This window comes from Cryptosporangium japonicum (genome assembly GCF_039524755.1).
Taxonomy (GTDB): domain Bacteria; phylum Actinomycetota; class Actinomycetes; order Mycobacteriales; family Cryptosporangiaceae; genus Cryptosporangium; species Cryptosporangium japonicum.
On the sequence record NZ_BAAAGX010000004.1, the window covers coordinates 1 to 53,052 of the forward strand.

At 69.3% G+C, this 53,052-nt stretch carries 51 protein-coding genes and 1 pseudogene; 30 read left to right on the forward strand and 22 right to left on the reverse strand.

What is annotated here, in order from left to right; genetic code table 11:
- Positions 1-54: 54 nt before the first annotated feature.
- A complete protein-coding gene (locus ABD437_RS03090; RefSeq protein WP_344647188.1) occupies positions 55-1,197 on the reverse strand; it encodes a PucR family transcriptional regulator in 1,143 nt (380 codons plus the stop codon).
- Between the two features lie 83 nt (positions 1,198-1,280).
- Between ABD437_RS03090 and ABD437_RS03095 the strand changes: the two genes are divergently transcribed.
- From ABD437_RS03095 to ABD437_RS03105, 3 genes are read left to right on the forward strand one after another with little or no spacing between them, the layout of a single operon-like run.
- Positions 1,281-2,207, forward strand: a complete 927-nt coding sequence (locus ABD437_RS03095) for a proline dehydrogenase family protein (RefSeq protein WP_344647189.1) — start codon at positions 1,281-1,283, stop codon at positions 2,205-2,207.
- 30 nt (positions 2,208-2,237) lie between these two features.
- Positions 2,238-3,866: an L-glutamate gamma-semialdehyde dehydrogenase gene (pruA, locus tag ABD437_RS03100; RefSeq protein ID WP_344647190.1), complete on the forward strand. Its 1,629-nt coding sequence runs from the start codon at positions 2,238-2,240 to the stop codon at positions 3,864-3,866.
- 35 nt (positions 3,867-3,901) lie between these two features.
- Complete coding sequence (locus tag ABD437_RS03105) at positions 3,902-4,678, forward strand: hypothetical protein (RefSeq protein ID WP_344647191.1); 777 nt, start codon at positions 3,902-3,904, stop codon at positions 4,676-4,678.
- A gap of 9 nt (positions 4,679-4,687) precedes the next feature.
- On the opposite strand, the gene ABD437_RS03110 is transcribed toward ABD437_RS03105, so the two are convergent.
- Entirely contained in the window at positions 4,688-4,897 is a 210-nt protein-coding gene (locus ABD437_RS03110) for a helix-hairpin-helix domain-containing protein (RefSeq protein ID WP_344647192.1), read from the reverse strand.
- A gap of 185 nt (positions 4,898-5,082) precedes the next feature.
- Here ABD437_RS03110 and ABD437_RS03115 point away from each other — a divergent pair, with 185 nt between their 5' ends.
- The 3 genes from ABD437_RS03115 (at position 5,083) to tuf (ending at position 7,408) form a co-directional block, all read left to right on the forward strand.
- On the forward strand, positions 5,083-5,706 hold the full coding sequence (locus ABD437_RS03115) for a peptidoglycan-binding domain-containing protein (protein WP_344647193.1): 624 nt from the start codon (positions 5,083-5,085) through the stop codon (positions 5,704-5,706).
- A gap of 83 nt (positions 5,707-5,789) precedes the next feature.
- Positions 5,790-6,101, forward strand: coding sequence for a hypothetical protein (locus tag ABD437_RS03120; RefSeq protein WP_344647194.1), 312 nt, complete (start codon positions 5,790-5,792; stop codon positions 6,099-6,101).
- 116 nt (positions 6,102-6,217) lie between these two features.
- Positions 6,218-7,408: an elongation factor Tu gene (gene tuf, locus ABD437_RS03125; RefSeq protein WP_344647195.1), complete on the forward strand. Its 1,191-nt coding sequence runs from the start codon at positions 6,218-6,220 to the stop codon at positions 7,406-7,408.
- Between the two features lie 175 nt (positions 7,409-7,583).
- On the opposite strand, the gene ABD437_RS42975 is transcribed toward tuf, so the two are convergent.
- Positions 7,584-7,991, reverse strand: coding sequence for a hypothetical protein (locus ABD437_RS42975; protein WP_425558088.1), 408 nt, complete (start codon positions 7,989-7,991; stop codon positions 7,584-7,586).
- Here ABD437_RS42975 and ABD437_RS03135 point away from each other — a divergent pair.
- From ABD437_RS03135 to fxsT, 3 genes are all read left to right on the forward strand, one after another.
- Positions 7,899-10,124: an FxsB family cyclophane-forming radical SAM/SPASM peptide maturase gene (locus tag ABD437_RS03135; protein ID WP_425558083.1), complete on the forward strand. Its 2,226-nt coding sequence runs from the start codon at positions 7,899-7,901 to the stop codon at positions 10,122-10,124. The genes ABD437_RS42975 and ABD437_RS03135 overlap by 93 nt on opposite strands.
- 111 nt (positions 10,125-10,235) lie before the next feature.
- Positions 10,236-11,591, forward strand: coding sequence for a TIR-like protein FxsC (locus ABD437_RS03140; RefSeq protein WP_344647197.1), 1,356 nt, complete (start codon positions 10,236-10,238; stop codon positions 11,589-11,591).
- Positions 11,588-15,529 (forward strand): FxSxx-COOH system tetratricopeptide repeat protein, encoded by a 3,942-nt coding sequence (fxsT, locus tag ABD437_RS03145; protein WP_344647198.1) that lies wholly within the window; start codon positions 11,588-11,590, stop codon positions 15,527-15,529. The genes ABD437_RS03140 and fxsT overlap by 4 nt, the downstream gene beginning before the upstream one ends.
- Positions 15,530-15,537: 8 nt before the next feature.
- On the opposite strand, the gene ABD437_RS03150 is transcribed toward fxsT, so the two are convergent.
- Together ABD437_RS03150 and ABD437_RS03155 are read right to left on the reverse strand one after the other, a co-directional pair.
- Positions 15,538-16,413: an alpha/beta fold hydrolase gene (locus tag ABD437_RS03150; RefSeq protein ID WP_344647199.1), complete on the reverse strand. Its 876-nt coding sequence runs from the start codon at positions 16,411-16,413 to the stop codon at positions 15,538-15,540.
- A 105-nt stretch (positions 16,414-16,518) separates the two neighbouring features.
- Positions 16,519-17,262 carry a hypothetical protein gene (locus ABD437_RS03155; RefSeq protein ID WP_344647200.1) on the reverse strand — a complete coding sequence of 248 codons (744 nt, stop codon included), beginning with the start codon at positions 17,260-17,262 and terminating at the stop codon, positions 16,519-16,521.
- A gap of 127 nt (positions 17,263-17,389) precedes the next feature.
- Here ABD437_RS03155 and ABD437_RS03160 point away from each other — a divergent pair, with 127 nt between their 5' ends.
- A complete protein-coding gene (locus ABD437_RS03160; RefSeq protein ID WP_344647201.1) occupies positions 17,390-17,773 on the forward strand; it encodes a VOC family protein in 384 nt (127 codons plus the stop codon).
- A gap of 44 nt (positions 17,774-17,817) precedes the next feature.
- On the opposite strand, the gene ABD437_RS03165 is transcribed toward ABD437_RS03160, so the two are convergent.
- Together ABD437_RS03165 and ABD437_RS03170 are read right to left on the reverse strand one after the other, a co-directional pair.
- Complete coding sequence (locus tag ABD437_RS03165) at positions 17,818-18,861, reverse strand: DUF418 domain-containing protein (RefSeq protein WP_344647202.1); 1,044 nt, start codon at positions 18,859-18,861, stop codon at positions 17,818-17,820.
- A gap of 48 nt (positions 18,862-18,909) precedes the next feature.
- Positions 18,910-19,893 (reverse strand): helix-turn-helix transcriptional regulator, encoded by a 984-nt coding sequence (locus tag ABD437_RS03170; protein WP_344647203.1) that lies wholly within the window; start codon positions 19,891-19,893, stop codon positions 18,910-18,912.
- A gap of 63 nt (positions 19,894-19,956) precedes the next feature.
- Between ABD437_RS03170 and ABD437_RS03175 the strand changes: the two genes are divergently transcribed.
- Entirely contained in the window at positions 19,957-20,892 is a 936-nt protein-coding gene (locus tag ABD437_RS03175) for an alpha/beta fold hydrolase (protein ID WP_344647204.1), read from the forward strand.
- A 157-nt stretch (positions 20,893-21,049) separates the two neighbouring features.
- Here ABD437_RS03175 and ABD437_RS03180 read toward each other — a convergent pair.
- Both ABD437_RS03180 and ABD437_RS03185 read right to left on the reverse strand, forming a co-directional pair.
- Positions 21,050-21,553: pseudogene (locus ABD437_RS03180) on the reverse strand (diacylglycerol kinase); the annotation flags it as partial.
- Positions 21,554-22,140: 587 nt separating this feature from the next.
- On the reverse strand, positions 22,141-22,680 hold the full coding sequence (locus ABD437_RS03185; protein ID WP_344647205.1) for a hypothetical protein: 540 nt from the start codon (positions 22,678-22,680) through the stop codon (positions 22,141-22,143).
- Between the two features lie 784 nt (positions 22,681-23,464).
- Here ABD437_RS03185 and ABD437_RS03190 point away from each other — a divergent pair.
- On the forward strand, positions 23,465-24,100 hold the full coding sequence (locus tag ABD437_RS03190; protein WP_344647206.1) for a hypothetical protein: 636 nt from the start codon (positions 23,465-23,467) through the stop codon (positions 24,098-24,100).
- Positions 24,082-24,633: a hypothetical protein gene (locus ABD437_RS03195; RefSeq protein WP_344647207.1), complete on the forward strand. Its 552-nt coding sequence runs from the start codon at positions 24,082-24,084 to the stop codon at positions 24,631-24,633. Before ABD437_RS03190 ends, ABD437_RS03195 begins: the two co-directional genes overlap by 19 nt.
- Positions 24,634-24,758: 125 nt before the next feature.
- Here the strand turns inward: ABD437_RS03195 and ABD437_RS03200 are convergent, their stop codons facing one another.
- Positions 24,759-25,232, reverse strand: coding sequence for a hypothetical protein (locus tag ABD437_RS03200; protein WP_344647208.1), 474 nt, complete (start codon positions 25,230-25,232; stop codon positions 24,759-24,761).
- 582 nt (positions 25,233-25,814) lie between these two features.
- Here ABD437_RS03200 and ABD437_RS03205 point away from each other — a divergent pair.
- A complete protein-coding gene (locus tag ABD437_RS03205) occupies positions 25,815-26,108 on the forward strand; it encodes a putative quinol monooxygenase (RefSeq protein WP_344647209.1) in 294 nt (97 codons plus the stop codon).
- A 236-nt stretch (positions 26,109-26,344) separates the two neighbouring features.
- On the opposite strand, the gene ABD437_RS03210 is transcribed toward ABD437_RS03205, so the two are convergent.
- On the reverse strand, positions 26,345-26,473 hold the full coding sequence (locus ABD437_RS03210) for a hypothetical protein (RefSeq protein ID WP_344647210.1): 129 nt from the start codon (positions 26,471-26,473) through the stop codon (positions 26,345-26,347).
- Between the two features lie 199 nt (positions 26,474-26,672).
- Here ABD437_RS03210 and ABD437_RS03215 point away from each other — a divergent pair, with 199 nt between their 5' ends.
- The 3 genes from ABD437_RS03215 (at position 26,673) to ABD437_RS03225 (ending at position 29,879) form a co-directional block, all read left to right on the forward strand.
- Positions 26,673-27,011, forward strand: a complete 339-nt coding sequence (locus ABD437_RS03215; RefSeq protein WP_344647211.1) for a hypothetical protein — start codon at positions 26,673-26,675, stop codon at positions 27,009-27,011.
- Positions 27,012-28,272: 1,261 nt separating this feature from the next.
- On the forward strand, positions 28,273-28,872 hold the full coding sequence (locus ABD437_RS03220) for an RNA polymerase sigma factor (protein ID WP_344647212.1): 600 nt from the start codon (positions 28,273-28,275) through the stop codon (positions 28,870-28,872).
- Entirely contained in the window at positions 28,869-29,879 is a 1,011-nt protein-coding gene (locus ABD437_RS03225) for a hypothetical protein (RefSeq protein ID WP_344647213.1), read from the forward strand. Before ABD437_RS03220 ends, ABD437_RS03225 begins: the two co-directional genes overlap by 4 nt.
- A gap of 647 nt (positions 29,880-30,526) precedes the next feature.
- On the opposite strand, the gene ABD437_RS03230 is transcribed toward ABD437_RS03225, so the two are convergent.
- Positions 30,527-32,443: a DUF4062 domain-containing protein gene (locus ABD437_RS03230; RefSeq protein ID WP_344647214.1), complete on the reverse strand. Its 1,917-nt coding sequence runs from the start codon at positions 32,441-32,443 to the stop codon at positions 30,527-30,529.
- Between the two features lie 230 nt (positions 32,444-32,673).
- A complete protein-coding gene (locus tag ABD437_RS03235) occupies positions 32,674-33,087 on the reverse strand; it encodes a DUF6578 domain-containing protein (protein WP_344647215.1) in 414 nt (137 codons plus the stop codon).
- A 62-nt stretch (positions 33,088-33,149) separates the two neighbouring features.
- Here ABD437_RS03235 and ABD437_RS03240 point away from each other — a divergent pair, with 62 nt between their 5' ends.
- Both ABD437_RS03240 and ABD437_RS03245 read left to right on the forward strand, forming a co-directional pair.
- The gene (locus ABD437_RS03240; protein ID WP_344647216.1) at positions 33,150-33,818 is read left to right on the forward strand and encodes a tyrosine-type recombinase/integrase; all 669 of its coding nucleotides are present in this window, start codon (positions 33,150-33,152) and stop codon (positions 33,816-33,818) included.
- A gap of 18 nt (positions 33,819-33,836) precedes the next feature.
- The gene (locus tag ABD437_RS03245) at positions 33,837-34,034 is read left to right on the forward strand and encodes a site-specific integrase (RefSeq protein WP_344647217.1); all 198 of its coding nucleotides are present in this window, start codon (positions 33,837-33,839) and stop codon (positions 34,032-34,034) included.
- Positions 34,035-34,145: 111 nt separating this feature from the next.
- Here ABD437_RS03245 and ABD437_RS03250 read toward each other — a convergent pair whose 3' ends face one another.
- The 4 genes from ABD437_RS03250 to ABD437_RS03265 form a co-directional block, all read right to left on the reverse strand.
- Positions 34,146-34,928: a hypothetical protein gene (locus ABD437_RS03250; protein ID WP_344647218.1), complete on the reverse strand. Its 783-nt coding sequence runs from the start codon at positions 34,926-34,928 to the stop codon at positions 34,146-34,148.
- A gap of 946 nt (positions 34,929-35,874) precedes the next feature.
- Entirely contained in the window at positions 35,875-36,003 is a 129-nt protein-coding gene (locus ABD437_RS03255; protein WP_344647219.1) for a hypothetical protein, read from the reverse strand.
- A 293-nt stretch (positions 36,004-36,296) separates the two neighbouring features.
- Positions 36,297-37,373 (reverse strand): NAD(P)H-dependent amine dehydrogenase family protein, encoded by a 1,077-nt coding sequence (locus ABD437_RS03260; protein ID WP_344647220.1) that lies wholly within the window; start codon positions 37,371-37,373, stop codon positions 36,297-36,299.
- 10 nt (positions 37,374-37,383) lie between these two features.
- Positions 37,384-38,169, reverse strand: coding sequence for an SDR family oxidoreductase (locus ABD437_RS03265; RefSeq protein ID WP_344647221.1), 786 nt, complete (start codon positions 38,167-38,169; stop codon positions 37,384-37,386).
- 100 nt (positions 38,170-38,269) lie between these two features.
- On the opposite strand from ABD437_RS03265, the gene ABD437_RS03270 reads away from it, so the two are divergent.
- Genes ABD437_RS03270 through ABD437_RS03285 form a run of 4 tightly spaced genes read left to right on the forward strand, consistent with a single transcriptional unit; the run spans position 38,270 to position 43,049 of the window.
- Positions 38,270-39,145, forward strand: a complete 876-nt coding sequence (locus ABD437_RS03270) for an alpha/beta fold hydrolase (RefSeq protein WP_344647222.1) — start codon at positions 38,270-38,272, stop codon at positions 39,143-39,145.
- A 27-nt stretch (positions 39,146-39,172) separates the two neighbouring features.
- Entirely contained in the window at positions 39,173-40,615 is a 1,443-nt protein-coding gene (locus ABD437_RS03275; protein WP_344647223.1) for an FAD-linked oxidase C-terminal domain-containing protein, read from the forward strand.
- The gene (locus ABD437_RS03280; protein WP_344647224.1) at positions 40,615-41,712 is read left to right on the forward strand and encodes an FAD-binding oxidoreductase; all 1,098 of its coding nucleotides are present in this window, start codon (positions 40,615-40,617) and stop codon (positions 41,710-41,712) included. Before ABD437_RS03275 ends, ABD437_RS03280 begins: the two co-directional genes overlap by 1 nt.
- Positions 41,712-43,049 carry a (Fe-S)-binding protein gene (locus tag ABD437_RS03285; RefSeq protein WP_344647225.1) on the forward strand — a complete coding sequence of 446 codons (1,338 nt, stop codon included), beginning with the start codon at positions 41,712-41,714 and terminating at the stop codon, positions 43,047-43,049. The genes ABD437_RS03280 and ABD437_RS03285 overlap by 1 nt, the downstream gene beginning before the upstream one ends.
- Here the strand turns inward: ABD437_RS03285 and ABD437_RS03290 are convergent.
- On the reverse strand, positions 43,032-43,478 hold the full coding sequence (locus ABD437_RS03290) for an Lrp/AsnC ligand binding domain-containing protein (RefSeq protein ID WP_035862236.1): 447 nt from the start codon (positions 43,476-43,478) through the stop codon (positions 43,032-43,034). The two genes, ABD437_RS03285 and ABD437_RS03290, sit on opposite strands and share 18 nt — an antisense overlap.
- A 78-nt stretch (positions 43,479-43,556) precedes the next feature.
- Here ABD437_RS03290 and ABD437_RS03295 point away from each other — a divergent pair, with 78 nt between their 5' ends.
- A complete protein-coding gene (locus ABD437_RS03295) occupies positions 43,557-44,021 on the forward strand; it encodes a DUF2000 domain-containing protein (RefSeq protein WP_344647226.1) in 465 nt (154 codons plus the stop codon).
- Between the two features lie 10 nt (positions 44,022-44,031).
- On the opposite strand, the gene ABD437_RS03300 is transcribed toward ABD437_RS03295, so the two are convergent.
- On the reverse strand, positions 44,032-44,664 hold the full coding sequence (locus tag ABD437_RS03300; protein WP_344647227.1) for a LysE family translocator: 633 nt from the start codon (positions 44,662-44,664) through the stop codon (positions 44,032-44,034).
- 106 nt (positions 44,665-44,770) lie between these two features.
- On the opposite strand from ABD437_RS03300, the gene ABD437_RS03305 reads away from it, so the two are divergent.
- The 4 genes from ABD437_RS03305 (at position 44,771) to ABD437_RS03320 (ending at position 48,649) form a co-directional block, all read left to right on the forward strand.
- On the forward strand, positions 44,771-45,928 hold the full coding sequence (locus ABD437_RS03305) for an NAD(P)/FAD-dependent oxidoreductase (RefSeq protein ID WP_344647228.1): 1,158 nt from the start codon (positions 44,771-44,773) through the stop codon (positions 45,926-45,928).
- The gene (locus ABD437_RS03310) at positions 45,925-46,788 is read left to right on the forward strand and encodes an RNA polymerase sigma-70 factor (RefSeq protein ID WP_344647229.1); all 864 of its coding nucleotides are present in this window, start codon (positions 45,925-45,927) and stop codon (positions 46,786-46,788) included. Before ABD437_RS03305 ends, ABD437_RS03310 begins: the two co-directional genes overlap by 4 nt.
- A 62-nt stretch (positions 46,789-46,850) precedes the next feature.
- Positions 46,851-47,852: a Dyp-type peroxidase gene (locus ABD437_RS03315; RefSeq protein WP_344647230.1), complete on the forward strand. Its 1,002-nt coding sequence runs from the start codon at positions 46,851-46,853 to the stop codon at positions 47,850-47,852.
- On the forward strand, positions 47,849-48,649 hold the full coding sequence (locus tag ABD437_RS03320) for a family 1 encapsulin nanocompartment shell protein (protein ID WP_344647231.1): 801 nt from the start codon (positions 47,849-47,851) through the stop codon (positions 48,647-48,649). Before ABD437_RS03315 ends, ABD437_RS03320 begins: the two co-directional genes overlap by 4 nt.
- 18 nt (positions 48,650-48,667) lie before the next feature.
- Here ABD437_RS03320 and ABD437_RS03325 read toward each other — a convergent pair whose 3' ends face one another.
- Positions 48,668-50,170: an acyl-CoA synthetase gene (locus tag ABD437_RS03325; RefSeq protein WP_344647232.1), complete on the reverse strand. Its 1,503-nt coding sequence runs from the start codon at positions 50,168-50,170 to the stop codon at positions 48,668-48,670.
- A 77-nt stretch (positions 50,171-50,247) separates the two neighbouring features.
- Positions 50,248-50,811, reverse strand: coding sequence for a class I SAM-dependent methyltransferase (locus tag ABD437_RS03330; protein WP_344647233.1), 564 nt, complete (start codon positions 50,809-50,811; stop codon positions 50,248-50,250).
- Positions 50,812-50,984: 173 nt separating this feature from the next.
- Here ABD437_RS03330 and ABD437_RS03335 point away from each other — a divergent pair, with 173 nt between their 5' ends.
- Both ABD437_RS03335 and ABD437_RS03340 read left to right on the forward strand, forming a co-directional pair.
- Positions 50,985-51,635 (forward strand): helix-turn-helix transcriptional regulator, encoded by a 651-nt coding sequence (locus ABD437_RS03335; RefSeq protein WP_344647234.1) that lies wholly within the window; start codon positions 50,985-50,987, stop codon positions 51,633-51,635.
- Positions 51,604-52,089 (forward strand): GNAT family N-acetyltransferase, encoded by a 486-nt coding sequence (locus ABD437_RS03340; RefSeq protein WP_344647235.1) that lies wholly within the window; start codon positions 51,604-51,606, stop codon positions 52,087-52,089. Before ABD437_RS03335 ends, ABD437_RS03340 begins: the two co-directional genes overlap by 32 nt.
- Here ABD437_RS03340 and ABD437_RS03345 read toward each other — a convergent pair.
- Complete coding sequence (locus tag ABD437_RS03345) at positions 52,068-53,009, reverse strand: TIR domain-containing protein (RefSeq protein WP_344647236.1); 942 nt, start codon at positions 53,007-53,009, stop codon at positions 52,068-52,070. The genes ABD437_RS03340 and ABD437_RS03345 overlap by 22 nt on opposite strands.
- Positions 53,010-53,052: the final 43 nt, after the last annotated feature.

The following is a 53,052-nucleotide window of genomic DNA, read 5'->3' on the forward strand; positions in this document are numbered from 1 at the left end:
TGCACATCGCCGCGATCAACGAATGGCTGCGCTGACCAGCAATTCAAACAGGCCCTAGCCGAGGTAGGGGGCTAGCCGGAGCGCCAGGTGCAGGCGCAGCCGGCCCTCGCCGGTGGAGAGGTCGCAGCCGGTCGAGCGTTCGATCTGGGCCAGCCGGTGGTAGACGGTCTGGCGGTGCACCGAGAGCCGGCCGGTGGCCCGCGCCACGCTGCCGGCCTCGTCCAGGAACACCCGCGCGGTCTCCACCAGCGCCGCGGGTGCCTCGTCGAGGAACCGGCGGACGCGTGGCGTCAGCAGGGTGCGGGCCAGGTCGTCGTCGCGGGCGACGCCGAGCAGCCCGAGCGGCCCGAGCGCGTCCCACTCCACGACCGTTCCGCCCTCCCGGGCCCGGGCCACCCGGAGCGCGACCCGGGCGCCGGTGCGGCTGTGGGCGAGTTCGGCCAGGCCGGACACGACGGGCCCGATGCCGACCCAGGTCGACTCGTCCAACGACGACAGCCGCCGCCCGAGGCCCAGGGCCGACAGCGTCGCCGGCAGGTCCGTCGCGGTCCGGATCAGCTCGGCGTGCACGACCGCGGCGCAGACCGCGCTGTCCTCGCGCACCCAGACCAGGCCGGAGCGCGTCGACCGGCTCGCCAGCTGACCGCCGAGGTCGGGGCGGTGAACGAGCACGCAGGCGACCGGGTCACGCACGTCCAGGCCGGCCGCGCTCGCCAGTTCCAGCGCGGAGTGCTGCGCGGCGCCACCGTGGCCCTCGACCGCTTCGCGGTAGTTCGCGTCCCGCCGCGCCTGCCTGCGCTCGACCAAGCCGAGCAGCGACGCGGCCGACTCGGCGATCCGGGTGGCCTCGGCCCAGTGCTCCACGGAGATCGGGTGCTCGTCCTCGAGGAGCCAGAAGTAGCCGTGGACGCGCCCCCGGTGCCGCGCCGGGATGCACAGCCGCGCGGCGATGCCCCGGTCCGGATCGGCCGGGGTGCGCACCGGCCCGGTCGCGTCCCGGATGCCGTGCGAGAGGAACCACTCGCGCACCTCCGGCGTCGAACCGCGCTCGAGGATCGAGTGGCGCCTGACCTCGTCGACGACACCGGCGCGGCCCTGCCCGGAGAACCCGATGAGCCGGAAGTCGGGATCCTCCAGCGTGCAGGGCGCGTCGAGCAGCCCGGCCATGTCGTCCACCAGGTCGTCGAGCGCCGTCACTAGACAAGTGTCACATGTTTGACCGGTGATCACGTGACACCTGTCGGTGCCGCGCCCCTGAGCTGCCGCTCTAGCGTTCGACCATGCTCAGCTCTGCGCTCAACCGTGCCGCCCGGAGCGGGCGCGTCCGCCGTGTCGTCGAGCGTGTCCCGGTGACCCGGCGGGTCGTCGACCGGTTCGTGGCCGGCGAGGAGATCGCCGACGTGGTGCTGGCCGGTGAGTACCTGCGCCGGCAGGGTCGCTCGGTGACGATCGACGTCCTCGGCGAGGACGTCACCGACGCCGCCGGCGCCGCCGCGACCACCGCCGCCTACCTCGCGCTGCTGACCGCGTTGGCCGAGCAGAACTGCGCCGAGGGCGCGGACGTCTCGCTCAAACTCTCGGCCCTCGGCCAGGCGCTGCCGGGCTCCGGCGACGAACTCGCCGAGTCGAACGCCCGGGTGATCTGCGAGGCCGCCACGGCGGTGGGCGCGACGGTCACCCTCGACATGGAGGACCACACGACCGTCGACTCGACGCTGGCCATCGGCGCGAAGCTGCGCGTCGAGTTCCCGCTCACCGGCAGCGTGCTCCAGGCCAACCTGCGGCGCAGCGAGCGCGACCTGGCCGACCTGGCCGGGCCGGGCACCCGGATCCGGTGGGTGAAGGGCGCCTACCGCGAGCCCCGGGACGTCGCGTACCAGCAGAAGACCGAGGTGGACGACGCCTACCGCCGGGGCATCCGCAGCCTCATGGAGTCCGGCGGCTACCCGATGATCGCGACCCACGACCCGGCCATGCTCGGGCACGCGGTGCGGGCGGCGGCCGAGACCGGCCGGAGCGCGGGGGACTGGGAGGCGCAGATGCTCTACGGCGTCTCCACCGACCGGCAGCGCGAGCTGGTCGAGCAGGGCCGGCGGCTGCGCGTCTACGTGCCGTTCGGCACCGACTGGTACGGGTACTTCATGCGTCGGCTCGCCGAGCGGCCGGCCAACGTCGCCTTCTTCCTCCGTGCCCTCGCGCGCGGCTGACCACCTCCCGATCCCCGACCTGGAGCATCCATGGACGCAGTGACGGCCCCGCCGGCTCCGACGAACGAGCCGAACCTGACCTACGCGCCGGGCAGCGGCGAACGCGACGCCCTGCAGGCGGAGATCGCGCGCCTCGAGAAGGAACGGCACGACCTGCGCGGCTACGTGGGCGGTTCCTGGGTGGCCGGTGGCGGTGCGGAGATCGACGTCGTCCAGCCCCACGACCACCAGCACGTCCTCGGCACGCTGCGCAACTCCACCCGCGACGACGCCCGTGCCGCGGTGCGCGCCGCCGCCGACGCCGCGCCCGGCTGGCGTGACCTGGACTTCGACGACCGCGCCGCGGTGCTGCTCAGGGCGGCCGACCTGCTCGCCGGCCCGTGGCGCCAGCGACTCAACGCGGCCACCGTGCTGGGCCAGTCGAAGACACCGTTCCAGGCCGAGATCGACGCCGCCTGCGAACTGATCGACTTCTGGCGCTACAACGTCCACTACGCGCGTCAGATCCTCGCCGACCAGCCGATCGCGAACAGCTCCGGCGTGTGGAACCGCACCGACCACCGCCCGCTCGAAGGGTTCGTCTACGCGATCACCCCGTTCAACTTCACCGCGATCGCCGGCAACCTGCCGACCGCACCGGCCCTGATGGGCAATACGGTGCTCTGGAAACCCTCACCGACCCAGCAGCTCGCGGCGTCGCTGACGATGGAGCTGCTGACCGAGGCCGGTCTCCCGCCGGGCGTGATCAACATGCTTCCCGGTGACGGCCTCGAGGTCTCCGAGGTCGCGCTGGCCAGCCCCGACCTGGCCGGCATCCACTTCACCGGGTCGACCCCGACGTTCCAGCACCTGTGGCGCGAGGTCGGCGCCAACATCGCGAACTACCGGTCGTACCCGCGCGTCGTCGGCGAGACCGGGGGCAAGGACTTCGTCGTCGCGCACCCGTCGGCCGACCCCGACGTGCTGCGTACCGCGCTGATCCGCGGCGCGTTCGAGTTCCAGGGCCAGAAGTGCTCGGCCGCCTCGCGCGCCTACGTGCCGCGCTCGGTGTGGGCGCGGATGAAGGACTCGTTCCTCGCCGAGATCGAGTCGATTCCGATCGGCGACCCGACCGACTTCACGAACTTCCTGGGCGCGGTCATCGACGCGCGGGCGTTCGCGAAGCACCGGGCCGCGATCGAGCGGGCGAAGGAGTCGTCCCACCTCGACGTGCTCGTCGGGGGCGAGCTCGACGACTCGGTGGGCTACTTCGTGCACCCCACCGTCGTCGAGGGCGGCGACCCGACCGACGAGATGTTCACGACCGAGTACTTCGGCCCGATCCTGGCCCTGCACGTCTACGAGGACGCGAACTTCGAGCAGGTGGTCCGCGGCATGGAGTCGATCGCGCCGTACGCGCTGACCGGCTCGGTCATCGCCCGGGACCGCCGCGCGATCGCCTGGGCGCAGCGGGAGCTGCGTTTCGCGGCCGGCAACTTCTACGTCAACGACAAGCCCACCGGCGCCGTCGTCGGCCAGCAGCCGTTCGGTGGCGGCCGGGCTTCCGGCACCAACGACAAGGCCGGTGCCGCGGCGAACCTGACCCGGTGGGTCAGCCCCCGCTCGCTGAAGGAGACGTTCGTGCCCCCGACGGACTACCGCTACCCGTACCAGCGCTGACCGGTTTGCAACCGTGCCTACTTAGGGTGACGGTTGTGAAGCGTCTGGTCGCACCGCTGTACGTGTTCGTCGTGTTCCTGTGTGCGGTGAGCGAGGCGGCGGGCAGCTATCTCGTCGACCGGATCTACGTGGGCGTTCTGCTGTTCCCCGTCGCGCTGGTGCTGTCGGACGTTCTCGGTCTCGCCACGCTTCTGTTCTCGGCGGGGGGTCGGGCGGGGATCGGGGTCGCGATCGTCGTGGTGTACACCGGTGCGGCGGTGCTGAACGTGTGGCTGTGGCGCGCGGTGGTTCGTGCGTATGTGCGGTCGAAGGAGGTGCCCGTCGGGGTGCCGTCTTCGTATCCGCCTCCGTATCCGCAGGCTTCGTATCCGCAGGCTCCCTATCCGACGGCGGCGTCGGCTGACTCGCCGTTGGCGGCGTCGGCCGAGCCGCCGGTTGCGGGGCCGCCGGCCGTTCGGCTGCCGGTCGGGCCGCCGGTGGTTCCGCCGGTCGGGCCGGCGTACGGGCCGCCGCCGGTGCCGCCGTTCGTTCCGCCGAGCGCCCGGCGGCTGTGGGTGCTCGGGGCGCTGGGAACCGTTCCGCACCTCGCGTCGATCGTGCTGTACGGGATCGGGCTGCACCGGATGCCGGACAACGGGATCAAGGCGGAGGTCCAGGTGACGCTGCTGCTCTCCTGGACGTTCTTCTTCTACTCGATGATCGGCTGCGGGCTGGTGGCGCTGTCGAAGCGAACGAGGCTCCAGGCCGGCGCCGTGGCCGGCGGCTCGGTCCTCGGCTTCCTGGCCGCCCTGGTGGCCGGCTCCATCGCGTGAAGAGGCGCGTCAGCGCTCGTCCGCGAAGGCGAGCCCGTGCGCGGCCAGCGCTTCGGCGAGGATGCCGACCGCCTTCGGCCCGACGCCGTGCAGGGCGAGCAACTCCCGACGGCGGTAGGACGCCACCTGCTCCAGCGTCCGGACCCCGGCCTCGCCCAGCGCACGGGTCGCCGGCCGCCCGATCGCCGGCAACCCCGCACCCTGCGACGGCGTAGTCATCCACGCACCCTAACCCCGGAGCGCACCACCCGCCCGGGTGCTCCGGGTTCACCGGAATGAATCGGCGCACCGCGGCCGCGCCGACACCGGCCGGGCCGGTCTCCGACCGCCAGTCGGTCGATGCCGGTGAACGGCGCATCTGACCGATCCTGGCGTCGTCCACCCGCTTCGAAGCTAGGAATCGAATGCCTCGCACCACCCCGGCGCCCCGGCGACTCCGCGCCCTCCTCGTCGTGCTCGGCGTGACGGTCGCCGCCGTCCTTCTACCCGCTGCCGCCGCCACCGCCAATCCGGGCGTCCGTTACATCGGACCGTCGGCCCGGTACGCGAACCCGCCGGGCGGCGTCGCCTGTGTCCAGCGGGCCCTGGGCATCGCGGCCGACGGGAAGTTCGGCAGCGAGACCTACGCGGCGGTTCGCCGATTCCAGGTCGAGCGTCGTCTCCTCGCGGACGGCATCGTCGGGCCCGCCACCGGCGACCAACTCGTCGCGGCACTGCCCGAGCCGGACCAGTTCGCGTGTGCGGCCGTTCTCCCGACGACGTTCGTGTTGATGGACGACCGCGGCGGTACCCCGGAAGGCGGGACGGTCTCCAACCGGACGCCGTCCGGGGACATCGGAGCCGCCGTAGCCATGGGCAAGCCGGTCGGGCAGTGCGTGGTCCAGGGCGTGAAGAGCCACCTCACCGGCCCCGGCCGCTTGGCGAAAGTGCTGTGGAAGCGCAAGTTGCCGAAGGCCTCCGAGCTGAAGAAGGCGCCGAACCCGGCGCTCTTCACCGCGGGTGTCGTCTGGTGCACGCTGGTCGGCTGACGAGCACGGCCCCGCCGGCCGGGTGATCGCCCGGCCGCCGGGGCCCGGCCGCCGGGGTGTGGTGGTGCGGTCCACTGCGCACAGTGGACTGGCGGAACGTGATCGAACACCCCGACGTCCGGTCGTTGATCGACTTCGACCAGCCGGTCGGGGTCATGCCCACCCCGACCCACTTGCGGCGCGCGGACCAGATCGCCGCGATCCTCGCCGGGTTCGAGCTGGCGGTGGCGTCGGCCGCCGCCCCGGACCGACGGCGGACGGCCCCGGAAATTCAGTCGGGGTCCGCGGTGTTGAGGGCTACCGTGATGCCCATGTTCGCGCCCGGTCTGCAGCTGCCCTCGTCGGTGGCTCCCGCGCGCGTTTTTTCGTTCGACGGCGTCGATACCCGACTCTGACCCTTCCCCATCGGCAGCAGAACCCCGGGGAAGGGTGGCTGCCACCTGCCCGGGTTCTGACGCGGCCGAGGCCGCGGTCGATCAACCAGGAGTGCCTTGCAACCAGTGAGGAAATCATGGCCAAGAGCCAGTTCATCCGTACCAAGCCGCACGTCAACATCGGGACGATGGGGCACGTCGACCACGGCAAGACGACCCTGACCGCCGCCATCACGAAGGTGCTCGCCGACCGCGACCCGGCCGCCAACCGGTACGTCGCGTTCGAGGGCATCGACAAGGCGCCGGAGGAGGCCGCCCGCGGTATCACGATCACGATCGCGCACGTCGAGTACGAGACGCCGACGCGTCACTACGCGCACGTGGACATGCCCGGACACGCCGACTACGTGAAGAACATGATCACGGGGGCGGCGCAGGTGGACGGGGCCATTCTCGTGGTGTCGGCGCAGGACGGGTCGATGCCGCAGACCCGCGAGCACGTGCTGCTCGCCCGTCGCGTCGGGGTGCCGTACCTGGTGGTGGCGCTCAACAAGAGCGACGCCGTCGACGACCCCGAGCTGCTCGACCTGGTCGAGCTGGAGGTCCGCGAGCTGCTGTCGGAGTACGGCTTCCCCGGGGACGAGGTGCCGGTGGTCCCGGTCAGCGCGCTCAAGGCGCTGGAGGGCGACCCGCGCTGGGTGCGGTCGATCGTCGACCTGCTCGACGCGGTGGACAGCTACGTGCCGGTGCCTCCGCGTGAGCTCGGTGAGCCGTTCCTGATGCCGATCGAGAACGTGCTCTCGATCAGCGGCCGGGGCACCGTCGTCACCGGCAAGGTCGAGCGCGGCACGCTGCGCGTCGGCGAGCCGGTCGAGGTCGTCGGCCTCGGCCCGACGGTGGCGAGCGTCGCCACCGGGCTGGAGATGTTCGGCAAGTCGCTCGACTCGGCCCAGGCCGGTGACAACGCCGCCGTGCTGCTGCGCGGGATCAAGCGCGAGCAGGTGCAGCGCGGCCAGGTGGTCGCGGCCCCGGGCAGCGTCACGCCGCACCAGCGGTTCCGGGCGACGATGTACGCGCTGACCCACGCCGAGGGCGGCCGCCACACGCCGTTCGAGGCCAACTACCGGCCCCAGTTCTACTTCCACACGACCGACGTGTCGGGCGGCCTGGAGCTGGACGGGGTGGACCTGGTGATGCCGGGTGACACCCTCGACGCGGTCGTGGTGGACCTGAGCAAGCCGGTCGCGCTCGAGGTAGGCCTGGGCTTCGCCGTTCGTGAGGGCAACCGCACGGTCGCCGCGGGCACGGTCACCGAACTGCTGGACTGAGAACGCTCGTCGCGGCCCGGCCAGGGCAATCGCCCACCGGGCCGCGGCAAGCGTGCGCGCAGGGTTGTCGTGAGCTGCGATCCTAGGCAGGATCAACCCGATGGCCGGGGCAATTATCGCGCCACGTGGAGCTAAACCGCCTCACCGCAACCAGGAATCACTAGTGTGCTACTGGTCAGCCAGCCACGCGCGTAGACCGATTACTCAATCGCAGGGACCGATGAACACCACGGGCGAACAGACCGAGATCACGACCCAGCTCACCGACTTCCGCGCGGTGCGGTTGAGTGACATAGATCCGCACGATCCGGGTCTGGCGCGGGCTGTGAAACGCATCGTCCCGGGTCATGCCGAGAACGGTCCGATTCCCATAGCGATGTTCAACTCGATGATCTGAGCGGTTGCCGCTGTGGCTGCGGATGTCGTCCCCTTCCGGCAGTACGTGCTGAAAGTGCACAGCAGATGCGATCTGTCGTGCGATCACTGCTACGTGTACGAGCACGCCGATACCGGATGGCGCAACCAACCCGGGGTCATGGCCGACGAGACCGTCGAGCGGGCTGCGGAACGGATCGGCGAACACGCCGCTGCCCATCGCTCGCCCGCGGTGGGGGTGGTGTTTCACGGTGGCGAGCCACTCCTGGCCGGTCGAGCGAAACTGGCCCGGGCGGCCACCGCGCTGCGTGCGGCCTTGCCTGCCGGATGCGCTCTCGATCTACGAATACACACGAATGGCGTAGTGCTCGACGAGCGTTGGGCCGAACTGTTCCTCGACCATGAGATCAAGGTGGGGCTTTCGCTCGACGGCGACCGAACGGCAAACGACCGGCATCGGCGGTTCGCCAACGGGCGGAGTAGCCACCCGCACGTCGTCCGGGCGATCGATCTGCTGCGCGCAGAACGCTACCGATCATTGTTCAGCGGCTTGCTGTGCACGATCGACGTCGCCAATGACCCGATCGTCGTTTACGAGGCGCTGCTCTCCCACGAGCCACCGGCGCTCGAGTTCTTGTTCCCGCACGCCACCTGGGAGACGCCGCCGGCCGCGTCGGCAGGGAACGCGCCGGAATACGCACGCTGGCTCGGCCGCATCTTCGACCGCTGGACGGCGGACGGTCGACCGGTGCCGATTCGGCTCTTCGACTCGATAGTCCGCACGACGGCCGGCCTGAGCAGCCTCACCGAGGCGATCGGGCTCCAGGACGCCGACCTGCTGGTGATCGAGACGGATGGCTCGCTGGAACAGGCGGACTCCCTCAAGACCGCGTTCGACGGTGCGGCGGCGACCGGGCTGAGCGTCTTCGCCGATTCGTTCGACGTCGCGGCCCGCCACCCGGGTATCACCGCTCGCCAGGGAGGCCTCGACGCGCTCTGTGCGGAGTGCCGGGCCTGCCCGGTCGTCGACAGTTGCGGCGGTGGCCTGTACGCCCACCGCTACCGGCGGGGATCCGGCTTCGCCAACCCGTCCGTCTACTGCGCCGACCTCAAGGAGCTGATCCGCATCGTCCGCGACCGGGTGCCGACCGGCCCGCGGTTCCACCTGCCCGAGGCCGATTTCGCGGCACTCGCCGGGGGCGTGGGAGGCGAGCACGCCGTGCGGTCACTGGCCGAGGGCCAACGCGGGTTCCGCCGTGGTCTGCTGGCCCGGGCGTACTGGCATCTGGTGGCCGTGGCCGGCATCGACTCGGAGGCCTGGGATCTGCTCGACCGCGTCGACCGGGAGGACGGCGGCATCCTCGACCGTCTCCTCGCGCATCCGTACCTGACGGCCTGGGCCGGCCGTTGTCTGAGCGGCGCCGGACCGGCCGAGGTCGCCTACCTGACCGGTCTGGCGATTGCCGCCGCGCACGAGGCGGGCGTGGAGGTCGACCTGCGGGTCACGGTGGGCTCCGATGGTGCCCTGTCGGTGCCGACCGTGGGCCGGTTGGAGACCGGGCGGGCTGGCGCCGAGCTGACGGTCGAAGTCGGCGAGAAAGGTCTCGCCGTCCGCGGGCCCGGGGAGACCTGGCACATCGTGGGCGGCGACCTCGAACCCGGCTCGGACGCGGCGGCCTGGCATCCGGTGCGCCATCTGCATGCCGGCGACATCAGCGTGGCGCTCGACGACGTCGATCCGTACCGCGACTACAGCCCGCTGCGTGCCCGGCCCTACCTCGCGGCTGCGGAGGCGCTCGAGTGGCAGGACCGGTTCGGACGGGCCTGGGACATCGTGCGGCGCGAGTACGCCGACTACGCTCCGGGTATTCGGGCCGGGCTGGTGGCGATCACCCCGCTGGAGCCCGACCCCGGTGGGCGGAGCGTGAGCGGTACCGCCCGTACCGGTTTCGGGGCCATCGGTGTCGCGCTCCCGTCCGAGCCGGCTCAGTTGGCTCTGCTGTTGCTGCACGAGTTCCAGCACGTCAAGATGGGTGCACTCCTGGACCTGCTCGACCTGTTGCACCCGATGGCCGATCCGCCCCGGTTCACGGTGGCGTGGCGTCCCGACCCCCGGCCGGTCGAAGGTGTGCTCCAGGGCGCCTACGCGCATCTGGCGGTGGCCGATTTCTGGCGCCGCCGGGCCGGGGCCGGCCCCGAGGGCCAGGCGGCCCGCCGCAAGTTCGACTCCCATCGCGCCGACACGGCGGATGCGGTAGCGGTGCTGGCCGGCTCGGGCGCCTTGACGACGCGAGGGCTCCAGGTCGCGGCGGCGATGCAGGACACACTCGACTCGTGGTGAAACGAATACCGCTCACGACAATGGACTGACTCGCGATCCCGATCCACGCGCGACTGTCGCGAGTGTCTTATACGCTGGGTTTTCCGCGGTGGATCCAGGGGGTGGGACGCGGTGCCGGAAAACGACGCGTCACCACCACCGGAACGGCAATCCCCGATCGATCCGGCCGATCCCCGGCGGCTGTGGTTTTTTCTGAGTTACTCGCGTTCCTCCGGCCCCACCAATGGACGTGGCGAGTCGGACCGGCTGGTCAAGCAACTGTTCGACGACTTGAACGAGACGGTCGCGGAACTCACCACCGAGTCCGAGTTGCCGCGTCACGCGCCCGCCGGTTTCCTGGACCAGGAAGACTTACGATCCGGCGCTCACTGGCGCGATCGGCTGGCTTTCGGATTGGCGACCTGCCGGGTGTTCGTGCCGCTTTATGCGCTGCGCTATTTCGACAGCCCCGAATGCGGCCGGGAGTGGAACGCCTTCACCACCCGTCAGCTCAACGATATGGCGCACGGATACAGCGGGCGGGAGGGAATCGTCCCGATCCTCTGGACACCGGTGGAGCCGGGAAACCTCCCGGAAGTCGTGAGCTCGATCCAGCTGGCCGGCCCACCGTTTCCGGCGTCGTATTCTCGTTACGGGGTGTTCGGCCTGCTCCGCATGGGCGGGCGTTTCCGCGCCGATTACCGGTGGACCGTGCACCACCTCGCCGAGCGCATCGTCGAGGTCGGCCGCGTGGCGCGTCCGGCGCCCGGGCCGCTGGTTCCGTACGACCGGTTCGGTAGTTCGTTCGGGCTCAACGGCGGCACCGGAGAGGGGCGCCGGGTGCAGCTGACGGTCGTGGCGCCCCCGCGCACCGACTGTCCGCCCGAGCGGTCGAAGGTCTTCTACGGTGGTGATCCCCGGGACTGGAAGCCCTACCACCCCGTCTCACCGCACCCGATCGCCGACCATGCGGGCCGGGTCGTCCAGAACCTCGACTACCGGCCGGAGATCCGCGACTTCAGCGCCGACAGCGGCGCGCTCCTGGCCGACCGGCCACCGCAGGCGCCGGTCGTGCTGCTGATCGACCCGTGGGCAGCGGTGAACCCACCTCTCGCCGACCGTCTGGCGACCCTGGATTCGCAGCGGAAGGGGTGGATCGGGGCGGCGGTCGCGTGGAGCGAAACCGACCAGGAGAGCCGGTCGGCCGAGGACACCCTGCGCCGGGCGTTGAACGACGTGCTGTCGCGTCGTCTGGAGGACTGCCGGCGCGTCTCCCGGGCGGCCGCCAACGGCCTCGGCACGCTGGAGGAATTCACGACCGAGCTGCCTCACGTGGTCGCGCTCGCCGTCCGGCGCTTCTTCGGTAGTGCCGACTCGTCGATGCCGCTCGAGCCGCCCGGCTCCCGGCCCCGCCTGGGCGGCCCGCCGCCGCCGACGACCGGCAGCCTCTCGATACCGCCCCTCGACGACCCCGAGGAGTCACCATGACCCAGTCGGCCGACGGCGTCGTCGTCACGTTCTACTCCTACAAAGGCGGCACCGGCCGAACCATGGCCCTCGCGAACGTGGCCTGGATACTGGCCAGCAGCGGGCACCGCGTCCTGGTGGTCGACTGGGATCTGGAGTCGCCCGGCCTGCACAAGTTCTTCCGCCCGTTCCTGGACGACGAGACGCTGCGGGCCACCCCGGGCGTCATCGATCTGATCACCGATTTCGCTTTCGCGGTGACCGACCACACCGAACGCGAGGACGGCTGGCACCTGGAGTTCGCGGACATCCTGCGGTGCGCGATCTCCGTCGACTGGTCGCATTTCCCCGCCGGCGGCGGGCTGGATTTCGTGTCGGCCGGCCGGCAGAACCGCGACTACTCGTCCTCGGTCAGCAGCCTGGACTGGGACAATTTCTACGTCCGGCTCGGCGGCGGGCAGTTTCTCGACGCCCTGCGGGCCAACATGAAGTCGCACTACGACTACGTGTTGATCGACAGCAGGACGGGCTACAGCGACGTCGCCGACATCTGCACGATCCAGCTGCCCGATGTCCTGGTGGACTGCTTCACGCTCAGCGACCAGGCCATCGAAGGCGCATCGGCCGTGGCCCGCACGATCGACACCCGGTACGCCGACCGCAACATCCGGATCCTGCCCGTGCCGATGCGGGTGGACGAGGCCGAGAAGGAGAAGCTGGACGCCGGCCGAGCCCTGGCCCGCGCGCGCTTCGCCCGGTTCCCGCGGGGCCTGCGCGGCGAGGACGCCGACCGCTACTGGTCGTCGGTCGAGATCCCGTATCGCCCGTTCTACGCCTACGAGGAGACGCTCGCCACCTTCGGCGACGCCACGCCCGCGCCACCGAGTTCCCTGCTGGCGGCCTACGAGCGGCTGACCGAGGCGATCACTCAGGGCCGCGTGGGGATGTTGCCGCCGCTGCCCGAGGACGTGCGGCTGCGTACCCGTGAGGCGTTCGTCCGCCGGGCCCCGGTCGGCCAGTCGGACGTGTTCCTGAGCTACGCGGCCGAGGACCGGATGTGGGCCGACTGGATCGCCCACACGCTCACGGCGGCCGGCTTCCGGGTCACCGTCCAGGGCTCCGGACAGGCGGCCGGCCGGGACGCCGAGGCCGAGGCACGCCAGCACGCCGAGGCGGCCAGCCGGACGATCGCACTACTCTCCGACGCCTATCAGCGCTCACCGCAGGCCGAAGCGGTGTTCCAGGCGGTACTCGATGCCGACCCGGCCGGCAGCAGGCGGCAGCTGATCCCCGTGCGGATCGCGTCGGCCCGCCTTCGTCCGCGGTTCACGCGTCGGACACAGGTCGACCTGATCGGCCTCGACGAACGAATGGCGGCCGACGCGTTACTGCTCGCACTCGACCTGCCGCCGGAGTCGGCGGAGGGCGTCGGCGCGGACCCGGCGGACGGACCCCGTTTCCCCGGTGCCCAGCCGACCGTCTGGCAGGTGCCCTCACGCAACGCCAGTTTCACCGGCCGCGCCGACGAGTTGGAACGGCTGCGCGACAAGCTGGCCGGCGGGAACCAGATCGTGGTGTTGCCGCAGGCCCTCCACGGGCTGGGCGGCGTCGGTAAGACGCAGGTGGCCATCGAGTACGCCCACCGCTTCCGCGGTGACTACGACCTGGTCTGGTGGGTGCGGGCCGAACAGCCGGAGGACATCGACCACAGCTTCGCCGACCTCGCCCAACGGCTCGAACTGGCCGGCGGCGACGACGTCGTGGAAGCCGCCGCTGCGGCGCTGGAGGCGTTGCGCCGGGGCGAGCCCTACAGCCGCTTCCTCGTCGTCTTCGACAACGCCGACCAGCCGGAGGATCTGAGCCGGTACGACCTCGGTGGCTCCGGGCACGTACTGATCACGTCACGCAACCCGGCCTGGGCCCGGGTCGCCGATCCGCTGGAGATCGGCATCTTCACCGAGGAAGAGAGCGTCGAGCTGCTCAGCCGGCGGGTGCCGGGCCTGTCCAGGTCGGACGCGGCCCGGGTGGCCGAGGCGCTCGGCAACCTGCCGCTGGCGCTGGAGCAGGCCGGGGCCTGGCTGGACGAGACCGGCTTCTCGGTCGAGCAGTACCTCGAAGACCTCGCCGCCGGGCCGGTGAACGTCCTCGCGATCAACCGGCCGACCGACTACCCGACCCCGGTCGCCGCGACCTGGGACCTGTCGTTCCGGCAGGTCAAAGCCCGCTCGCGCGCGGCGGCCAGGTTGCTCGAGCTCTGTGCGTTCTTCTCGCCGGACTCGATCGCGATCTCACTCGTCTACAGCGATGAGATGCGCAACATCCTCGTTCCGTTCGACGAGACGCTCCGCGAGAAGCTGATGCTCGGACGCGTCACCCGCGAGATCACCCGCTTCGCGCTGGCGCGCATCGACCAGCCGAGCAACTCCATCCAGATCCACCGGCTGGTGCAGGCGGTGCTCCGCAGCCGCATGACCGAGGCCGAGCAGGAGCACACCCGCCACCAGATCCATCAGGTGCTGGTCAGCGCCCGGCCTCGGCAGGGTGGTGTCGACGATCCGGACAACTGGCCGGAGTTCGACAAGATCTGGCCGCACCTGACCCCGTCGATGGCGAGTGACTGCGACGAGGAGGAGACCCGCAGCCTGCTGATCGAGCGGGTCCGCTACCTGTGGCGCCGAGGTGAGCTGGACTCCGCGGCAGCACTCGGCCGCCGGCTGGAGGAGCTCTGGAGCACGCACACCCCGATGGGGCCCGACCACCGTCAGGTGCTCTACCTCCGCTTCCACCTGGGCAACGTGCTGCGCTCCCAGGGGCGCTACCTCGAGGCCTACGAGGTCGACGCCGACGTGTTCGATCGGCAGCAGCGCACCCTGCGGCCGGACGACGCTCATATCCTGCTGACCGCCGGGGGCCTCGCCGCCGACCTGCGCACCCTGGGGAAGTACCAGGCCGCCCTCGATCGTGACGAGCTCACCTACCGCCAGTTCAAAGACCTGTTCGGCGACGACCACCCGCGGGCACTGTCGGCCGCCAACAACCTCGCCGAGTCGTGCCGACTGGTCGGCGATTTCCACCGGGCGCGCGAGCTGGACGAGGAGACGCTCGCTCGCCGGCGGACCGTGCTCGGTGACGATCACCCGTACACGCTCTACTCGATGGCGAACCTGGGAATGGACGTCCGGGAGGCCGGCGACTACCTCCGGTCGGCCGAGTTGCTCCGCTCCACCTACGAGCGCTACCGGACGGTGGTGGGCGACGACTCACCGGACACGCTGCGCGCCGCGAAGAGCCTCGCCGTCTCGCTCCGCCGTGCGGGGGACAGCACGGCGGCCCGACTGCTCAGCGAGGACACGATCGAGCGGATGACCGCGCGCTTCGGACCGTCCGTGCCGGACACGTCGGCCTGCAAGCTCAACCTCGCGGGAGACCTCGCCGACGAGGGCCACACGATCGAAGCGGCCCGGCTCGCCGAGCAGGTGTTCGACGATCTGCGCGTCAGCCTCGGCCCGAGCCACCCGTACACCCTCGCCGCGTCCAACAATCTGGCGATCTACCTGCGCAACTCCGGTGAGCTCAACCGGGCCTCGATCCTGGCCGGTGAGACCTTGCGGGCCTTCCGGGAAAGTCTGGACGCGCGGCACCCGTACACGTTGACCTGCGCGATGAACGTCGCCAGCTGCCGATCCGACCAAGGCGACCAGACCGGCGCGGCGGCGATCGAAGCGCGGACCCTGGAACAGTTGCGCGACGTACGGGGGAGCCTGCACCCGGAGACGCTGGCCTGCGAGGCGAACATGGCGGTCACCATCCGGCTCGCCGGGCGGGAATCCGACGCGGAGAGCCGGCGGCAGAGCGTCCTGCCCCGGTTGCTCGAGGTGCTCGGACCGCACCACCCCTACTGCCGGGCCGCCCGACGATGGAATCGGATCAACTGCGACATCGAACCCCTGCCGTGGTGAGATCCGGGTCAGGCCGCGCGGACGTCGGCGACCAGCCACGGAAGCAGGTTGGGCAGCACACCCAAAGCGCCGAAGTGGGCCGCGCCGGGATGGCGCACCAACTGGGCGGTCGGGATCTCCTCGGCCAGCCACTGGGCGTGCCCGACGGGGGAGAACACGTCGTCCTCGCCGTGCCACAGCACGACGGGCCGGTCGATGGACCGGGGTTCGAAACCCCACGGGGAGCGGAACGCCAGCGAGTCGTCCACCCAACCGTGTGCTGATTCCCTGAGCGCCTCGGCGAAGTTGCCGGCCAGCATCGCGCGGATGCCGGCGTCGGCGACGATCCGCCGGTCCGGCTCGGGCACCTCCTGCAGCAAGGAGAGAATCAGCCGGCGCGGATCGGCGCGGATGACGTCGGCGGCCTCCTCCACCCAGGTCGAGAACGCGGTGCCTCCGGAGGAAGCGATCGTGTACTCGCGCACGTTGGACTGCGACATGCCGGCGAACCAGTCCAGCCCGTCGGCGTCGGGCGGTGCGAGCGTCACCAGGGCCGCCGCCCGCGTGACCCGCTCGGGGAGCAGCGCCGCACAGGCCAGAGCATGCGGACCGCCCCCGGACCGGCCCACGACCGCGAACCGATCGATGCCGAACGCATCCGCGATCGCGGCCGTGTCGGTGGCCGCGTCGCCGACCACTCGGCCCAACGAGCGATCCGACCCCCCGTAACCGGGCCGGTCGTAGGCGATCATCCGGATGCGCTGCCGGTAGAGCACCGCATCGCGGGGATGAGGGCCCAGCCGACTGCCCGGGGTGCCGTGCAGCAGGAACACCGGGCTTCCGTTCGGGTCCCCCCACGTCTCGACCGCCAGCCGCCGGCCGTCCGGTGTTCCGACGAACTCCAAGTTTGTTTCCCCCGTACTTCTGCCCGGCCTCCTCCCAGTTTCGGGGATCAACCGTCGCGGTGGGGCGACTTACCTGTCGTCCGGCTCATTCGGACACCACGATCGTCAGAATGCTGTCCGGTCCGCAGGTCGGACCGGACAGGTCACGGAAATTGCTGACGTCGGCAGGCCCAGCAGTTGGCGGCTTCGGTGGACTGATCGGACGACTTCGTTCTGCAGTGCTGCCGGGTCGTCCGCGAGATCGAGGAGTTGTTCGGCGCGGTGTTTCAGGGTGTGTTCCCAGCTCACGAACAGCCTGTCGTCCGCGGAAGCGATCGCCTGCCAGCACCGTGCGGCGGTGGAGGCGTCGCCGTGGAGCGCGGCGGCCGCTCCGCCGTCGAAGGCGAGCCGGAGCCGCGACTCGGCCGGCCGGACGTGTCGTGTCGACAGCCGGTCAGCGGTCGTTCCGACGTCGGGGAACTGCTCGCGGAGCTGGACGGCGCGCTGCCCCGCGATGCGAGCCACCGTGGTCATCTCGTCGGCGAAGTCGTCGGCAGCGCGGAACGTGACGTGCTGCGTCCAGCCGGGCTCGCCGGGCGGTGAGTCACCGCTGAAGGAACCGTCGCTGCGCCAGTGAACGCGCGAGCCCTCGTCGAACGCCCAGTGTTCGTGCTCGTTCCACAGCCACATCAGGCCGACGTCGAGATAGACGCCCGGAGTGCGGCCGGACTGGAACTCGACCAGGACGAGCGACCATCCGCGGTCGTCGTACCAGAGGCGGCGCCGACCCTGCGGCCGGAAACCGAGCGGACGCAGGTGCGTTCGGGCCGCCGCCGCCACGAGCCGGCCGACCGTGCGCGAATCGGACACGACCCCCAGCATGCTCCTCGGCCGCAAAGCGGGGGTGCCGGTCGCTCGTGACCTGCGCGCAGCCGAATCGGCGCAACGGCGACGCGCAACGCGGCCGAGGGGTTGGTCCGGCGGTAGCGTGTGCCGGATGGCGATGCGGTGGACGCTGGGATGTGACGCCGAGAATCCGCAGCGGATCGCGGCGTTCTGGGCGGAGGCACTGGGTTACGTGTTCGAGCCCGGTTACGAGGACCCGGACGGTGCCTCGATCGTGGATCCCGACGGGAGGGGTCCGGCTATCGGTTTCCTGCGGGTGCCCGAAGGCAAGACGGCGAAGAACCGGATGCACATCGATCTCCGGGTCGCCGCGGAGATGCCGGGTGATGCGGCGGAACGCGAAGACCTGATCCGGTCGACGGTCGCCCGTCTCGTGCCCGCCGGGGCGACCGTCGTACGCGAGGAGTTCTACGGCGGGCAGTTCGGGCACGTCGTCCTGCTCGACCCGGAGGGCAATGAGTTCTGCGTCGCCTGACGAACCGCCCCGACCACCACTCCGTGGGCTACCAGGTGGACCGCTCAGGGCGTACGCCGCAGGGGCGGTCGACGCCACCAGGTCGCCCAGCGCCACACCCACTCCACCGGGCCCTGGCGGTATCGGCGCAACCAGAGGACCGACCACGTCCACTGCACCAGCAGGACCGCCGCCGCGACCGTGACCACCGCCCCGGTCGGCCAGCGGTCCGAGTCGCCGGCCACGCCGGAGATCACCAGCACCAGCAGCGTCGCGGTCAGGTAGTTGGTCAGTGCCATCCTCCCGAGCGGCCGGAAGACGGCGGTCAGGACCGCGGCGAGCCCGGTCCGGAGCAGGAACAGCATTCCGCACACGTAGGCACCGGCGGTCAGCAGCCCGGCGACCGGGTAGGCGATGCGGAAACCACCCGGATCAGTGGATCCGGCTCGCAACTGGACCAGGACCGCCGGAACGGCGGCGAGCGCGAAGGCCAGGCCCAGCACCGCGGTGATACGCGGACGAGCGTCGATCCGGGCGACCACCCCGTACCGGGTCAGCGCCGCCCCGAGCAGGAACAGCCCGGGGATCAGCGAGTACCAGCCCCCGAACAGGGTCGCCGCCAGCACGACGAGTACCCCGGCGCCGGCGGCGACCACCCACCGCGGTAGCCACGTGGACGGCAGCAGAACCAGTAGGCCGACGATCGCGTAAACGGTGAGGACGTCGCCCCGCCACAACAGCAGGAAATGGACGAGCCCGACGGCGAACAGGGCCAGCAGCCGACGCAGCACCACGATCCGTGGCCGCCTGGTTCGTGCCCGCGCGGAGTCGAGCATCAGCGCGAAGCCGATCCCGAAGAGCACCGAGAAAATCGGGAAGAATCGCTGGTCGACCAGCAGGTGCAGTGCGGTGGCCGAGGTCGTCTCCGGAAGGTGCGTCGCGGTGAGTTCGCCGCCCCGGTGGGCGATCGGCTTCACGTTCGCCAGGAGAATGCCGCACAGCGCGAATCCACGGAGCACGTCGAGCGCGACGATGCGCTCGGGTGCCCGCGTCGCATCGGGTACGGGTTGGACGTCGTGCGCGGCGGTTCGCGACATGTGCCGGGACATGCCGGCAATCCTGGGCGAGCGACCGAGGTCCTCTCCCCGGTCATAAGTTCACGAACGGGCCGCGCCGTCGTACTTCTGGCCATTTCCGCGTGGGCCGTATCGCGCGACCAGCACGTCGCCGATCGACGCGAGCCGGTCGCGCACCCCCGGCGGGCCGGTCACCTCGAGGTAGGCGACCAGCCCGGCGAGCTCGCCGGCGAGTTCGTCGTTGCCGCGGATCACCACCTCGATGCGGCCGTCGGCCGTGGATCCTCCCACCTCGAGCCGATCGCCGAACCCGATCCGGAGCACGCCGAGCGCCTGGGGTGGGCAGACCGCCCGGGCCTCGAGCGGTGTGCGCCGGCGTTCGACCTCGTCCGCGATCGCGCGCCAGCTCTCGGCGAGGTCGAAGTCAGCGGGCCGGTGCACGGGTTCGCCGGTCGGGTCGACGGACGACACGCGGTCGACCCGGAAGGTCCGGCGGCCGGCGTCGGTGGTGGCGACGAGGTACCACGACGGGCCTTTGGCGACGATCCCGAGCGGATGGACGGTCCGCTCGGTTCCGCTGCGTTCGCGGTCGACGTAGCCGAGCCGGACCTGGACACCGCGGATCACCGCGTCCTGGAGCTCGTCGAGGAAGCGAGGCTGCCGGGGCTCGGCCCGGCTCGACCCCCACCCGTGCGGGTCCGTGACGAGCGACGACGCCGCCGCCTCGGCCTGCGCCCGGAACGGCTCGGGCAGGGCACGGACGAGCTTGCGCAGCGCCGCCTTTCCGGCCGGTGTGCCGGACGAGGCCGGGCCGGCGACCATGAACAGGGCGCGGGCCTCACCCGCGGTCAACCCCGACAGGTCGGTGCGGGCACCGCCCACGAGACGCCAGCCGCCGCCCCGGCCCTGCACGGAGTACACCGGCACACCGGCCACGCCCAGGGCGTCGAGGTCGCGGCGGGCGGTGCGCTCGGAGATCTCCAGCTCCCGGGCGACTTCCGCCGCGGTCACCTGCTCGCGCCGTTGCAGCAGGAGGAGGATGGCCATCAACCGGTCGGCTCGCACCCGGACAACGCTTCCACCAAAACCGGTCAGGAGATGACCGGTATCGGTCAGCAGGATGCCGGCATGACAACTGATTTTCCCGAGCCCACCCGCATCTGCGTCAACGGTGTGGAACTCGAGGTGTTCGAGGCCGGCCGGCAGAACGCGGGGAACCCCATCGTGCTCTGCCACGGCTGGCCGGAGCACGCCTATTCCTGGCGCCATCAGGTGCCGGCCCTGGCCGCCGCGGGCTACCACGTGATCGTCCCCAACCAGCGGGGGTACGGCACGTCGTCCCGCCCCGCCGACGTGACGGACTACGACATCGCCCACCTGTCCGGCGACCTCGTCGGCCTCCTCGATCACTACGGCTACGAGGACGCCACGTTCGTCGGCCACGACTGGGGCGCGTTCGTCGTCTGGGGCCTGGCTCTGCTGCACCCGAGGCGGGTCAACGGCGTGGTCGCGCTGAGCGTGCCCTACCAGGAGCGCGGGGAGACGCCCTGGATCGAACTCATGGAGGCCGTGCTCGGCCCCGACTTCTACTTCGTCCACTTCAACCGTCAGCCGGGCGTCGCCGACGCCGTGTTCGAGGAGGACCCGTTCCGATTCCTCCGGAACCTGTACCGGAAGAACGTGCCCCCCGCCGAGCCGCGGCCCGGCAACGCGTTCATCAACCTGGCCCGGGCGGAGACCCCGCTCGGCGAGCCCGTTCTGAGCGACAGCGACCTCGCCGTCTTCGTCGCCGCGTTCGAAGGATCCGGGTTCACGGGCGGAATCAACTGGTACCGGAACCTGGACCGTAACTGGCGCCTGCTGGCCGAGGCCGACCCGATCATCCGGCAGCCCGCGCTCATGATCTACGGCGACCAGGACCCGGTCGCGAGGGCGGACCGGTTGACGGAATTCGTGCCGAACGTGGACGTGGTCAGCCTGGACTGCGGGCACTGGATCCAGCAGGAGAAACCCCAGGAAACGACCGCGGCGATCCTGAAGTGGCTCACCCGGCCGACCCGGTAGGAGGCGTGCCGGGCGGGACCAAGAGTTCTCGGGTCTACGACGGCTTTCCGGGCCTACCTCGGTGCCAGATACCCCGAGTAGCCGTCGTCAGCCCGGGAACTCGTCGCCGGCACCGGCGAGGGTCGCCGCACGGAGCGGCCGCCGTGACGTGGGGGAGTCAGGGGCGGACCAGGCCGCGGCCGGTGGCCAGCGGAAGGTCGAGAGCGGTGAGCAGCCCGGGCGCGGCGGCGACCACCGCGGGCACCGAGTCGACCAGCCGCATCGCGGTGGCTTTCAGGCCCGCCGTGTCGTGGTCCCCGTCGGTGGCCAGCATCGTCGTGTCGAGCGTGTAGTTCGGCTCGCCCGTCACCATCACCCGGTACCCGCCCTGACCTGTCGGCTGCGGCCGGTCCGGCCCCAGGTCGGGGCGTAACCGGGTGATGTGTTCCAGCACGCACACCGCGCGGCCACCACGCATGCACCGCACCTCGAACCGCGGTGCGGCGGCGGTGCCCTGGCCGATCGACCCCGACGGGATCGCGAAGGCCTCCGGGGCCGGCAACCGCGTGAACGACTCCTCGACCGAATCCAGCGCGACTCCCAGCTGGCGCACCACCGACCCCCAGGCGATGCCCAGCACGCCGGGCTGCAGCAGCATCGGCAGGTCGTCGATCGGCTTGCCCAACAGTCGGCGCCGGTATCCGGCATGTTCATTGCGTGGGGATTGGGCATGCGGTTGGGCTCGCCCGGTTGGGTGCTGTTGGTTCCGCTCTCAGCGAGTCGGCCGGGGAGCCGTTGGTAGAAGGCCCGGCCGTGCCGCGCGACAATGCTCGCTCATGCCGATGAGCGGAAGTTCTGCCCAGAGCAATAAGAGGCGCGCGATGACTCTACCGGCCACGAGGTAGATTGATTCGGGTTTAGGCATGCCCCGTTTCGCCGTATGCGCTGCTGCACCGCCAGTAACACTCGCGCTACAGACAGGTGTGTGGGTTAATTCTTGTCCAGCGACGTCTACGTCGGGGTCTGGACCACTGCGATGCTCCGACTGTCGTCGAACACCCTTACAATCGCGGTCGATCGACCCGTCAGCGCAGAACCGAAGCCCGGTGCGGCGACCAATTAGGCGCAGTCTAACCTCGGCGAGCTGCTGACAACACACCGAATGAATCTAATCAACGCCGTGACTCCACTGACGGTTTACTCGCCGCCGCAAGATGCGGGCGACATCGCGCCACACGATTACGGGCGCGATGCCGGTCCTCGGTTAAGTCACCTACCGACGTAGGTGAAGATACTGGCTCGGGCAATGTCATCCGGGTTGACAGCCCCGCAGTTAGCCGCGATGATTCCGAGCCTGTTAATCGCATCAGCAAGGCTGATCCCGCCCGTTACCACAGCCACAGCAGCAGCCTCCGCCACCTGATTGATCGCGCACTTAGAGAAGCTCAGGAGCTGGTCCCAACGCTCTTGACCGATGTCGCTCGGGGCCGCGAGACTGACATAGAAGTAGTAGCGGCGCAACCTCGGCGGGAAGCCGACCCATTCATCGTGGTGATATGTTCGAAAAAGGGTTCCCTCGAACCGATCGCTAGACTGTCTCACCAACGAACTGCCAACCGGGCCAGCGTATCTCGACTCATGAATCGCCGGGAAGGAGTCCTGCCTGGCGGGAGGTGCTGCTGCCTCCGCGGCTCCGGGAATCAGAAATCCTGTAGCAGCGACCAATAGCGCCACAACAAGAGCATTCATATGCAAGCGCTTCATTTTTCTCCCTGAATTGATGTATGATCGGCGAATTCCAGTCTTCATGGGCGATGCGTGGCGTCTCGCCGCAACCGCCATAGCCGTGGACCGATCAGCGACCTTTGTGAAGTCGCGACACGTTCGATCTCGATAGGCGAGTCGTGTCTACAGCACGGAGCGGGCGGAGCCGGATCGACACGCCGAGGCCTGAGGTAACAAGGTTCAGCCATCTGAAGCCGAATAACTAACCGATCTGACGGTCATCTGGCGCATCCGTGACGTGCCACCACAGCCACGGGCAACCCGCGGAAGCTCCAGACACGCGGTTCCGCAGCGAGACTGCGGTCGCCAGGTGCGCGATCAGGTCGGCGGGCTGGTCACGTTCAGCCGCACCTACCTGGCAACGTTCATACGTACCCCGACAGGAGGTTGGCGAGAACCGATCACCCAGGCGCCGGCAGCACTTGCCTCAGGAATGGTCCAGCGGTAGCGGACTCCTAACCCTGTGCTCCTCAACTGTGGGAACCGAGCAAGCGATTGTCTTGATCTTTCCATTTCGGCTGTTCAGGCCGTGTCTCGCAGCGTTTGCATGGGGTTTCGGCAGGTAGGAAGATTGTGCCAATCATCATCGGCTTGTGATATTTCTGGCCTACAGGTATTCGTGCAGTTCGACATCCTAAACTGCCGCATCAAGTGGTCTTGTTGCACTTCGGGTAATTCAGCGTTGCTCGTCCAGTTCCGATAGCGGTTGAAGCCTGATTGCGTTGCGAGTGTCGTCCGGATTTAGCAGCGAAGTGGCACCGACCGATGCTGATCCACACCCTTGCGCGCGCCTGCCATGGTGGCCTCCATGCGGTCCAGGGCGTGGCTCAACAGTGACGGTCAGGTTTCTCCGGCCATGCTGGCCGCCCTGCAGTCCAGGGTGTGGCTCCACAGTGACGGTCGATTCTCTCCGGGCAAGGAGCTGTTCCGGCGCATCATGGCCCGTCGGCGGCTAGTGGTCGGGGTGCTGGCTGCGGTGGTCGTCCTGCTCGGGATAACCGTGGGCTGGAGAACCGAGTCCGCCGACGACCGGATCCTCCCCGACTGGCCGCGGCCCATCGGACACGCCTGGAGAACCGAGTCCGCCCCGGACCGGTTCGTTCCCGCCGGGCCGTCCCGCGGACTCGACGCGCTCGCGTCGCCGGTCGACGTGGGCTGGCTGCCGTCCGGTTTCCACCCGCCCCGCGCGGCACTGCTCGCCCCCGGGACGTACGGGTTGCAGACCGAGCGCGGCGACCCGTACAGGGTGCGGACCGAGCGCGACGACCCGCCCGCCACGCTGACCGTGACCATGCGGGACACCAAGCCGACACCCGAGACGGACGAGGGCAGGAAGAGCTCCATCCGGGTGCACGGGAAACCCGCCACGGTCATCTCGGTACACCGCCGCCGCCCGACGACCTGGAAGGCGTCGGCGAGATCCGATTGGCGTATCGGCTGCTGATCTTCGAACGGAAGCCCGGCGAGTGGATCCAGATCAGGGCCGATGCCGAGAGCAGGGACGAGGTCGGCGTGAGCGTCGACGACCTCCGCCGGATCGCCGAAAGGCTGGTCGACCGGCCGCGTCCGGTGGCTGACCTGGTGCGGTTCGCCAATCTTCCGGACGGCCTGAAACCCGGAACCGTCACGTCCGACCCGGCGACCGGCGCCGCTGTCGCGTTCGTCGGTCCCAGCGACCAGGTCCGCGTCTATCCGTACTGGTCGGGGGTGTTCACCCACGACGAGGGGGCCCGGGTCTGGGTCGGCGTGGGCAATATCCACGAGCTCGCGGTGGGGTTCACGCCGGGCGAGCCCGTGCGGCGGGAGATTCGGGTCGACGGGCGCCGGGTTTGGCTGATGGCCGGCAGGCCGCCGGACCGGCCTTCCGCGGTCGTGATTCTCGACGGGAACCTCGGCGTCGCGGTCAGCGCCACCGGCCTGACCGACGAGCAGCTCGCCCGGTTTGCCGCGGGCATCAACCCTGGCCCCGACCTGTGACCTTGAAAACCTCCGACGAATATCCGCGCCAGCGCATGTCAACGTCCGCAATTGCCGCCGAGTGTGCTTTCGATGCAATGGGGCTCAGAGTTCGGTGCGCGTACTCGTCTGCCGCGGCGAACTGGTCAGGATGGTTCGCGCAGTGTGGTCTCCACGACGTCCGCGAGTTCGCGTTGGCTATCGGCGACCAGCGCGGGGTCTGGTTGGTTCGCCGTTTGTCGGAGCGCCGACCGGTATTGGGACAGGTAGCTTCGTATGCGCTTGTCGTCGAAGGCAGGAGTCTGTGAGGGGAGCCAGCTGAGTACGTCGATCAGTACCTCGCAGGCCGCGCGGCGAGTGAAGGGTTCGGCCTCGGTGGCGAGGCGCAGCAGGAAGGGCAGCGCCTCGTTCAGCACCACGCAGAGGTGACCGGAGTGATCGTGTCCGACGGCGTCGAGAGTGAAGTGGTAGGACGCTCGGGTCTCCGCCTCGGTGCGGGCGGCGTCCAGACGGTGCAGCGCGTCGGGCACGCTGTTGGACGGGCCGGGTACGGCATCGGATGCCCGTGGGACGGCAGGCCACGCGACTCGTTCGACCTCCTGCCAGAAGTCCGGGTTCATGAGCGTGACCGTAGCCGGTCGGCCGGCGGGAGCCGGTGAACGTTCGGTCGGGCCGGGCAGTCGCGGCAGTCCTCCCGCCGAGCACGCGGACCGCGTATTCGTCTGCCGCTGCCAGATCGCTGTGGCGGGCGGACGACTCAGCGGCAGAACGCGCCTGTCGTCGGGGCTTCCCTAGGTGCTGGTACCTTCCCTCCTCTGCTCACCCCACGTCAGAATCCCCGGTGGGCTTGGCGTCGCCGAATCGGCCCCGTCACTCGGACGCCGCCGCCCGCGGCAGCCGCGCATGCCGCAGGGCGGGCGCCGCTTCCGGACGCCGTGCCGCGGGCATCCGGGCCGGCGACGTCCGGTGACGGACTCTGACCGTTTTCAGCAGCTCAGCGCTCGGTAGCAGCAGCCACTCGTGGTCACGCTTATCTACCGCGAGGGTGTGCGGCGATAGGCGTCGCTCGTCATGAATGTGAACGTCCTGGGCGAGGGCAAGGTTTCCGCGCGCCGGGACCAGACGGGCATGCAGTTGGCCGGCGGCTGTACCAGTTCTACGAGGTGAGTTGTGCGTGCCAGGTCGCCCCGTAGAGTTTCGCCATGTTCATGCTTCACGGCCGCCTGGGCGCCAAGCCTGGGAAACGCGATGACCTTTTGACGATCATGAGCGAGGCGGGCGAGTCCCTCCCAGGCAACCGGCTCTACGTCGTTGCGGTCGACGAGACTGATGCTGAGGGTGTCTGGGCGACAGAGATTTGGGAATCAGAGCAGGCCCACGCGGCGTCATTGCGGCTTGACCATGTGAGGGAGCGCATTGCGCGGGCGATGCCCCTGATTGAAACCGATGGCATCAGACAACAGCGGCTTGACGCCCGCGCGGGAGTACCCGACTGAGCAATCGACCGGGTCGTCCGCTACCCCGACTCAGAGTGCCGGTCCGTCCATCTCCCGTTGCCCAGCCGGACAGCCATCAGCGCGATACGCGTGCTAGCGCGAGACGCGGCCATCTGAAGCTGCCGCATGACGGCCATACGCTTCTGCCGCTGTCGGGCACTCAGATCCATGGGCCGATCCCCGCGGACACGATGAGGGCCGGGAAGCGTGTGCTACCCGGCCCTCGGTGCTGATCGTCAGCTGCAGGGGTTGTAGTCCCAGCAGTCGTTGTAGCGCTTCTTGTGGTGGCGACGACGGCGCGGCTTGCACTCTTCGTAGGAGTAGTCGTTGCAGTCGTTGTACGAGTAGTCGTAGCAGCCGCTCATGTCGTCCAGCCTCCAGAAAGTTTGTGTGTTCCCCCTGCTGTGCCACCAGCTTCGCGCGACCCGGCGGCGTACTCGATCAGCGGCGCGACGGCCGGAACGTTCGCTTCCGAACACTCGCTAATGCCGCCGGGCGAGCTCCGCGTTCCCACTGCCGGAGATCGCTCGTCGCAGCCCCATCGTCGGACGGACAATCTTGCGTATGGCGTCCATCGAACACCTGATCTCCCTCACCGATCCCGCGTACCAGCAGTGGCTCGACGTCCTCGACGACGACCACGGCATCGACAGTGGTGTCGTGCTCTACAGCCGACAGACACTGCCCGAACGCAACACCACCTTCGAGGTCGCCGAGTACGCACCCGGGTACCTGATGATCGGAGACGACAGCGGCGGCTACGGCTTCCTCCTCGCCTGCACCAGCACCCCCGGCCCGGTATTCCACTCCGACCTCGGATCACTACAGCTCGACGGCTTCCTCCACGTCGCCGACACCTTTAGCGAATGGCGGGCCACCGGATTCTCGCTACCGACGACCTAATCTCGTGCCGCTGTCCGGATTGGGTGGTCGCACTGGTTTGTCACCGCGCCGGGGCGCGGCCGTTACGCGAAGGTTTGCCACTCCGTCATCGGAATTGCGCCCTCGGTCGTGTCGCCGCAGCGTCCTGCCCAACTGCGCGCAACAAAGACAGGCCGGCTCAGGACGACGTCTCCGGCTCGTTGCACCCGTAGGACCAGCCCGAGTTGCGGCGCCCAGGGATCAGCGAGCTGCGAGTAGCGCACCTCGTGGCCGCGGGATGCGGCGTAGTCATGAAACTCGTCTTCGAGCCGGGAGGGCGTCCGACCTACCAGCCGTAGGCCATCCAACGTCACCTGGGGGCCGCGGAGTGCATCCACGGCGAGCCCGGAGAGTCGGCCTGATTCGTCGTAGTACGTGGTCACCGCGGGGCCGGTCGCCGCCGTGTGCTCGTAGCCGTACTTCGCCCAGCCGTAGCTGCCCAGGGCGCTCGACGGGAATCCGCGCCGCGAAGTTCGACCTCAATAGTGGCGTGGGCTTGGTCGGCGGTCATTCCGAACCTCAGCGGGCCGGCGTGGGAGAGCGGAGCCAACGACCAGGCAAGCCGCTGGGAGTCTTCCAGCACGTCCCAAACCGACACGGCGCCTCCCATTGAGTCGTGAGCCGCGAAGCCGGTGCTGCGCGGGCGGACGAGCCGCAACTATGCCCTATGGAACGTCACCAAAGTAGTCGTTTGAATCGGCCTTCCTGCGCCGCGCGACCCGGGTCGCTGGAACTCATTGGACGCCCTCATCTGCCGCTGCGCGCGTGGCGGAGGTGTGGAGCTGTGTGTCGGGGTGTGTTTTTAAGGGCCCATTCGTCGTGTCGGATGATCTCGACTGTTCCGCGGGGGCCGCGTCCGGGCACCCCCCTGAGGGGCGCGGGCTGACCGGCGGCCGCCGGATGCGTCTGGGCTTGTGATGACCCGCTCCGTTCCGGCACAACAGTGAGGCCGGGAGCGATCGCTCCCCGGCCCCTGCTTCGATGCGGATATCGGTTGGTTCAACTGCAGGAGCAGTAGTCCCAGCAGTCGTCGTAGCGCTTCTGGTGGCGACGGCGGCCGTGCCGGCGCGGCTTTGTTGCCCGTTCCTCCTGCGTCTCCGGGCAAGTCGTCCGAGGAATTTCCGGGCGTAGCGGCGAATCGTGCACGGCCTCGCGCGCGCCCGCATGCGGAGGGGCGCATTGATGCCGCGGCTGAGATGCTGGCCGGACGCAACGCGAGGGTCGGTGCCGGCGACAGGTAACCATGACGAGTTCTGATCCGCCCAGCGACCGCCAGCTCTGGTCCGACGCGGCCGCCGGCGATCGACATGCCTTCGGTGAGCTGTTCGACCGGCACGGCCAGGCCGTCTACAACCACTGCTTCCGGCTGACCGGCAACTGGTCGGAGGCCGAGGACGCGACCTCGGCGGTCTTCCTGGCTGCCTGGCGCCGTCGCGCCGATCTCAGACTGGTCCGGGAGTCCGCGTTGCCGTGGCTGCTGACCGTGGCGACCCACCGCGTCTACGACGAACACCGCTCGTCACAACGTCGAAAAGCACTGATCGCCCGCGCCGGCCCACCCCCGGACACCCCCGATCACGCCGACGCCGTCGCGGAGAAACTCGACGACGAGCGCCGGATGGCGGTCGTACTCGAAACGACGAAGCAGCTTCCCCCGTCCGAGCAGGAGGCGCTCGTGCTCTGCGTCTGGTCGGGTGTCTCCTACGCCGACGCGGCCGCGGTCCTCGGCATCGCCGAGCCCAGCGTCCGATCACGGGTGAGCCGGGCCACCAGCCGTCTCGCCCGAATCCTCGGCCCCCGGATCGAAACGGTGCCCGCTCGTGCCGGAAAGGACAAGACATGACGCCGCAGCCCACCTACCTGCCGCCCGAGCGTGCCTTCACCCCGGCGGTCCGGACCCGGCTCCGCGCCCGCATCCTCAGTGAGATCGAGGAGCCGGCGCCACGTCGCGGTCGTCGCTTGGCCTGGCCGCTGGCGGGTGCCGGCCTCACGGCCGCGGCCCTGCTGGGCGTCTTCGCCCTCTCCGCTCCGGACCCCGGCCCGCCCGGAGGCACCAGCCCGACCACTGCCCTCACCTACTCTGCCCTGGCGCTGAAGGCAGCCGAGCAGAACCCGCGACTGTTGGTGGACCGACCCGGCTGGACCGTGACGGCCGTGTCGGGCTTCGCTCAAGAACAGGGCTCCATCGAGTTCAGCAACGCTGAACAGTCGTTGGACATCCACTGGTACCCGGCCGGTGAGTACGCCAATCACCGCGCGGACCGGCTCCGGGTCAGCGAGCCGGAGCCGGTGAAGGTCGACGGTTGGCCCGGTGAGGTGATCCGGTACTCAGCGACCGATTTCGCGGTCGTGCTCGCGCCCCGCGACACCGCGTTCGCCGAGTTGCGCACCGACGGCACCGGCTGGACGCGGGACGACCTCGACCGGGTGCTCGCAGACGTGGAGCACGTCGGGGTCCGGACCTGGCTGGACTCGCTCCCAGCAGACATAGTCACGCCCGACCGGGTGGGCGAGCAAGCGGCCAAGGTACTGGCCGACGTGCCGCTTCCGCCGGGCTTCGACCTCGCCTCGCTGGACGACGTCGGCACGAACGACACCTACCAGTTCGGTGCCGAGGTGATCAACCGAGTCGGCTGCGCATGGATCGCGGAATGGGAACGCGCGAAGGACGCAGGCGACGCCGCCGCCCTCCAACGGGCCGTCGACGCCCTGCGCGGCAGCCGCCAGTGGCAGGTGCTGCAGGAGTTGAACGACCAGGGTGGCTATTCAGAATCGTTCTGGCGGACCGCCGACCAGGTGACTGTCGATGCCCTGCCGGCCGACCCGAGGGACCAGCTGGACTGCAGCTAGCGGCCGCGCTCGCCCAACGAGGTGACCCCGTTGGGCGCCGGACCACGGCCACCCAGGTCTTCGGTGAGCCCGCCCACGGGTGGCTCTGGAGCAGCCGTCCTCGCACCGATAGAAAACGTTGACGGGTGGGGCGTCCTGCCCAACCCGCTCCGGAGCCGATGCCGAGGATACGAAGCCAGGCCTCCACGGCGCGATAGTCCGCGCACCGGGGAGACGTCCGAGTGGTACTCGGAGCAGACCACCGAGATCTCTCTGCCCCACGAGCCCGCCACGACAGCGCCCGGCAGCCGGAAGACATTCTCAACGGGACGCCGTCTTGTCGGCCGCATGCCGAGGTGCCTGCGAGCACCCCGAGAGTTCACCTGCGAACCCTCGCGAGACTTCGTAAGGCTCCAGCTCAGAGGGCCGACTTGAACCCCAGCCCTACGCGTTACCGCTGATCGGGGACGCCGACCTACCAGCAGACCAAGAGTAGTCAAGTCTGATCAACCGCACGTCCGCTTGAGCGGGCGGCAAACTTCGGCGCGAAAACATCCTGTCGTGCCGAGGAGAGTGCGTTAACGGTCACGGACTGATGGTGATCATTACCTCCATTTAGAACGGCGGATCAAGACTCGATCCGCAAACACACCATCGCTTCGGTCACTTCAGATGGCGTGCGATGGTTTTTGCCTTGACTGAAAGTCTTCGAGAAGGCGCACGACGGTTGTACTGCCGTCTATTAGAGTAGCCACCGCCAAGCGCCCTGGAAGGGTGACCTTGAGAAAACCAGTCAGCGGGTGCTCGGCGATTAGCTCGTTAAGCCGTTCTACTAGTTCCTCCGCAGTGGTAATGCGCTGGTCGGGATCAAATCGGAGGCAGCGAGTAGCCAGTCTGGACCAGGCGCGAAAAGAGGCGGGATCTTGGGTCGCCCGGCCTGGAGGCAGCGCTGGAATTGGGTTGTAGAAGACGTCAAACTCAGTGTCGCCGTCGGCAGTCGGTAGTGTCCTGAGCTTTCGTACCTCTCCAACCAAAGTAGCTCCGGTTAGGCGGCTGATCATTACACCTAGCGAATAGATGTCGGACGCGGCCGACACAGGAAGCCCGAGAACCTGCTCGGGAGCAGACCACTCTGGCGTCCAGCCAGGTGAGATGCCGCCAATCTGTAGAGCAAAGTGATCGATCAGGATGGGGCCAGAGGCCCCTAGTAAGATATTGTCTGGCTTTAGGTCACCGTGAACGCTGCCAACTTCGTGCATTCTGGCCAGCCGTTGCGCTGCTTTGACCATTACTTCAGCTACATCCATCCGACTCACGAATGCGTCGACATGCAGGTCGATTTCGCCATTCGAGTCTGCAAGATGCAGCGCGCAGTCTTTAAGGGCTTCGGTATACGTCCCGCCGTCTGCTACTTCCCCGATTTGGCCTGAACCACGCAAAACGAATTGAACGTGGGGAAATGATGATGAAATTGATTCCTCGTGGAAATCTCTCCATTCGGTCCACCGATCGTCAACTTGCCCAACGGAGAAAAGGTTACCGGTTACAGGGGAAACTCCGAGGAATCTGTTGGCTCCGCCAACGGATTCGAGAGATGGTTCCCTTGGTGGCCGCACAGGGGAAGTGTCGTTCGCGACAAATGCTCTGATGACGGACGCGGAGATCGGCCCACCCAAGGGATGCGTGTCGATTGCCCCTCTACCGCGACGTACTCGGTAACTAGCTCCGCCCAAGATAAGGCCGCTAAGTAAGCTTTGAAATAATTGTGTAAGATTTGTTCTTGTTACGAACAAAGTCTGCCGCGAACCTGTTGCCATATGCACTTCTTGCACCTGCGCGGCAAGCCATGCCTCTGCCGCGTATCCCTCCAACGATTGCCGGAAAGTGTCGAGCATGCCCGTCGGTGCTGGACGGCCAGAGATCGATGCAATTTCAGCAAGCTCCTCAAATATTGGATCTAGATCGATTCCGCGACTCACTTGGAGTAGGAGGGGCAGGCCGTCAACGCTAGTCCCTATCTGAATCAACGGATTGAGCTCGGATAACAAATCTACTGGCGAATTCACCACTTTTGCGCGCCGAGCCAGAAGCCCCGTTTCGCTCTGCAGTGTTTTGCGTCGACGTCCTAGCTGAGAGAGTGCTTGAGTTATTTGAAGTGCTAACTCTTCCGGTGTGCGGAAGGTCTTCTTGGTTACTTCCGTTCTAACCTTGTCCTTGAAGTCCTCGAGAAGTTCGCGATTGCGAAAATCGACAAAATCAGGAGGCCACGGGACTTTCTCGTCAAGAAAATACGCAAGAATTGGTATTCCTGCTTCACGCGCCGCAAGATATTCTGCTTCCACGATGCTGATCCCCCCGCCCGGGGGAATGGTGCCATAACGGTGGGCGAGTATCAAGATGAAAGCATCCGAGTCGCCTACTCTGTCGGTCGAGTACGATAGCGTACTTCGTTCATCTGCAGACCAAAACAGCATATCGTCTGCGAAATGATCGAGGCCAAGGATTGCTGTTCGCGCCGCCTCTCTATAGTCTTGTAGATCCTCGAAGGTTGACGAGACAAATATATGCCATCGATCTGAGTTCATAGATCTCTCACTCTTATGGCTGTTGGCCTTTGGCGCTCTGGGGGTTGGCTTCTTCCGTTGAGCTTCCAAGCGTGCAGGTCCATTGGCGTCTTTGGTAGTAGACGGATGGCCACTTCGCTGTACAGTTTTAGGCAGAATCATGCGCGGTTCGTGGGCCAAGCCACTCACATGCCGCATAGCGGTCCAGTCGTCTGGTAGCTCAGTTTTCCGAGCGCCGCGCGGTCGACGAGTTACTCGTGCATGAGTCCGACAATGTAGCCGGCGAACTTCAGTTCGGACCGGTCGGGCGTTCGGCCGTTTGCGAAGTGGATGGCGGTGACGACTCCTGATCCAGGGACGGGGTAAAGCTGCTTGGGGTCGCCGTCGGGCTGCGGCGCGCTCCGCCAGTAGGCCGCGTGGATCGAGGTGACGGTTCCCGTCACTGGCGCTACGCCGTCAGGGCCACCGCCGTGGTGTTCCTCGGCTTTGTCCACGTGCATATTCGACCCCGCGCCGAGTATCGCTTCCAGCCACGTCCCGTCTGTATCTTTCAGCGTCCATGAGACTTCGTGACCGACGGCGAAGGGCTCGCCGCAGCACTGCATCTGCCAATCGTCCACCCAGACGCTGATCCGCATGGTCTCAGCGTGCATCGGGCTGGTCACGACCTCTTCTGCCGCCGCGAGCTCGTGGTTGTGGCTCGGGTGCGTGCGACTGACTGTGAGGTATGACTACCTCTGCGAAGTCTCGTTCAGACCAGGCTGTCTTCGATCTGGCCGTCGCGGCCTACCTCGGTCGCTACCGCGGCACGTCGCGGCTGCACGCCGAGTCCGATTTGCGTGTCTGCCTGCGCTGGTGCACCAGCGCAGGCCTCGATCCGCTCGCAGCCGCCCGCGCAGACATCGGGCGCTACCTCCGCTGGCTCCAAGACGTCCGTTGTTTCCAGCCCTCCACGGTGTCCCGACGACTGTCGGTCGTGCTCGGCTTCTACCGGGTCTGCGTCATCGACCAGATCCTGTCCCGCTCGTCGGCCGACTACGTGCGCCGACCACTCGTCCCACCCGAATCACCGACGCTCAGACTCGGTCACCTGCAGTTCGAAGCCCTGCTCACGACCGCCAGACTCTCAGCGAACATCATCGACCTCGCACTGATCGCGATGCTCGGTCTGCTCGGGTTACGGGTCTTCGAAGCTACAGGGGCGAACATCGCCGACCTCGGCGAGGAACACGGCCACCGCGTCCTGCGAGTGCGCGGCAAGGGCGGCAAAGTCGTCCTGGTCCCGCTACCGCCCGCCGTCGGCCGGGCACTCGACCGCGTGGTCGATGAACGACCCGGGGGCCCGATCCTGCGCAACACCCATGACGGCCGGATGGACCGGCACGCCGCGACCTGACGGCTTAAGCATGTTGCCGTGAGCGCCAGGATCCGGATGTCCCGCCTGCACCCGCACATGCTGCGGCATACCTTCGTGACAACGATGCTGGATGCCGGCGTCAGCCTCCGCGACACCCAGATCGCCGCCCCCCACGCCGACCCACGCACCACCATGCGCTACGACCGAGCCCGCAAGAACCTCGATCGTCTCCCGAACTACATCCTCGCCGCGTAATGGCCTCCGGGGCATAGCAACGACGCGCGACCGCGCCGACGAGAGCACGCATTGTGCGCGTCGTCGCGATTTCCGCTTCGAGTTCAGAAGCGGCGATGGGGGCGGCTAACGCTAAGCTACTAGAAAGGACTTTCGGTTCTTTTCTGTCGCCCAGCCCCGAAAGCTGTCGAATTCTCGCGGATCTTCGCCTGGGTACTTCCTATCGTCGAATTTCTGTCCCAAAGTCAGCGCTTCGACCAGTTCGCTAGTCCGGCGACTGTCTGCTACGACGAGGATGAAATCCCACTCCCCGGCTGCGCGTGTATGGATTCCCCCGCAAGTCCATCCACCCCGCGACACGACCACACAGGGTCCAGGCTGAAGATAAAAGACTTTATCCTCGGGCAACCACGCAATTATCCATAGCGTATGGCCGTTCGGCATTTGTCCCGCCAGATCACCGTCCAAGGTGAAGGTTTGGTTCGACCGCGGTTGCCTGGACGGATCGGATATCGTTGCGGTGAATTCTGGGACTTTGGCGTTCTCGGAGACAGGGCGTTCTATGGTCTTTTGTGCGGCACTGCCAGCGATCAGCGTTATACCAAGAGTGGCAACCAGTCCGGTACATACAAAGCAAATTGTTCCATAAGAGTATTTCCAGTTTCTAACCGGTTTAAAAAAGAACAGGAATAGCACGCCTAGGGATGCCATCAGGACGCCGAAGTAGAGCAGCGGACGATAGGTTGGATCACCACTTCCGAGCCTGAAATCGTACACGTCGCGCCAGGCGGCAAAGATAGCAATTACGACGCCGACAATTGAAACAATCAAGCCAATTAAGGCGTTCCGGCCTTTGTTTTCTTGGTGTGTGTCTTGCTGTTGAGACATACAGACGCGGTCGCTTTCATCCCCCACGGCACCCCAACCGCGGCTGCAACCACGCTAGGGATCGTCGGGTGCCGAGAGTATCAAAATCGATTGATTGCAAACATACGGATAGCATGGGCCGGACGGACGGCTGTCATGGCTCGTCCGAACGGAGTATTAGCACGCGACCGTGGTCGGCGGCTGTGCCGCTGGACCGCAGTTGGGACCTGGGTCCGATTCCGCCGCCAGGTCTCGTTCTACCGCGGTGCCGCCGCCGCAGGCCGTCCCATCAGACGACCGGCTCGATCGGCCGAGGGCTTGAGTCTTGCCCGAGCGAAGAAGAATTCGATGAAAGAACGCACTCTCGTGCCGCGGGGTGCGCACGATTGCGACATTTTCCGCAGGCCAACGGGGTTAACTATGTTGCTTCGCGTTCCGTGTGGCCCGGCATCGCCAGCCCTCTCCTGTCACCGCACTCCGCCCAGGCGATCTCCAGCTTGTCAGAACCGGCTGGTGTGCAGCCGGCACCATCCGTGTTTCTCAGGGAGTGAGTTGGGATCCGCGTCGCTGAAGAGGGTGCTTAGCGCATCGGTTGGCCGCTCGAGGATGCGCCGGCCGCTCAGCGGTCCCCCGAAGTTGCAGTGAGCGGTGCATACGCCGACCTCGCTTCCAGCAAGGACGGTGACATCGTAGAGTGGCACCTCGTTGGCGTTGACGATGGCGACCGTCAGGTACGGCGTCTCCCTGCTGGACAGGGTGATTTACACGGTGAACGAAGCCGCATATCGGCGACGGTGTGCCTCCGTCTGTTCCGACTGGGCCCGTTCTAAGGCGGCAATCTGAACAGGCTGCTGCGCGTTCGTTGCCTTCGCTGCTCTGACGGCGCGCGCCCTCATCTGCCGCGGACAGCTCGTTGGGTGCTCGGTCATCCCCTGACACGGTGCGGCCCGGAGCGCATCGTTCGCGGTCCGGGCCGGTGGTGCTGCTGGGTGGTTCAGGAGCAGTAGTTGTAGTCCCAGCAGTCGTTGTAGCGCTTCTTGTGGTGGCGGCGACGCGGCTTGCAGTAGTTGTAGTCCCAGTCGTTGGTGCACTCGTCGTACGAGTAGTCGTAGCAGCCGCTCATGTCGTCCAGCCTCCCAAGGCCTCATGTCCGGGAGCGTCTCTCCCGTCCTGGACCCAGGTTCTCCCGGATCGGCCCGCTGCTCGATCACCCCGCCGACGCCGGAAAGGTTCGGCTCCCGACACTCGCTCGCCCCGCTGGGCGGGTGGTGAGGTGTGTGGTTCCGGCAGGTCCGGGAGCCACACGGTTGCCGGAGTTGGCGCGGCTATTGGGCACCGGCGAGGAACGATCACGGGCTACTAAGTACTCGGTCGGCTCGAGTGTCGACACGGAGCGGACGTCTTGACGTTGTCGAGTCAGGGGCGGACGAGGCCTCGGCCGGTGACGAGGGGCAGGTCGAGGGCGGTGAGCAGCCCGGGTGGTGCGGCGAAGACGGCGGGGATGGCGTTGACCAGGCGCATGGCGGTGGCTTTGAGGCCGGCGGTGTTGTGGTCGCCGTCGGACGCGAGCATGGTCATGTCGAGTGTGTAGTTGGGTTCGCCGGTCACGACGACCCGATACCCGCCTTGGCCGGTGGGTTGCGGCCAGTGGGGCCCGAGGTCCGGGCGCAGGCGCGTGACGTGTTCCAGCACGCACACCGGGCGGCCGTTTCGCATGCCGCGGACTTCGAAGCGGAGTGCGGCCGTGGTGCCTTTTTTGATCGGCCCGGACGGGATGTCGAAGTCTTCGGGTGCGGGGAGGCGGGTCCAGTCGGATTCCACGGCGTCCAGTTCCACCCCGAGTCCAGCGGCTAGTTGCCGGACCACCGAACCCCAGGCGATGCCGAGCACACCCGGCCGCAGCAGCATCGGTACGTCATCCTCGATCAGGGGCTTGCCGAAGCCCATGATGTCGAAGAGCACGGTCGGGTTGTCGTACGTCGAGTAGTCGAGGATCTCCAGGCAGCGGACCTCGTCGATGCGCTCGGACAGGCTGGTGAGGGTCAGCGCCATCCAGTCGTTGGCGAAGCCGGGGTCGATGCCGTTGACCCAGAGCGAGGCGCCACCCTCGCGCGCGGCCGCGCGGATCGGGTCGGTCAGGCCGTCGGGCACCACGCCGTCGGGGTACTGCAGGAACACCGGCCCGGACGACACGACGTTGACGCCGGCGCGCAGGAAGCGGGTGAGGTCGGCGATCGCGTCGGGCAGGCGGTCGTCGGCCATCGCGGTGTAGACGACGCAGTCGGGGTGCAGGGCGAGCAGGGCGTCGGCGTCGTCGGTGGCGGCCACCCCCAGGGAACGCCCGAGCCCGGCGAGTTCACCGGCGTCGCGGCCCACCTTGGCCGGGCTGGACACCCAGACGCCGGCCAGCTCCAGGTCGGGACGGGCGTCGAGGCCGGCGATCGTGTGCCGCCCGACGTTGCCGGTGCTCCATTGCACCACGCGAAGAGTCATGGCTTTCCCCTCAGAGGTCGGGCAGGCCGAGGTCGAGATTCGGGGTGCGCAGGCCGCCGTCGACCTGGAGGATCGCGCCGGTGACGTACGCGCCGGCGGGGGAGGAGAGGTAGACCACGGCGGCCGCGATGTCCTCGGCGTCGCCGATGCGTTTCAGCGGGGTGTTCTGCTCCATCGTCGTCCGCAGCTCGTCGTTGCCGAGAACGAGTTCTAGTGCCGAGGTGGCGATCGAGCCGACCGCGATCGCGTTCACCCGGACGCGCGGCGCGAGGTCGGCGGCGGCGATGCGTGTGTAGTGGGCCAGCGCGGCCTTCGCGGTGCCGTAGGCGGCGTAACCGCGGGCCGGGAGCCGGCCCATCACCGACGAGATGTTGACGATCGCGCCGCCGGTCTCCAGCAGCGCGGGCACCGCGGCGGTGGTGAGCGCGTGCGCGGTGGAGACGTTGAAGTGGAACGACGACTCGAGGCGGCGGACGCTGGTCTTCATCAGCGGCCGTGGCATCTCGCCGCCGACGTTGTTCACGACGACGTCGAGGCGCCCGAACGCGTCGACGGCGCGCTCGGAGAGGCTCGCGACCAGGTCGAGGTCGCTCAGGTCGCCCACGACGAGCGCGGCCTTGCGGCCCGTGGTGGCGATGCGGTCGGCGACCGCGCGCAGGTCGTCCTCGGTGCGGGCCGAGATCAGCACGTCGGCGCCGGCTTCGGCCAGGGCCAGCGCGGTGGCCGCGCCGATGCCCCGCCCTGCCCCGGTGACCACCGCGACCTTCCCGTCCAGCCGGAACCGGTCCAGAATCATGCGCGAAACTGTAACAGGTTCTACCGACGCGAATGGACGTGTTTGCCGAGGCCCGGCCGTCAGATGGTTGAGTGGAGCCACGCACCACCGAGGAGGGCACATGACCGTGGACTGGGTCGCCGACGCGCTGGGAACGGAGGCCGAGCTCGGCGTCGTCGACGTGGACGGGGTGGCGATCCACTACCGCGCCTGGGGCAAGCCCGGCAACGAGAACGGCATCGTGCTCGTCCACGGCGGCGCCGCGCACAGCCGCTGGTGGGACCACATCGCCCCGTTCTTCTCCGGCGACCGCCGCGTGGTCGCGCTCGACCTCTCCGGCCACGGCGACAGTGGCCGGCGCGACGAGTACCTGATGGCGCGCTGGGCCGACGAGGTGCTCGCGGTCGCCGCGCACGGCGGGGCCGGCCCGCACCCGCTGGTCATCGGCCACAGCATGGGCGGCATGGTGGCGATCACCGCCGCCCGGCTGCGCGGCACCGAGCTGGCCGGCGCGGTCGCCGTCGACACCCCGTTCTGGGAGGACCAGCCCGAGGAGCAGGCGGCCGGCGCGCAGCAGGCGTTCGGCCCGCTGCGCCGCTATCCGAGCCGGGAGGCCGCGCTGACGCGCTTCAAGCTGATCCCGGAGCAGGACGGGAACGACCCGGCGATCTACGCGCACATCGCCGAGACGTCGCTGCGGACGATCGACGGCGACTGGACCTGGAAGTTCGACCCGAACGTGTTCCGGGGGCGGGGACGGCCCGTTCCGCTCGAACTACCCCGGTGCCGGGTGGCCGTGTTCCGCGCCGAGCACGGCCTGGTGCCGCTCGACATGGGCGAACGCATCGCCGAGCGGCTCGGCCGGGTGGTGCCCGTCGTTGAGATTCCGCTCGCCGCCCACCACGTGATGATCGACCAGCCGCTCTCGCTGATCACCGCGCTCCGGACGCTGCTGGCCGACTGGACCCACTCGGAGCCCCATAAACCGACGACATGAGCGCCCGTGGGGAGTTAACGTCGGACGATGGACCTCGTCGCAGCGTTGCAGCAGGTCGTAGGGGCCGACTGGACCTATACCGACACGCACGAACTCCGCACGTACGAGTCCGACGGCCTGCTCCAGTACCGCGAGCTGCCCCGGGTGGCGGTGCATCCCGGGTCCGGTGACGAGGTGCGCGAGGTCGTGCGGCTCTGCGCCGAGGCCGGGGTGCCCTGGGTGGCCCGCGGCGCCGGTTCGGGCCTCTCCGGCGGCGCGCTCCCGGTCGCCGACGGCGTCCTGATCGTGCTGACCAGGCTCAACCGCATCCTCGAGGTGGACCTGGAGAACGCCCGGGTCTGCGTGGAACCCGGCGTCACCAACGCGGCGGTGTCCGCGGCGGTCGGGCCCGACTTCTTCTACCCGCCCGACCCGTCCAGCCAGATCGTGTGCTCGATCGGCGGCAACGTGGCCGAGAACTCCGGCGGGGCGCACTGCTTCAAGTACGGCTTCACGACGAACTACGTCACCGGCCTGGACGTCGTCCTGACCGACGGTGAGCTGGTGCGCCTGGGTGGGGAGGGGCTCGACACCCCCGGCTACGACCTGCTCGGCGCGTTCGTCGGGTCCGAGGGCACGCTCGGCGTCGCGACGAAGATCTGGCTGCGTATCGTGCCGTCGCCGGAGGCCGTGCGGACGCTCGTCGCGTTCTTCGACTCCACGCACGCGGCCGGCGAGGCGGTCTCGGAGATCGTGCGTGCCGGGGTCGTGCCGGGCGCGATCGAGATGATGGACGCGGTGACGATCGACGCCGCCGAGCGGATGGCGCACGCGGGCTACCCGGTCGGGCGCGGCGCCGCGCTGCTGGTGGAGCTCGACGGCGCCGAGGACGAGTGCGAGGCGCTCTTCACCGACGTGGTGGCGATCTGCGAGCGGTGCGGCTCCGACGACGTGCGGGTCAGCCGGGACGACGTCGAGCGCGCGCTGTTCTGGAAGACACGCAAGGCCGCGTTCCCGGCGATGGGGCGGATCTCGCCGAACTACTTCGTGCAGGACGGGGTCATCCCGCGCACCACGCTGCCCGAGGTGCTGGAACGGATCGAGGCGCTGGCCACCGAGGCCGGGCTGACCGTCGCGAACGTGTTCCACGCCGGGGACGGCAACCTGCACCCGCTGGTCTGTTACGACGGCCGGGTCCCCGGCGAGGCGGCCAGGGCCGAGGAGCTGGCCGGGGCGATCCTGCAGGTCTGCCTGGACGCGGGCGGCTCGATCACCGGCGAGCACGGCGTCGGCGTCGACAAGCGCAAACACATGGCGAAGATGTTCGCTCCCTCCGATCTGGACGCGTTCCAGCGGCTGCGCTGCGCGTTCGACCCGGCGGGCCTGGCCAACCCGGGCAAGGTGATGCCGACGCCGCGGCTCTGCGGTGAGGTGCCGGGCCCGTACCGGCAGCACCCGATGGAGGCCGCCGGGCTGGCGGAGCGGTTCTGATGTTCACCACCGTGGCGGAAGCTGCCGACGTGCTGCGTTCGCTGGGCGCGGCGGGCACGGCGGTGCGGCCGGTGGGGTCCGCGAGTCGCGCGGGGTGGGGCGGGAGTTCCGGCGGCGACGATCTGCCCACCACCGGCCTCAACCGGATCCTCGAGCACAATCCCGGCGACTTCACCGCGGTCCTGGAGTGCGGTGTCCCGCTCGCCGACGCCCAGAAGACGTTCGCCTCCGCCGGGCAGTGGCTCGCGCTGGACCCGTCGCCCGGCGGCACGATCGGTGGCCTCGTCGCCACCGCCGACTCCGGGCCCGCGCGTCACCGCTACGGCGGCGTCCGCGACCTGGTGATCGGCGTGACGCTCGTGCTCTCCGACGGCACCGTCGCCCGGTCCGGCGGCAAGGTCATCAAGAACGTCGCCGGTTACGACCTCGGGAAGCTGTTCACCGGGTCGTTCGGCACGCTGGGGCTGGTCGCGGAGGTCGCGGTGCGGCTGCACCCGCTGCCGACCGGCACCGCCACGGCGGTGGCCACGTTCACCGACCCGTCCGCGGTGGCACGGGCCGCGGCCGGGCTGTCCCGCCGTCCGCTCGAGGCCCTGTCGCTCGACGCCACGTGGCGAACCGGAACGGGGCAGCTGTTGGTCCGGTTCGGTGGCGTGACGGCGACGAGCCAGGCGACGCGGGTGGCGTCCCTGCTGGCCGACGCGCCGGACGTCACCGTGGTCGAGAACGACGAGCCGCTCTGGGACGCCCAGCGCGCCGCGCAGCGGTCGCCGTCCGGCGCGGTGCTGAAGGTGTCCCACCGCCCCGCCGACCTGGCCGCGGTCCTCAGCGCCGCCGACGCCGTCGGTGCCACGGTGGTGTCCCGGGCCGCGCTGGGCCTCTCCTGGCTGGCCCGGCCCGACGTGCGCCCGGACGACGTCGCGACCGTCCGGCGGCTGCTGGCGCCGGCCCCGGTGACCGTGCTGGACGGCGGGGACCGGGTGCCGGCGCCGTGGCCCGACGTCGACGCGGGTGTCGTCGCGGTGCAGCAGCGGGTGAAGGCCCGCTTCGACCCGGCGCGGATCTTCCGCCCCGGAGCGTTCGTAGGAGGTCTGTGATGACCGTGCTGCCCTCCGGCGGTGACCAGCCCTCGCTGCACGAGGGGCCGAGCGGCTGGGACGAGCACCGCCCGCCGGACCCCGAGCTGATCAAGGACTGCGTCCACTGCGGCTTCTGTCTGCCCACCTGCCCCAGCTACGCGGTGTTCCAGGACGAGGCCGACTCACCCCGCGGACGCATCGTGCTCATGCGTGTCGGCCACGAGGACGCGGTCGGCCCCACCCTGCAGACGCACTTCGACCGCTGCCTGGGCTGCATGGCCTGCGTGACGGCGTGCCCGTCCGGCGTCCAGTACGACCGGCTGATCGAGCAGGTCCGCCCCCAGCTCGAGCGCAACGTCCCACGCACCCCCGCCGACCGGGCCTTCCGCGCCCTGGTCTTCGGCATCTTCACCCACCCCGGCCGGGTCCGCGCCCTGGTGCCCGCGCTGGCGCTGCCCGGAAAGCTCGGCGCCCGCCTGGGCCGGCTGCTCCCGGCGGAGTCCCGGCTGCGCGCGCTGCTGTCACTGGCCCCGCCGGTGCGTCTCGCCGCCACCGTGCGACAGCTACCCCGCGTGACCCCCGCCGCGCCGGGGGTCGAGCCGCGGGGAACGATCGCGTTCCTGCAGGGTTGCATCCAGCGGGCCCTCTTCGGCGACGTCAACGCGGCGACCGTGCGGGTGCTGGCCGCCGAGGGTTTCGAGGTGCACGCCCCCCGCGCCCCGCGCTGCTGCGGTGCGCTCCAGCTGCACGGCGGCGTCGAGGAGTCGGCGCTGGTCGAGGCCCGCAAGGTGATCGCCGCCTACGAGGGCTACGACACGGTCGCGGTCAACGTCGCCGGCTGCGGTTCGGCGATGAAGGACTACGGACACCTCTTCTCCGACGACCCGGAGTGGGCGTCCCGGGCGGCCGCGTTCTCGGCGAAGGTCAAGGACGTGCACGAGGTGCTCGGCGCGGTCGAGCCGCAGGCGCGCCGGCACTCGCTGCCGATGCGCGTGGCCTACCACGACGCCTGCCACCTCGCCCACGCCCAGGGCGTGCGTACCCAGCCCCGGAGCCTGCTCCGCGGCATCCCGGAGCTGACGCTCGTCGAGCCGGCCGAGTGGGAGATCTGCTGCGGCTCGGCCGGCATCTACAACCTGACCCAGCCCGCCGCCGCGGCCGAGCTCGGGAAGCGCAAGGCCGCGAACCTGGCCGCGGCGAACGCGGACGTGATCGCCGCCGCCAACCCCGGCTGCGCGCTCCAGATCTCGGCCCACCTGGAGACCCCGATCCCGGTCTACCACCCGATGGTGCTGCTGGACGCCTCGCTCCGCCGCCTGCGCCGCACCGCCGGGAGGTCACACCACGTGCGGTGACCGGACGTGTTCGAAGATCACGCTCGTGTTGACGTCGGCGACCTCGCGGCGTTCGGTGAGCCGGTCGATCACGAACGCGTAGAGCCCGTCGTTGTCGGGCACCGCGACGTGGATCAGGAAGTCCCACCCGCCGGCGGTGACGAACAGCCCGATCGTCTCCGGCAGCGCCGCCGCCCACTCCCGGAACGCGGTGATCACGGTCCGCGACGGCGGCCGGATCCGCACCGAGATCAACGCCTGGATCGGCCGCCCCACCGCGGCCAGGTCGATCTCGGCGCGGTAGCCCGCGATCACGCCGGTCTCGCGGAGCGCGCGCACCCGCAGCAGCGACGTCGACGGCACCACCCCGACCGCGGCCGCGAGGTCCCGGTTCGTCGTCCGCGCATCGTTCTCCAATTCCCGGAGCAGCGCCCGGTCGATCGCATCAATCACTGTTGTTTCTCCGATTCATCGAACGAAGTTCGAGCTGTGCGCCATGGAGCGAAACAACAGCCTACTGTTTCGGCCGTGACCATTCTCGATGAAGCATCGACCGAGGAGCTGCTCGCGCTCACCACCCGCCAGCAGCGCACGAAGTGGGTCGTCGTGGTCGACCGGAACCTGCCGATCGGGCTGGTCGCGAACGCGGCCGCGTGCCTGTCGGCGACGATCGGCCAGCAGCGCCCCGACCTGCTCGGCCCGGCGACCGCCGACGGGTCCGGCCTGGAGCACCAGCCGCTGCCGTTCATCGGCTGCTCGATCCTCGGCGCCGACGCCGGGACCGTGCACCGGGTGCGCACGAAGGCCGCCGCCCGCCCGGCGCTGCTCGTCGTCGACATGCCGCAGGCGGCGCAGCAGGCCACCGCCTACACCGAGTACCAGGCGACGCTGGCCGCGACGCCGCACGAGGAGCTGACCTACTACGCGGTCGGCCTGGTCGGGCCGCGCAACCAGGTCGACAAGGTCGTCGGCGGCCTCCAGCTGCTGCGCTGACCGGCCCCGGCTAGCGCGGGGAGACGGCCAGCTTCAGCCCGAAGCCGATCAGGGCCGTACCGGTGACGCGGTCGATCGCGCGGTGCACCGACGGGCGCCGCAGCCAGCCCCGCACGCCGTGCGCGGCAAGGATCAGCGCGGTGAACCAGAGCATCCCCTCGGCGTTGTGCACGAGCGCCAGCGCCATCCCCATCAGCAGCGGAGGGGCCTGCTCGGGCAGGAACTGCGGGATCACCGCGAGGTAGAACGCCCCGACCTTGGGGTTGAGCAGGTTGGTCAGCGTCCCCCGCCACCAGGCCCGGACGCTGCTGACCGCGTCACCCGGCCCGTCGGGCCCGCCCGGTTCGCGCCGCCGCAGCGTCGACCGGATCATCTGGACGCCCAGCCACACCAGATACGCCGCGCCCGCCACCCGGAGTGCGGTGTATGCCACCGTCGACGCGGTGAGCAGCGCCGACACCCCCACGGCGGCGGCCGCGCCCCAGGCCAGCGCACCCGTGCCGATGCCCAGCGCCGCCGCGAACGCCGGCCGGCGCCCGCTCACCAGCGCCGTGCGCAGGACGTACGCGGTATCCAGCCCCGGCACGACCGTCAACAGGGCCGCGACCGCGGCGAACGACACCAGTGCCGACGTCACGCTCATGCCGGTCATTCTGCCCGGTGTGAGCCACGCCACTGCGGTTCACGTCCGCGGGGGTGCGCCCCGTCTCGCGCTCGACGGTGACGGTCGGCACGAGAGGCGAGCGACGATGATCAGGATCATGGTGGTGGGGGCCGGGTACGCGGGCCTGGCGGCGGTGACGAGCCTCGCCGGGCGGCTGCGCGGGCGGGACGACGTGCGCGTCACGCTGGTCAGCGCGAGCGAGCGGTTCACCGAGCGGCTGCGGCTGCACCAGGTGGCGTCCGGGCAGCGCCCGGCCGAGTTCCGGATTCCCGCGCTGCTGGCCGGCACCGGCGTCGAGTTCGTACGGGGCCGGGTCACCGGTCTGGACGCCGCCGCCCGCACCGTCCGCGTCGACGACGAGCGCGAACTCCACTACGACACGCTCGTGTACGCACTGGGCGCGGTCGCCGACACCGACGCCGTCCCGGGCGCCACCGACCACGCCGACACCCTCGACACCCTCGACTCCGCCACCCGGACGGCCACCCGCCTGGCGTCCCTGGGCGCCGGCCGCGTCGTGGTCTGCGGGAGCGGGCTCACCGGGGTCGAGGCCGCGGCGGAGATCGCCGAGAGCCACCCGGCGCTGCGGGTCACGCTCCTGGGCCGCGACGCCCCCGGCGCCACGCTCGGTCCGAGAGCACGCGCGCACCTCACGGCCGCGCTGGCCCGCCTCGGTGTCCGCGTCCGCACCGGCGTGGTCCGCGCGGTGCACCCGCACGCCGTCCACCTCGACGACGGCGGACCCGAACCCGCCGACCTCGTGCTCTGGACCGGCGGCGTCCGCGTCGCCCCGCTCGCCGCGGACGCCGGCCTCGACGTCGACAGGAGGAACCGCATCGTCACCGACGCGACGCTCCGCTCGGTCTCGCACCCGGAGATCTACGCGGTGGGCGACGCCGCCGCCGTCCGCCAGACGTTCGGCACCCTGCACGGCACGTGCCAGAGCGGCATGCCCACCGGCGTCGCGGCGGCGGTGGCGATCGTGCGTGTGCTGGACGGCCGAGCGCCGAAACCGTTCCGCTTCGGCTATCTGCACGTGCCGGTCAGCCTGGGCCGCCGCGACGCGGTCGTCCAGTTCACCCGTCCGGACGACAGCCCGAGGCGCGCGGCCCTGACCGGCCGGTCGGCCCGGTGGTACAAGGAGACCGTGAGCGCGGCACCGTGGCCGGCGTTCGGGCGCAGCCTCACCGCGCCGCGCACGGCCGTGCTGGGCTGGCGGCGGGGTGGGAGGTACACCCGATGACCGCGTTCGACGAGTACCGCGGCCTGCTGTTCGCGGTGGCCTACCGCATCCTCGGCACCGTCGCCGACGCCGAGGACGTCGTCCAGGACACCTGGGTGAAGTGGTCCGCGGCCGACCGCACCGACGTCGCCGACCCCAAGGCCTACCTGGCGCGGATCACGACCCGACTCGCGATCGACCGGCTCCGCGCGCGCCAGGCCCGCCGCGAGACCTACCTCGGCCCGTGGCTCCCGGAACCCGTCGTCACGACCGCGGACACCGCCGACGACGTCTCGATCGCGTTGCTGCTGGTGCTGGAGAACCTCACCCCGCTCGAACGGGCGGTGTTCGTCCTGCACGAGGCGTTCGGCTTCACCCACGCCGAGATCGCCGAGGCCGTCGACCGGTCACCGGACACCGTCCGCCAGGCCGCCCACCGCGCCCGCGAACACGTCAGGGCCCGCCGCCCCCGCTTCAGCGCCACCCGCGCGCGCCATCGCGAGGTCACCGAACGCTTCCTCGCCGCCGCGGTCGGCGGCGACCTGAACACGCTGCTCGAACTGCTCGCGCCCGACGTCACGCTCTGGACCGACGGCGGCGGCAAGGTCCGCCAGGCGATGCGCCCGGTGGTGGGGGCCGAGCGGGTCGCGGCCTGGTTCGCCGGCGTCGCCACCCGCCCGTACGAGGGCGTCGACCCGGCCGACATGAGCGCCGAGGTCCTCGACCTCAACGGCACCGCGGGCGTCGTGTTCCGCGGCGCCGGCCGGGTGGTCGCCGCCCTCACGCTCGACCTCGACGACGCCGGCCGGATCGCCGGCCTCCACAACGTCGCCAACCCCGACAAACTCCGCGCCGTCCCCGATCGGCCGTCACCCGACTGATGCGTTTGCCTGCGTTAGCGGCAGGATGGAGGGCGCAGGCGTCCGGCGGAGGAGAGAAGCGAATGGTCAAGCCGGTGGAGTCGCAACCGGTGCTCACACCGCTCACCGAGGCGGCGATCTTCCTCGTCGTGGTGATCCGCGCGGGCGGTGAGGACACCGTGCGCGACCTCGTCCCCGACATCGCGGGCATCGGCCGCTCGGTCGGGTTCCGCGCACCCGAGGGCGAGCTGAGCGTCGTCACCGGCATCGGGTCGGACGCCTGGGACCGGCTCTTCGGGGGGCCGCGGCCGGCCGAGCTCCACCCGTTCCGGGAGCTCACCGGCAAGCACACCGCCCCGTCGACGCCCGGTGACCTGCTGTTCCACATCCGGGCCCGCCGCATGGACCTCTGCTTCGAGCTCGCCACCCACCTGCGCCGACGGCTCGGGGACAGCGCCGAGATCGTCGACGAGACCGTCGGGTTCCGCTACTTCGACCAGCGCGACCTGATGGGCTTCGTCGACGGCACCGAGAACCCCACCGGCGCCGGGGCGCTGGAAGCCGCCGCGATCGGCGACGAGGACCCGGACTTCGCCGGGGGCAGCTACGTCGTCGTGCAGAAGTACCTCCACGACCTGGACGCCTGGAACGGGCTGAGCGTCGAGGCGCAGGAGAAGATCATCGGCCGCACCAAGCTCGACGACATGGAGCTCGCCGACGACGTCAAGCCGGCCGACTCGCACGTCGCGCTGAACACGATCGAGGACGCGGACGGCAACGAGCAGCAGATCGTCCGCGACAACATGCCGTTCGGGTCGGTGGCGCAGGGCGAGTTCGGTACGTACTTCATCGGCTACGCGAAGTCGCCGGGCGTCACCGAGCAGATGCTGCGCAACATGTTCCTCGGCCGCCCCGAGGGCGTCACCGACCGGATCCTCGACTTCTCCGCCGCGGTCACCGGCAGCCTGTTCTTCGTTCCCAGCGCCGACTGGATGGACGACCCGCCGGGCGCGCCGGAACCGCCCGGAAACGCCGACGAACACTCGCTGCGCATCGGCAGCCTCAAGAGGAGCACCGCACCGTGAACAACCTGTACCGCGAGCTCGCCCCGATCTCCGACGCCGCCTGGGCCGACATCGAGACCGAGGCCAAGCGCACGTTCACCCGCCACGTCGCCGCCCGGCGGGTCGTCGACGTGCTCGGTCCGTCCGGCGAGGAGCTGTCCGCCGTCGGCACCGGGCACCTGAGCGAGCTCGCCGCGCCGGCCGAGGGGGTGCTCGCGCGCACCCGGGTCGTGCAGCCGATCGTCGAGTTCCGCATCCCGTTCGTCGTCGACCGCCAGGCCGTGGACGACGTCGAGCGCGGCGCGAAGGACTCCGACTGGCAGCCGGTGAAGGACGCGGCGAAGGCGCTGGCGTTCGCCGAGGACCGCGCGATCCTCGACGGCTACGCGGCCGCGAACATCACCGGGCTGCGGCCGGGCAGCTCGAACTCCACGATCGCGCTGCCGGACGACGTCCGCGAGTACCCGAACGCGGTCGCGCAGGCGATCACGGCGCTCCGCCTGGCCGGTGTGGACGGTCCGTACAGCCTGCTGCTCTCGGCCGAGGCCTACACCGCCGTGGCCGAGACCGCCGACCACGGCTACCCGATCCACGAACACATCGCCCGCGTGCTGCGCAACGGCGAGATCATCTGGGCGCCGGCCATCGACGGCGCGGTCGTGCTCTCCACCCGCGGCGGCGACTTCGAGCTGCACCTCGGCCAGGACGTCTCGATCGGCTACCTCTCGCACGACGCGACGAGCATCGAGCTCTACTTCCAGGAGTCCCTGACCTTCATCGTCCAGACCACGGAAGCCTCCGTGAACCTCACGCCGTGAGGTTCACGGAGGAGCCACTCAGGCGTACTCCTCCCGGAGCTTGCCCTTGACCAGTTTGCCGGTGGGCGTCCGGGGGAGTGCGTCGGTGAACTCGATGCGCCTCGGCACCTTGAACCCGGCGAGCTGCTCCCGGGCGAACTCGGCGATCGAGGCCCGGGTGTCGTCGTCGGGCGACGCCGACGCCACCAGCTGCACGACGGCGAGCACCGACTCGCCGAACTCGGCGTCCGGCACCCCGATCACCGCCACGTCCAGCACGGCGGGGTGCTGGAGCAGCGCGTCCTCGATCTCCTGCGGGTAGATGTTCACGCCGCCGGAGATGATCGTGAACGCCTTGCGGTCGCTCAGGAACAGGTAGCCCTGGTCGTCGAGGTACCCGACGTCGCCGACCGTCGTCCACGTCGGATGCTCCGGGTGCTGCGCGCTGCGCGTCTTCTCCGGGGCGTTGTGGTAGACGAACGGCAGGTCGTCACGCTCGAAGTAGATGAGCCCGGGAGTGCCGATCGGCACCTCCTGCCCGGCGTCGTCGCAGATGCGCGGGATGCCGATCATCGGCTTGCCCACCGAACCCGGGTGCTTCAGCCACTCCTCGGAGCCGATGAACGTGCCCCCGGCGCCCTCGGTGGAGGCGTAGTACTCCTCGAGGATCGGCCCCCACCACTCGATCATCTGCCGCTTCACCTCGACGGGGCACGGCGCGGCGGCGTGGATCGCGGTCTTGTGCGAGCTCAGATCGAACCCTCCCCGCACCGAGACCGGCAACCGCAGCATCCGGACGAAGTGCGTCGGCACCCACTGGCTGTGCGTCACCCGGTGGTGCGCGATCGCCCGCACCGCCCGCTCGGCGTCGAACGAGGGCATCACCACCACGGTGCCGCCGAGCGACGTCACGACCATGCCGAAGCGCAGCGGCGCCGCGTGGTAGAGCGGCGCGGGGGAGAGGTAGACCGAGTTCTCGTTGAAGCCGTAGAGCGGCCCGAACACCGCGACGTACGGGTCGCCCGGCTCGTGCACCTGCCGTTCGGGCAGGTGGGGCTTGATGCCCTTGGGGCGCCCGGTGGTGCCCGAGGAGTAGAGCATGTCGCCGCCGCGCGGCTGGTCGGCCGGTGGTTCCGGCGACGAGCTCGCCAGCAGCTCCTCGTAGTTCCCGCCGATCACGATCCGGGTGTGCAGCGCGGGGAACTCACCCTCGACCAGCGGCAGGAGGCTCTCGGACACCACCAGTGCCGACGCGCCGCAGTCCTCGAGGATGTAGGCGACCTCGGGTTTCGCGAGGTGCCAGTTCACCGACGTCAGATACAACCCGGACCGTAAACAGGCCCAGTAGACCTCGAAGACCCGCGGGCTGTTCTCGGTCAGCAACGCCACGACGTCACCGGGACGCAGGCCCGCGTCCCGGAAGGCGTTGGCCAGGCGGACGGAACGTTCTTCCAGCTGGGCGTAGGTCAGGACCTCGCTGTCGTCCTCCATGACGACGGCGGGCTTGTCGGGGGAGGAGGCGACATAGGCTCCTGGGTACACGGGCAACACCTCACGCGCTCGGAGGAAGTGGCTCAGGCATCGTGACGCGGCCCACACCCCTCTGTCGAGAGTCGCCGTTAACTTTTCCGGGCGCGGAATTTGAACGACCCGGGGACGGGCGTCACCACCGGATCGTCGAACCCGGCCGCGCGCAGCCGGTCCGGAAGTACATCCGGGTCGACGACGACCATCGTGTCGAAAACGTGGAGGAACCGGAACCGCGTGCTGTACCGGCTGTCCGACCCGGCGAAGATCCCGCCCGGCCGCAGCACCCGGTGGGCCTCCGCGAACAACCGGTCCTGCGCGGCCGGCGACGGCACGTGGTGGAGCATCGTGAAACACACGACCGCGTCGAACGAGTCGTCCGCGAAGTCCAGCGCGGTGGCGTCCCCGGTGACCACCCGGACGCCGGGGATCCCGGCCCCCAGCCGCGCGGCCGACGCCGGGTCCACCTCCACCGCGGTCAGGTGCGGCACCGAGCGCGCCAGCACCCGGGTGGTGGCCCCGAACCCGGGCCCGATCTCCAGCACGTCCGCGCCGAGCTCGACCCCGTTCAGCGCCCACGGGATCAGCGTGTCCTCGACCTTGGCGAACCAGGTGTCGGAGCTGCACAACCGGCGATGGATCCAGTTCATCGGCATGGTCCGGACGCTAAGCCGACGCCGCGTCCGGCCGCGATGCGCTAGGTTGCCAACTCATGTCGCGCTACGGCCACGGTGGCGCCGTCGTCGTGGGGAACTTCGAGCTGGCCGGCGGCGAGTGGTTCCCGCCGCACCGGCACTAGGTGCACCAGCTGGTGTGGTCGCAGAGGGGCGTGGCGAGCGTCCGGATCGGCGAGTCGACGTGGTTCCTGCCGCGTGCGCTCGCGCTCTGGGTGCCGGCCGGCCTCGTGCACGCCACCGGGGCGGTCGACCCGTCCTGGAACCGCAGCCCGTACTTCCTGCCCGAGCGGTGCCCGATCCACTGGCCCGAGCCGACGGTCGTCGGGGTGACCCCGCTGCTCGCCGCGCTCTTCGACCACCTCGCGGATTTCGGGCTCGCGTCCGACGAGCGCGCCCGCGCCGAGGCGGTGGTCTTCGACCTGCTCGAGCCGCTGGAGGCGGTGGCGATTCCGCTCCCGCTGCCGGTGGACGCCCGCGCGGCCGCGGTGGCGGCGGCGATCGTCGCGGACCCGGCCGACGCCCGGACGCTGACCGAGTGGGGCCGTGCGGTCGGCGCCAGCGCACGCACGCTGCGGCGCGTGTTCCTCGCCGAGACCGGCCTGTCGTTCGGGCGCTGGCGCACCCACGCGCGCCTGCGTGCCGCGATGCCGGTGCTGGCCACCGGTCACCCGGTGGCGGCCGCCGCCCGCCGCGCCGGCTACGGCTCGGCCAGCGCGTTCGTGGCCGCTTTTCACCGTACGGTCGGGGTGCCTCCCGGGACATACTTCGGTGGTGGAACCGAGAATCCTGCTCGGCGGGGCTGAGCTCGTCCCCGCCGTCGAGCACCTCTGGAAGGCGCTGCACGCCCACCACCAGAAGGGCCTGCCGGACCTCGCGTACCACGCGCCGGACGTGTCGTGGAGCGTCCGGAGCGACGAGTACCGGGAGTGGCTCGCCCGGCCCGGCTCGTTCGTGCTGGTCGCCTACTCCGGCGACGTCCCGGTCGGCTACGCGCTGGTCGAGGTCGTCGACGGACCGGAGGACACCTGGGTCACCGGTGACCGCATCGCGCACCTGCAGTCCCTGTCGATCGCCCCCGGCTGGCGCGGCACCGGCCTCGGCACCGCGCTGGCCGACCGCGTCGACGCCGAACTACAGGCCCGCGGTGTCCACGACCTGATGCTGGACGTCGTCGAGGGCAACACCGGCGCCGAACGCTTCTACGAACGCCGCGGCCTGCGCAAGGTCATGACGATCTACGCCCGCTTCTCCGGCTGAGGCGGAACATTCAGCTTGCGGACCACCAGAGTGTCATCCGGCTCGATGCCGGCGTCGACGAGCGACCGGACGTCCTGCGAGCTGTCGAAGGGAATTTCCCAGGAGTCTCCGAGGTCGTCGAAGACACGATCGTCACCGGATCGTTGCAGCACCCATTGCCAGCCATAGGTGTACGCGTCGACCTCGTCGGAAATGCGGAAATAGATCGCGTCGAGAAACTTCGTGACCGTGGTGTCGTACTCGATCGCCAAGGTGTTGACGGCCGCGTACCCGCTCTCCTCGGACCAGTGCGGAGGCAGCACGACCGTCACCCGGTCCGGCCATCTGCCCAGAGGAGACATCTTCGGCGAGCTCACCTTCTCGATCAGGCGGATACGTTCGAGTACCTCATCGATTTTCTCGCTCAGGGGTCGGCTGGTGGCCGGATCGACGTCGGCGCCGTCCGGAAGGGCCGCGAGGTCTTCGGCGAGCTCTCGCCAGACGCGCCGGAACTGCCGAGTGAGGCGCACGTCGTCCAGCGGTCGCCGGCACCGGGAGTTCAGGGTTCCGACGAGTCTGCGCATCTCTTCCATGCTCGTCAGAGACGCGTGCTGAAAGTGCGACAGCGGGCCACTGAGATCGGCCGGTGCCAGACCGAAGAGAACGGGCGTCACATTGTTTCCGGCCAACGATCCGGCCAACGCCCCTGCCTCGAAATTCAGCCAAGGCTCGGTCCGATTCTCCGGCGTGACGCAGATGATGCCGTGTGCGTCTTTTTCGCGGAGCTCCCCGAGGAGTTCGATCGCCCACTGCTGACCTTGGTCGATATCCATGCTCGACATCCACGGCTCGATTTCGTGGAGCAGGTCGGGAAGCCAGGCGTGGAGGCGCTCGGCGATGACTTTGCTCCGCGGTTTCGACCAGCTGATGAAGACCTTCAACGCGGCCCCCGAAGCCGTGGAATTTGACGTCGGCCAACATCAA

Coding starts and splice junctions, on each gene's coding strand:
- ABD437_RS03115 (WP_344647193.1), top strand. CDS start 5,083: ATGCCTCGCACCACCCCGGCGCCCCGGCGACTCCGCGCCCTCCTCGTC.
- ABD437_RS03225 (WP_344647213.1), top strand. CDS start 28,869: ATGACGCCGCAGCCCACCTACCTGCCGCCCGAGCGTGCCTTCACCCCG.
- tuf (WP_344647195.1), top strand. CDS start 6,218: ATGGCCAAGAGCCAGTTCATCCGTACCAAGCCGCACGTCAACATCGGG.
- ABD437_RS03190 (WP_344647206.1), top strand. CDS start 23,465: ATGCGGTCCAGGGCGTGGCTCAACAGTGACGGTCAGGTTTCTCCGGCC.
- ABD437_RS03285 (WP_344647225.1), top strand. CDS start 41,712: ATGACCGTGCTGCCCTCCGGCGGTGACCAGCCCTCGCTGCACGAGGGG.
- ABD437_RS03255 (WP_344647219.1), bottom strand. CDS start 36,003: ATGAGCGGCTGCTACGACTACTCGTACGACGAGTGCACCAACGACTGG.
- ABD437_RS03200 (WP_344647208.1), bottom strand. CDS start 25,232: ATGAACCCGGACTTCTGGCAGGAGGTCGAACGAGTCGCGTGGCCTGCC.
- ABD437_RS03310 (WP_344647229.1), top strand. CDS start 45,925: ATGACCGCGTTCGACGAGTACCGCGGCCTGCTGTTCGCGGTGGCCTAC.
- ABD437_RS03260 (WP_344647220.1), bottom strand. CDS start 37,373: ATGACTCTTCGCGTGGTGCAATGGAGCACCGGCAACGTCGGGCGGCAC.
- fxsT (WP_344647198.1), top strand. CDS start 11,588: ATGACCCAGTCGGCCGACGGCGTCGTCGTCACGTTCTACTCCTACAAA.
- ABD437_RS03220 (WP_344647212.1), top strand. CDS start 28,273: ATGACGAGTTCTGATCCGCCCAGCGACCGCCAGCTCTGGTCCGACGCG.
- ABD437_RS03185 (WP_344647205.1), bottom strand. CDS start 22,680: ATGAAGACTGGAATTCGCCGATCATACATCAATTCAGGGAGAAAAATG.
- ABD437_RS03110 (WP_344647192.1), bottom strand. CDS start 4,897: ATGACTACGCCGTCGCAGGGTGCGGGGTTGCCGGCGATCGGGCGGCCG.
- pruA (WP_344647190.1), top strand. CDS start 2,238: ATGGACGCAGTGACGGCCCCGCCGGCTCCGACGAACGAGCCGAACCTG.
- ABD437_RS03275 (WP_344647223.1), top strand. CDS start 39,173: ATGGACCTCGTCGCAGCGTTGCAGCAGGTCGTAGGGGCCGACTGGACC.
- ABD437_RS03240 (WP_344647216.1), top strand. CDS start 33,150: ATGACTACCTCTGCGAAGTCTCGTTCAGACCAGGCTGTCTTCGATCTG.
- ABD437_RS03210 (WP_344647210.1), bottom strand. CDS start 26,473: ATGAGCGGCTGCTACGACTACTCGTACAACGACTGCAACGACTACTCC.
- ABD437_RS03330 (WP_344647233.1), bottom strand. CDS start 50,811: ATGCCGATGAACTGGATCCATCGCCGGTTGTGCAGCTCCGACACCTGG.
- ABD437_RS03215 (WP_344647211.1), top strand. CDS start 26,673: ATGGCGTCCATCGAACACCTGATCTCCCTCACCGATCCCGCGTACCAG.
- ABD437_RS03175 (WP_344647204.1), top strand. CDS start 19,957: ATGACAACTGATTTTCCCGAGCCCACCCGCATCTGCGTCAACGGTGTG.
- ABD437_RS03280 (WP_344647224.1), top strand. CDS start 40,615: ATGTTCACCACCGTGGCGGAAGCTGCCGACGTGCTGCGTTCGCTGGGC.
- ABD437_RS03165 (WP_344647202.1), bottom strand. CDS start 18,861: ATGTCCCGGCACATGTCGCGAACCGCCGCGCACGACGTCCAACCCGTA.
- ABD437_RS03315 (WP_344647230.1), top strand. CDS start 46,851: ATGGTCAAGCCGGTGGAGTCGCAACCGGTGCTCACACCGCTCACCGAG.
- ABD437_RS03230 (WP_344647214.1), bottom strand. CDS start 32,443: ATGAACTCAGATCGATGGCATATATTTGTCTCGTCAACCTTCGAGGAT.
- ABD437_RS03205 (WP_344647209.1), top strand. CDS start 25,815: ATGTTCATGCTTCACGGCCGCCTGGGCGCCAAGCCTGGGAAACGCGAT.
- ABD437_RS03095 (WP_344647189.1), top strand. CDS start 1,281: ATGCTCAGCTCTGCGCTCAACCGTGCCGCCCGGAGCGGGCGCGTCCGC.
- ABD437_RS03270 (WP_344647222.1), top strand. CDS start 38,270: ATGACCGTGGACTGGGTCGCCGACGCGCTGGGAACGGAGGCCGAGCTC.
- ABD437_RS03160 (WP_344647201.1), top strand. CDS start 17,390: ATGGCGATGCGGTGGACGCTGGGATGTGACGCCGAGAATCCGCAGCGG.
- ABD437_RS03265 (WP_344647221.1), bottom strand. CDS start 38,169: ATGATTCTGGACCGGTTCCGGCTGGACGGGAAGGTCGCGGTGGTCACC.
- ABD437_RS03300 (WP_344647227.1), bottom strand. CDS start 44,664: ATGAGCGTGACGTCGGCACTGGTGTCGTTCGCCGCGGTCGCGGCCCTG.
- ABD437_RS03305 (WP_344647228.1), top strand. CDS start 44,771: ATGATCAGGATCATGGTGGTGGGGGCCGGGTACGCGGGCCTGGCGGCG.